Source organism: Streptomyces sp. NPDC017095 (assembly GCF_044332325.1).
GTDB lineage: Bacteria > Actinomycetota > Actinomycetes > Streptomycetales > Streptomycetaceae > Streptomyces.
Genome location: NZ_JBIROU010000005.1, coordinates 1 through 57084, shown reverse-complemented (window position 1 = coordinate 57084; position 57084 = coordinate 1). Strand labels below are relative to the sequence as shown.

At 73.5% G+C, this 57084-nt stretch carries 47 protein-coding genes, 1 tRNA gene and 4 pseudogenes (1 of these 52 only partly in view); 33 read left to right on the top strand and 19 right to left on the bottom strand.

Features of this window, described 5'->3' with window-relative positions; all coding sequences use genetic code 11:
• Positions 1-501, top strand: the 3' portion of a protein-coding gene (locus ACH4OA_RS11690; RefSeq protein WP_397968797.1) for a hypothetical protein. The gene continues 111 nt to the left of window position 1, outside the view; only the last 501 of its 612 coding nucleotides appear in the window; the start codon falls outside the window, past its left edge; its stop codon occupies positions 499-501.
• 93 nt (positions 502-594) lie between these two features.
• Here the strand turns inward: ACH4OA_RS11690 and ACH4OA_RS11685 are convergent, their stop codons facing one another.
• From ACH4OA_RS11685 to ACH4OA_RS11675, 3 genes are all read right to left on the bottom strand, one after another.
• Positions 595-1431, bottom strand: coding sequence for an aldo/keto reductase (locus tag ACH4OA_RS11685; RefSeq protein WP_397948356.1), 837 nt, complete (start codon positions 1429-1431; stop codon positions 595-597).
• A gap of 96 nt (positions 1432-1527) precedes the next feature.
• The gene (locus tag ACH4OA_RS11680; RefSeq protein ID WP_365879828.1) at positions 1528-3354 is read right to left on the bottom strand and encodes an AMP-dependent synthetase/ligase; all 1827 of its coding nucleotides are present in this window, start codon (positions 3352-3354) and stop codon (positions 1528-1530) included.
• Between the two features lie 287 nt (positions 3355-3641).
• Entirely contained in the window at positions 3642-4511 is an 870-nt protein-coding gene (locus tag ACH4OA_RS11675; RefSeq protein ID WP_365879830.1) for a LysR substrate-binding domain-containing protein, read from the bottom strand.
• 182 nt (positions 4512-4693) lie between these two features.
• On the opposite strand from ACH4OA_RS11675, the gene ACH4OA_RS11670 reads away from it, so the two are divergent.
• Positions 4694-5773 (top strand): bile acid:sodium symporter family protein, encoded by a 1080-nt coding sequence (locus tag ACH4OA_RS11670; protein ID WP_397938615.1) that lies wholly within the window; start codon positions 4694-4696, stop codon positions 5771-5773.
• Here ACH4OA_RS11670 and ACH4OA_RS11665 read toward each other — a convergent pair.
• Together ACH4OA_RS11665 and fdhD are read right to left on the bottom strand one after the other, a co-directional pair.
• The gene (locus ACH4OA_RS11665; protein WP_397968795.1) at positions 5723-7597 is read right to left on the bottom strand and encodes an exo-alpha-sialidase; all 1875 of its coding nucleotides are present in this window, start codon (positions 7595-7597) and stop codon (positions 5723-5725) included. The genes ACH4OA_RS11670 and ACH4OA_RS11665 overlap by 51 nt on opposite strands.
• A gap of 193 nt (positions 7598-7790) precedes the next feature.
• Complete coding sequence (gene fdhD, locus ACH4OA_RS11660) at positions 7791-8639, bottom strand: formate dehydrogenase accessory sulfurtransferase FdhD (protein WP_365879836.1); 849 nt, start codon at positions 8637-8639, stop codon at positions 7791-7793.
• A 307-nt stretch (positions 8640-8946) separates the two neighbouring features.
• On the opposite strand from fdhD, the gene ACH4OA_RS11655 reads away from it, so the two are divergent.
• Entirely contained in the window at positions 8947-9894 is a 948-nt protein-coding gene (locus tag ACH4OA_RS11655; RefSeq protein WP_365879838.1) for a beta-ketoacyl-ACP synthase III, read from the top strand.
• A 153-nt stretch (positions 9895-10047) separates the two neighbouring features.
• Positions 10048-10725 carry a GntR family transcriptional regulator gene (locus ACH4OA_RS11650; RefSeq protein WP_397938612.1) on the top strand — a complete coding sequence of 226 codons (678 nt, stop codon included), beginning with the start codon at positions 10048-10050 and terminating at the stop codon, positions 10723-10725.
• Positions 10726-10835: 110 nt separating this feature from the next.
• Here the strand turns inward: ACH4OA_RS11650 and ACH4OA_RS11645 are convergent, their stop codons facing one another.
• The 4 genes from ACH4OA_RS11645 to ACH4OA_RS11630 all read right to left on the bottom strand — a co-directional run bounded on the left by ACH4OA_RS11645 (position 10836) and on the right by ACH4OA_RS11630 (position 17488).
• Complete coding sequence (locus ACH4OA_RS11645; RefSeq protein WP_397968793.1) at positions 10836-12233, bottom strand: OFA family MFS transporter; 1398 nt, start codon at positions 12231-12233, stop codon at positions 10836-10838.
• 98 nt (positions 12234-12331) lie between these two features.
• Positions 12332-14479, bottom strand: coding sequence for an acetate--CoA ligase family protein (locus ACH4OA_RS11640; protein ID WP_397969024.1), 2148 nt, complete (start codon positions 14477-14479; stop codon positions 12332-12334).
• An 82-nt stretch (positions 14480-14561) separates the two neighbouring features.
• Complete coding sequence (frc, locus tag ACH4OA_RS11635) at positions 14562-15794, bottom strand: formyl-CoA transferase (RefSeq protein WP_397938608.1); 1233 nt, start codon at positions 15792-15794, stop codon at positions 14562-14564.
• An 11-nt stretch (positions 15795-15805) separates the two neighbouring features.
• Positions 15806-17488 carry a thiamine pyrophosphate-binding protein gene (locus ACH4OA_RS11630; protein WP_397968791.1) on the bottom strand — a complete coding sequence of 561 codons (1683 nt, stop codon included), beginning with the start codon at positions 17486-17488 and terminating at the stop codon, positions 15806-15808.
• Between the two features lie 289 nt (positions 17489-17777).
• Here ACH4OA_RS11630 and ACH4OA_RS11625 point away from each other — a divergent pair.
• The 19 genes from ACH4OA_RS11625 to ACH4OA_RS11535 all read left to right on the top strand — a co-directional run bounded on the left by ACH4OA_RS11625 (position 17778) and on the right by ACH4OA_RS11535 (position 39596).
• A tRNA-Leu gene (locus tag ACH4OA_RS11625) sits at positions 17778-17865 on the top strand.
• Between the two features lie 623 nt (positions 17866-18488).
• Positions 18489-19886 (top strand): nitroreductase family protein, encoded by a 1398-nt coding sequence (locus ACH4OA_RS11620; protein WP_397968790.1) that lies wholly within the window; start codon positions 18489-18491, stop codon positions 19884-19886.
• A 5-nt stretch (positions 19887-19891) separates the two neighbouring features.
• Positions 19892-21331, top strand: coding sequence for a class I adenylate-forming enzyme family protein (locus ACH4OA_RS11615; RefSeq protein WP_397968788.1), 1440 nt, complete (start codon positions 19892-19894; stop codon positions 21329-21331).
• 29 nt (positions 21332-21360) lie between these two features.
• The gene (locus ACH4OA_RS11610) at positions 21361-21624 is read left to right on the top strand and encodes a phosphopantetheine-binding protein (protein WP_030617584.1); all 264 of its coding nucleotides are present in this window, start codon (positions 21361-21363) and stop codon (positions 21622-21624) included.
• Positions 21617-22333, top strand: coding sequence for a dihydrodipicolinate reductase C-terminal domain-containing protein (locus tag ACH4OA_RS11605; protein WP_397968786.1), 717 nt, complete (start codon positions 21617-21619; stop codon positions 22331-22333). Before ACH4OA_RS11610 ends, ACH4OA_RS11605 begins: the two co-directional genes overlap by 8 nt.
• Positions 22330-23079 carry a class II aldolase/adducin family protein gene (locus tag ACH4OA_RS11600; protein WP_397968784.1) on the top strand — a complete coding sequence of 250 codons (750 nt, stop codon included), beginning with the start codon at positions 22330-22332 and terminating at the stop codon, positions 23077-23079. Before ACH4OA_RS11605 ends, ACH4OA_RS11600 begins: the two co-directional genes overlap by 4 nt.
• A gap of 229 nt (positions 23080-23308) precedes the next feature.
• Positions 23309-24445 carry an acyl-CoA dehydrogenase family protein gene (locus tag ACH4OA_RS11595; RefSeq protein WP_365883159.1) on the top strand — a complete coding sequence of 379 codons (1137 nt, stop codon included), beginning with the start codon at positions 23309-23311 and terminating at the stop codon, positions 24443-24445.
• A gap of 70 nt (positions 24446-24515) precedes the next feature.
• On the top strand, positions 24516-25892 hold the full coding sequence (locus ACH4OA_RS11590) for a condensation domain-containing protein (RefSeq protein ID WP_397968783.1): 1377 nt from the start codon (positions 24516-24518) through the stop codon (positions 25890-25892).
• Positions 25889-26980, top strand: a complete 1092-nt coding sequence (locus tag ACH4OA_RS11585; RefSeq protein ID WP_365881891.1) for a polysaccharide deacetylase family protein — start codon at positions 25889-25891, stop codon at positions 26978-26980. The genes ACH4OA_RS11590 and ACH4OA_RS11585 overlap by 4 nt, the downstream gene beginning before the upstream one ends.
• Before the next feature lie 6 nt (positions 26981-26986).
• Positions 26987-28270: an MFS transporter gene (locus ACH4OA_RS11580; protein WP_397938596.1), complete on the top strand. Its 1284-nt coding sequence runs from the start codon at positions 26987-26989 to the stop codon at positions 28268-28270.
• A gap of 63 nt (positions 28271-28333) precedes the next feature.
• Positions 28334-28930 (top strand): TetR/AcrR family transcriptional regulator, encoded by a 597-nt coding sequence (locus tag ACH4OA_RS11575; protein ID WP_397938594.1) that lies wholly within the window; start codon positions 28334-28336, stop codon positions 28928-28930.
• Positions 28931-29081: 151 nt separating this feature from the next.
• Positions 29082-30293 carry an MFS transporter gene (locus ACH4OA_RS11570; protein WP_397968781.1) on the top strand — a complete coding sequence of 404 codons (1212 nt, stop codon included), beginning with the start codon at positions 29082-29084 and terminating at the stop codon, positions 30291-30293.
• Positions 30294-30431: 138 nt separating this feature from the next.
• Positions 30432-31748, top strand: a complete 1317-nt coding sequence (locus tag ACH4OA_RS11565) for an ABC transporter substrate-binding protein (protein WP_397938590.1) — start codon at positions 30432-30434, stop codon at positions 31746-31748.
• Positions 31749-31756: 8 nt separating this feature from the next.
• Positions 31757-32746 carry a sugar ABC transporter permease gene (locus tag ACH4OA_RS11560; protein WP_365941601.1) on the top strand — a complete coding sequence of 330 codons (990 nt, stop codon included), beginning with the start codon at positions 31757-31759 and terminating at the stop codon, positions 32744-32746.
• 13 nt (positions 32747-32759) lie between these two features.
• Entirely contained in the window at positions 32760-33599 is an 840-nt protein-coding gene (locus ACH4OA_RS11555) for a carbohydrate ABC transporter permease (RefSeq protein WP_365883965.1), read from the top strand.
• 29 nt (positions 33600-33628) lie between these two features.
• On the top strand, positions 33629-34993 hold the full coding sequence (locus tag ACH4OA_RS11550; RefSeq protein WP_397968779.1) for a GH1 family beta-glucosidase: 1365 nt from the start codon (positions 33629-33631) through the stop codon (positions 34991-34993).
• Between the two features lie 133 nt (positions 34994-35126).
• Positions 35127-37013, top strand: a complete 1887-nt coding sequence (locus ACH4OA_RS11545) for a discoidin domain-containing protein (protein ID WP_397968777.1) — start codon at positions 35127-35129, stop codon at positions 37011-37013.
• A gap of 335 nt (positions 37014-37348) precedes the next feature.
• Positions 37349-39061 (top strand): RHS repeat domain-containing protein, encoded by a 1713-nt coding sequence (locus ACH4OA_RS11540; protein WP_397968775.1) that lies wholly within the window; start codon positions 37349-37351, stop codon positions 39059-39061.
• A gap of 40 nt (positions 39062-39101) precedes the next feature.
• Positions 39102-39596 (top strand): hypothetical protein, encoded by a 495-nt coding sequence (locus ACH4OA_RS11535; RefSeq protein WP_397968773.1) that lies wholly within the window; start codon positions 39102-39104, stop codon positions 39594-39596.
• Between the two features lie 52 nt (positions 39597-39648).
• Here ACH4OA_RS11535 and ACH4OA_RS11530 read toward each other — a convergent pair.
• The 3 genes and pseudogenes from ACH4OA_RS11530 to ACH4OA_RS11520 form a co-directional block, all read right to left on the bottom strand.
• Positions 39649-39984: pseudogene (locus ACH4OA_RS11530) on the bottom strand (3'-5' exonuclease); the annotation flags it as partial.
• A 183-nt stretch (positions 39985-40167) separates the two neighbouring features.
• Positions 40168-40329 (bottom strand): annotated as a pseudogene (locus ACH4OA_RS11525) (phosphohydrolase); the annotation flags it as partial.
• A gap of 93 nt (positions 40330-40422) precedes the next feature.
• Positions 40423-41187 (bottom strand): CDP-alcohol phosphatidyltransferase family protein, encoded by a 765-nt coding sequence (locus ACH4OA_RS11520; protein WP_397938582.1) that lies wholly within the window; start codon positions 41185-41187, stop codon positions 40423-40425.
• A 105-nt stretch (positions 41188-41292) separates the two neighbouring features.
• Between ACH4OA_RS11520 and ACH4OA_RS11515 the strand changes: the two genes are divergently transcribed.
• The 5 genes and pseudogenes from ACH4OA_RS11515 to ACH4OA_RS11495 form a co-directional block, all read left to right on the top strand.
• Complete coding sequence (locus ACH4OA_RS11515) at positions 41293-42276, top strand: zinc-binding alcohol dehydrogenase (RefSeq protein ID WP_397948382.1); 984 nt, start codon at positions 41293-41295, stop codon at positions 42274-42276.
• Positions 42277-42391: 115 nt separating this feature from the next.
• The gene (locus ACH4OA_RS11510; RefSeq protein WP_365941603.1) at positions 42392-42790 is read left to right on the top strand and encodes a 6-carboxytetrahydropterin synthase; all 399 of its coding nucleotides are present in this window, start codon (positions 42392-42394) and stop codon (positions 42788-42790) included.
• Positions 42787-43968 (top strand): glycosyltransferase family 4 protein, encoded by a 1182-nt coding sequence (locus tag ACH4OA_RS11505; protein ID WP_397968771.1) that lies wholly within the window; start codon positions 42787-42789, stop codon positions 43966-43968. Before ACH4OA_RS11510 ends, ACH4OA_RS11505 begins: the two co-directional genes overlap by 4 nt.
• The gene (locus ACH4OA_RS11500; RefSeq protein WP_397968770.1) at positions 43965-44903 is read left to right on the top strand and encodes a trans-aconitate methyltransferase; all 939 of its coding nucleotides are present in this window, start codon (positions 43965-43967) and stop codon (positions 44901-44903) included. Before ACH4OA_RS11505 ends, ACH4OA_RS11500 begins: the two co-directional genes overlap by 4 nt.
• A pseudogene (locus tag ACH4OA_RS11495) lies at positions 44900-45808 on the top strand (lysylphosphatidylglycerol synthase transmembrane domain-containing protein); the annotation flags it as partial. The gene ACH4OA_RS11500 and the pseudogene ACH4OA_RS11495, both read left to right, overlap by 4 nt.
• A 182-nt stretch (positions 45809-45990) precedes the next feature.
• Here ACH4OA_RS11495 and ACH4OA_RS11490 read toward each other — a convergent pair.
• Entirely contained in the window at positions 45991-46767 is a 777-nt protein-coding gene (locus ACH4OA_RS11490; RefSeq protein ID WP_397968768.1) for a creatininase family protein, read from the bottom strand.
• A 38-nt stretch (positions 46768-46805) separates the two neighbouring features.
• On the opposite strand from ACH4OA_RS11490, the gene ribA reads away from it, so the two are divergent.
• From ribA to ACH4OA_RS11475, 3 genes are all read left to right on the top strand, one after another.
• Complete coding sequence (gene ribA, locus ACH4OA_RS11485; protein WP_397948390.1) at positions 46806-47477, top strand: GTP cyclohydrolase II; 672 nt, start codon at positions 46806-46808, stop codon at positions 47475-47477.
• A 282-nt stretch (positions 47478-47759) separates the two neighbouring features.
• Positions 47760-48818 carry a saccharopine dehydrogenase gene (locus ACH4OA_RS11480; protein WP_397968767.1) on the top strand — a complete coding sequence of 353 codons (1059 nt, stop codon included), beginning with the start codon at positions 47760-47762 and terminating at the stop codon, positions 48816-48818.
• Positions 48815-49969 carry a saccharopine dehydrogenase family protein gene (locus ACH4OA_RS11475; RefSeq protein ID WP_397968765.1) on the top strand — a complete coding sequence of 385 codons (1155 nt, stop codon included), beginning with the start codon at positions 48815-48817 and terminating at the stop codon, positions 49967-49969. The genes ACH4OA_RS11480 and ACH4OA_RS11475 overlap by 4 nt, the downstream gene beginning before the upstream one ends.
• Positions 49970-50020: 51 nt before the next feature.
• Here ACH4OA_RS11475 and ACH4OA_RS11470 read toward each other — a convergent pair whose 3' ends face one another.
• Complete coding sequence (locus ACH4OA_RS11470; protein WP_397948394.1) at positions 50021-51244, bottom strand: serine hydrolase domain-containing protein; 1224 nt, start codon at positions 51242-51244, stop codon at positions 50021-50023.
• 174 nt (positions 51245-51418) lie between these two features.
• On the opposite strand from ACH4OA_RS11470, the gene ACH4OA_RS11465 reads away from it, so the two are divergent.
• Entirely contained in the window at positions 51419-51856 is a 438-nt protein-coding gene (locus ACH4OA_RS11465; RefSeq protein WP_365879099.1) for a PPOX class F420-dependent oxidoreductase, read from the top strand.
• A gap of 20 nt (positions 51857-51876) precedes the next feature.
• Here ACH4OA_RS11465 and ACH4OA_RS11460 read toward each other — a convergent pair whose 3' ends face one another.
• Positions 51877-52755 (bottom strand): NAD(P)-dependent oxidoreductase, encoded by an 879-nt coding sequence (locus ACH4OA_RS11460; protein WP_397948413.1) that lies wholly within the window; start codon positions 52753-52755, stop codon positions 51877-51879.
• Between the two features lie 100 nt (positions 52756-52855).
• On the opposite strand from ACH4OA_RS11460, the gene ACH4OA_RS11455 reads away from it, so the two are divergent.
• Entirely contained in the window at positions 52856-53446 is a 591-nt protein-coding gene (locus tag ACH4OA_RS11455) for a TetR/AcrR family transcriptional regulator (protein WP_397948397.1), read from the top strand.
• Positions 53447-53701: 255 nt separating this feature from the next.
• Here the strand turns inward: ACH4OA_RS11455 and ACH4OA_RS11450 are convergent, their stop codons facing one another.
• From ACH4OA_RS11450 to ACH4OA_RS11435, 4 genes and pseudogenes are all read right to left on the bottom strand, one after another.
• The gene (locus ACH4OA_RS11450) at positions 53702-55165 is read right to left on the bottom strand and encodes a membrane-associated oxidoreductase (RefSeq protein ID WP_397968764.1); all 1464 of its coding nucleotides are present in this window, start codon (positions 55163-55165) and stop codon (positions 53702-53704) included.
• Between the two features lie 109 nt (positions 55166-55274).
• Positions 55275-55862, bottom strand: a complete 588-nt coding sequence (locus ACH4OA_RS11445; RefSeq protein ID WP_365879109.1) for a histidine phosphatase family protein — start codon at positions 55860-55862, stop codon at positions 55275-55277.
• Positions 55863-55868: 6 nt separating this feature from the next.
• Entirely contained in the window at positions 55869-56747 is an 879-nt protein-coding gene (gene gnd / locus ACH4OA_RS11440; protein WP_365879112.1) for a phosphogluconate dehydrogenase (NAD(+)-dependent, decarboxylating), read from the bottom strand.
• A 2-nt stretch (positions 56748-56749) separates the two neighbouring features.
• Positions 56750-57084, bottom strand: a pseudogene (locus ACH4OA_RS11435) (glucose-6-phosphate isomerase); the annotation flags it as partial.

Genomic DNA, 57084 nt, shown 5'->3' with positions numbered 1-57084 from the left:
GGCGCCAGCGTGTTCGCGGACCGGGATCTCGGCAAACTGCTCACGGTGAGCTGGTGGGAGATCGAGGAGGCGCGGCGCAACAGCGACGAGGTGATGCGCGAGCGGCGCGGCGCGCTGCTGGAGCCGTTCGCGGGCACCGTGTCGGTCGCCGTCTACGAGGCGGCGGTGTTCCTTCAGGCCCGGCCGCCCCGGCAGGGCGGCGGACTGCGCGCCACCAGGCTGGAGTTCGACCCGCGCGACGCGGATCTGGTCGTCGACGCCTTCCGGGCCGCGGTGGTGCCGAGGGCCGAGGCGCTGCCGGGGCTGTCCCGGACGTCGCTGCTGCTGGACCGGGAGCGAGGGCGGGCCGTGGCCGGTGTGCTGTTCACCGACCGGCCCTCGCTGGCCGCCTCGCGCGCCGCCCTGGCGGGCGTGCGCGACGAGGCGTCGGCGAAGGCGCGGGTGGACGTGGTCGGCCTGGAGGAGTTCGAGGTCGTCCACGCGGATGTGCGCCTGGACTGAGCCGCGCGGGCCCCGGCCGCAGGACGGCCGTGCGGCCCGCCGCGGGGCGGGGCGCACGGCCGTGACCGGTGGCCGGTCCGGGTCCCGGGAGTGTCAGGCCATGTCGAAGGCGGCCGGGTCGGGACCGATGCGCCGGTCCTCGTTCAGCGCGCTGATCGCGGCGAGGTCCTCGTCGTCCAGGCTGAAGTCGAACACCTCGATGTTCTCCTTGATCCGGGACGGCGTCACGGACTTCGGGATCACGATGGTGCCGAGCTGGAGGTGCCAGCGCAGCACGACCTGGGCCGGGGTGCGGTCGTGCTTGCGCGCGATCGCGACGACGGCGGGCACCTCCAGCAGGCCCTTGCCCTGGCCGAGCGGCGACCACGCCTCGGTGGCGATGCCGTGCTCCGCGTGGAACGCGCGCGCCTCGCCCTGCTGGAGGTGCGGGTGCAGCTCGATCTGGTTGACCGCGGGGACCACGGAGGTCTCCTCGATCAGCCGCCGCAGGTGCTCGGGGAGGAAGTTGGAGACGCCGATGGCCCGGACGCGGCCGTCGGAGTGCAGCTTCTCGAACGCCTTGTAGGTGTCGACGTACTTGTCCCTGGACGGCAGCGGCCAGTGGATCAGGTACAGGTCGACGTAGTCGAGCCCCAGCTTCGCCAGCGAGGTGTCGAAGGCGCGCAGCGTGGAGTCGTAGCCCTGGTCGCTGTTCCAGAGCTTGGTGGTGACGAAGATCTCCTCGCGGGGCAGGCCGGAGGCGGCGATGGCCTTGCCGGTGCCCGCTTCGTTGCCGTAGATCGCGGCGGTGTCGATGCTGCGGTACCCGGCCTCAAGCGCCGTGCCGACGGCCCGCTCGGCGTCGTCGTCCGGCACCTGCCAGACGCCGTAGCCCAGCTGGGGCATCTCGACGCCGTTGTTGAGGATGATCGGGGGGACGTTGCTGCTCACGAGCCTCTTGATCCTTCGCTTGTCGACAGGTGGTACTGCCATCCTCAACGATCACGGGCCGCTCCGCATTCCTGACGCACCGGCGCGGGCGGCGCGTCAGGTCCGGTAGAGGGCCTCCACCTCGTCGCCGTACGCCTTCTCGATCGCCTTGCGCTTCAGCTTCAACGACGGTGTCAGCAGCCCGTGTTCCTCGGTGAACGGCTGGGCCAGGATACGGAACGTGCGGATCGACTCGGCCTGCGAGACCAGGGTGTTCGCGGCGACCACCGCCCGGCGCACCTCCCTCTCCAGGTCCGGGTCGCGCACCAGGTCGGCCGGGGCCGGCCGCGGGGTGCCGCGCAGCTGGAGCCAGTGCTCGACCGCCTCCTGGTCCAGCGTGACCAGGGCGGCGATGTAGGGCCGGTCGTTGCCGACGACGATGCACTGGCTGATCAGCGGATGGTCGCGGACCCGCTCCTCCAGCACGCCCGGCGAGACGCTCTTGCCGCCGGAGGTCACCAGGATCTCCTTCTTGCGGCCGGTGATGGTCAGATAGCCGTCCTGGTCCAGCATGCCCAGGTCGCCGGTGGCGAGCCAGCCGTCGTGCAGGGTGGCGTCGGTGGCCTTCTGGTTGTTCAGATAGCCGTGGAAGACGTTGCCGCCGCGCAGCCAGACCTCGCCGTCGTCGGCGATGTGCACCGTCACGCCCGGGATGGCCCGGCCGACGGTGCCGTAGCGGGTGCGTCCGGGCGGGTTCGCGGTCGCCGCGGCCGTCGACTCGGTCAGGCCGTAGCCCTCGTAGATCTGCACGCCCGCGCCCGCGAAGAACAGCCCCAGCCGGCGGTCCATCGCCGAACCGCCGGACATCGCGTTGCGGATCCGGCCGCCCATCGCGGCGCGCACCTTGGCATAGACCAGCTTGTCGAAGAGCTGGTGCTGCATGCGCAGCGCCGCCGACGGGCCGGGCCCGGTGCCCCACGCCTTCGCCTCCACCGCCTCCGCGTACTTCACGGCGACGTCGACGGCCTTCTCGAACGGCCCGGCCCGGCCCTCCTTCTCGGCCTTGCGGCGGGCGGCGTTGAACACCTTCTCGAAGATGTACGGCACCGCGAGGACGAACGTCGGCCGGAAGGCGGCCAGGTCGGGCAGCAGGGCGGCGGCGTGCAGCTGCGGCTGGTGGCCGAAGCGGACCCGGCCGCGGACGGCGGCGACCTGCACCATCCGCCCGAAGACGTGCGCCAGCGGCAGGAACAGCAGGGTGGACGCCTCGTCGCCCTTCTTCGAGTGGAACACCGGCTCCCACCGCCGGAGCACGGTGTCCGCCTCGAACATGAAGTTGCCGTGCGAGAGCACACAGCCCTTGGGGCGGCCGGTGGTGCCGGAGGTGTAGATGACGGTGGCGACCGAGTCCGGCGTGATCGCCTGCCGGTGCCGGTGGACCACCTCGTCGTCCAGGTGCGCCCCGGCGTCGTACAGCTCCCGCACGCAGCCGGCGTCCAGCTGCCAGAGCCGGCGCAGCCGGGGCAGCCGGTCGATGACGGTGGCGATGGTCATCGCGTGGTCCTCGTGCTCCACGACCGCGGCGCTCACCTCGGCGTCGTAGAGCATCCAGAAGCACTGCTCGGCGGAGGAGGTCGGGTAGACGGGCACCACCTGGGCGCCGATGGCCCACAGGGCGAAGTCGAAGAGGGTCCACTCGTAGCGGGTGCGGGACATGACGGCGACCCGGTCGCCGAAGCGGACGCCGTCGGCGAGCAGGCCCTTGGCGAGGGCGAGGACCTCGTCGCGGAACTCGGCGGCGGTGACGTCCCGCCACTGCCCGGTCTCGTCCTTGCGGCCGAGCGCTATGTGCAGCGGGTCGGTCTCGGCATGCTCGAAGACGACGTCTGCCAGACCGCCCACCGGCGGCGGCGACGCCAGCGGAGGGTTGGTGAACTCGCGCAACCTCGCTCCCCGTGTCTCGCGCCTCAGTGTCGTTGGTCCACGCACCGCACAGCGCGGTGAAAGCTACCCCACGCGGTCGGTGTCCGGGAGGGGGTCGGAATCCGGGCAAACCGCGTGTTCCGCCCGGACGGTGAGCAGGAAATGCCCGCACATGGGGAAGGGCCGGACACGCTACTGACTGGTTGGTAACTTACGGTACCGTAATCTCCACCGAATCTGTACGCACCGCTTACCGGGCCGGGTGACGCCGTGAGGGGCGGGCCCCGCCGCCGTGCGTGACCGGGCCGTCAGCCGCCGCTGCGGCGCAGCCGCTCGCCGCCCGCCAGGACCGCCGCCGCCAGCGCGTCCGCCGCCTCCTCGGCCGGTCCGCTGCGGCGGCCGTGGGCCAGGACGAAGTCGATCTTGCCCAGCTCGGGCAGGCCGGCCCGGTCGGGCAGCCGGAACAGGCCCGGCGGGATCAGCCGCCGGGAGTGGGCCATCACGCCGAGGCCGGCGCGGGCCGCCGCGACCAGCCCGTTGAGGCTGCCGCTCGTGCACACGATCCGCCAGGCACGGCCCTGCCGCTCCAGCACCTCCAGCGCGCGGGCCCGGGTGATGCCGGGCGGCGGGTACACGATCAGCGGGACCGGCCGGTCCGGGTCCAGCCGCAGCCGCTCGGCGCCGATCCACACGAGGTCGTCCCGCCAGACCAGTTCGCCGCGCGGGTCCTGCGGGCGCCGCTTGGCCAGCACCAGGTCCAGCTTCCCGGCGGCCAGCCGCTCGTGCAGCGTGCCGGACAGCTCCACCGTCAGCTCCAGGTCGACCTCCGGATGGTCGTAGCGGAAGCCCTCCAGGATCTCCGGCAGCCGGGTCAGCACGAAGTCCTCCGAGGCGCCGAACCGCAGCCGGCCCCGCACGCGCGTGCCGGTGAAGTACGCCGCCGCCTGCTCGTGCACCTCCAGGATGCGGCGGGCGAACCCCTGCATCGCCTCGCCGTCCTCGGTCAGCTCCACCGCGTGGGTGTCCCGGGAGAACAACTGCCGGCCGGCCGCGTCCTCCAGCCGGCGCACATGCTGACTGACCGTGGACTGGCGCAGCCCCAGCCGCCGGGCGGCCTGCGTGAAGCTCAGCGTCTGGGCGACCGCGAGGAACGTGCGCAACTGCGCCGGTTCGTACATGCACCCAGGCTAGCGCGGTCATCACGGAACATGATGACAGTCAGAGCGGTATACGGGATTTACGATCGGCGGTCGCGGGAGGACGATGGAGAGGGGCGCTGCGCGCCCGGGACCGCACGTCACAGAGCACGCCACAGACACAGCACGCCACACACAGCACGCCACCCAGCAATCGGAGCACCGTGAAACGTCTGCGCCGGCCGAGTCGGATGCCGATCGACCCGTACATCCTGCTGCTGCTCGGGACGGTGGGTCTCGCCGCGCTCGTCCCGGCCCGGGGCACCGCGGCCGACGTGACCTCGGGCGCCTCCACGGCGGCCATCGCCTTCCTGTTCTTCCTGTACGGCGCCCGGCTGTCCACCCGGGAGGCGCTGGACGGACTGAAGCACTGGCGGCTGCACGGCACCGTGCTGATCTGCACCTTCGTCCTCTTCCCGGTCTTCGGGCTCGCCGCGCGCGCCCTGGTGCCGGTCCTGCTGACCCAGCCGCTCTACCAGGGCCTGCTGTTCCTGACGCTGGTGCCGTCCACGATCCAGTCGTCCATCGCGTTCACCTCGATCGCCCGCGGCAACGTGCCCGCGGCGATCTGCGCCGGCTCCTTCTCCTCCCTCGTCGGCATCGTGCTGACCCCACTGCTCGCGGCGGGACTGCTCGGCGGCGACACGGTCGGGTTCTCCACGGACTCGCTGGTGAAGATCGTGCTCCAGCTGCTGGTGCCGTTCGTCGCCGGGCAGGTGCTGCGGCGCTGGATCGGACCGTTCGTCACCCGGCACAAGAAGGTCCTCGGCCTCGTCGACCGCGGCTCCATCCTGCTGGTCGTCTACACCGCCTTCAGCGAGGGCGTGATCCGGGGCGTCTGGCACCAGGTCAGCCCGCTGCGGCTGGCCGGGCTGCTCGGCGTCGAGGCCGTCCTGCTGGCGGTCATGCTGGCCCTGACCTGGTACGGCGCCAAGGCGCTCGGCTTCAGCCGGGAGGACCGGATCGCGATCCAGTTCGCCGGGTCGAAGAAGTCCCTCGCCTCCGGGCTGCCGATGGCGAGCGTCCTGTTCGCCGGCCAGGCCTCCCTGGCCGTCCTGCCGCTGATGCTCTTCCACCAGATGCAGCTGATGGTGTGCGCGGTCATCGCCAAGCGCCGGGCCCGCGACCCGGAGGCGGCCGTCTCCCCGGAGGCCGGGGACACGGCCGGGACGAGCGCGGACACGGGCGGCGGATCAGCCGCGCACCCGGTCCAGGGGCAGCCACACCACCGTGTCCTGCGCTGACCGCAGCACCTCCGGGTCGGCCAGCTCCTCGTCGGTCAGTGCCCGGTCCCAGATCCGCACCTCGTCCAGCGCGCCGGTGAGGAAGGCCCGGCCGTCCATGCGCTGGCCGAGGTGGACACCGAAGGGCGAGTTGCGGCTGACCGAGCCCGGCCGGTCCGCCGTGGCGGTCCCCGTGCCGTCGACCGACAGCGACAGCCGGCCGCCGCCGCGCCGCAGCACGGCGTGGTGCCAGCGGCCGTCGTTGTACGCGACGGCCGTGCGCACGGAGGCGCTCTGCGCGGCGCCGGCCCCGTTCCGTACGGTGATCAGCGCCTGCATCCGGTCGCTCGCCGGCTCGCCGCGCAGCCACACCTGGGGCTGGTTGGTGCCGGTCCCGCCCATCCAGAGCAGCGGCTGCTCCCCGGCCGCCGCCGTGTACCGGAACCACAGCGACACCGTGAAGTCCGCCGTCCCCAGCGGCAGGCCCGCGCGGTACGGCAGCCGGACCGCGTCGTCGGTGCCGTCGAACTCCAGCGCGTTCCCGGACACGCCGTCGGTCCGCGCCGGGCCGCCTAGCACCGCCGCCGGGCGGGCGCGCGCGGCGAGGTCGGCGGTGACCGGGTCGGGGCCGCGGCGCGGCGCCAGCCAGTCCTCGGTGAAGCGGGCGAAGCGGATCTCGTCGCGGGCGTCCGCCGCGCCGCCCTCGTACAGCAGGCCCACCGTGCCGGCGTCGGCGCGCACCAGATCGGAGTAGCCGGACCAGTCGGTGGTGACGACCGTGCCGCGGTCCGCGCTGTCCCAGGTGCGCCCGCCGTCGTAGGAGGAGCGGATCATCATCGTGCGGCGCCGGTCCGGGTCGCCGGGGCAGGCGAGCAGCAGCCGGTCGCCCAGCCGCAGCAGCGAGCCCTGCACCTGCGGGGTGTACAGGTCCGGCAGGCCGCGGAAGGGTGCGGTGAACGCGGTGCCGCCGTCGCGGCTGACGGCCTGGGTGCGGTGGCCGAGGTCGGTGCCGTCCTGCTCCCGCCCGCTGACCAGGAGCGAACCGTCACCGCGCTCGGCGAGGGCCAGTTCGGAGGGCTTCTGCCGGAAGGTGCCGTCGCCGGCGACGGGCCAGGAGTCGGTGGCGCCGGTCCGCCAGTGGCCGCCGTGGTCGTCGCTGACGATCAGGGCCGCGTGGTTGGCGGTGATCCGGCCACCGGCGAACGTCTCGGCGTTGACGCCGAACACCAGGCGTCCCGCGTACCGGCCGCGGGTGAGCTGGATGCCGTGCACGGGCCCGGTGGCGTACCAGGAGTTCCAGTCGGCGGGCAGGATCTCGGGGCTCAGGTCACGCGGCGGTGACCAGGTCAGGCCGTCGTCGTCGCTGTACTGGAGGTGCGGGGTCCGGTCGCAGGGTACGGAGCAACTCGCGCCGTCCGTACGGCCCGTGTTGTACGTTTCCGCGAGCCAGACCCGGCCGGTGACGCGGTCCACGACGGGGGCCGGGTTGCCGTGGGTGTCGCCGGCGCCCTCGCCGACCACCCGGAGCGGTCCCCAGGTGCGCCCGCCGTCGGTGGAGCGCTTGAGCACCAGGTCGATGTCGGCGGCGTCGCCGCAGTTGAGGACCCGGCCCTCGGCGAACGCCAGCAGGGTGCCGTCGGTCGTGCGCACGATCGCCGGGATGCGGAAGCACGCGTACCCGGGGTCCTGGGCGGCCTTGAAGAGCACCTGCTGCGCGAACTCCGGTGCGCGGTGCGCCGGCTGGGCGCCTGCGGGGAGAGCGGTGAGGAACGGCAGGAGCAGGCCGGCCGCGGCCGCGGCGGCGGTGAGCAGCGGGCGGAGACGGGCGCGGAGACCTGGCGGCACGTGCGACCTGCCCTTCGTCGGCCGCACGGCTGGACATCCGGACATCCCACGTCCAACGTGCGGTCCCCTGAAGGTAGTTGGGTGAGACGCGCCTCACAAGAACCGCGACAAGCCGCGGTCACGGCCGCAGGACGACCGCGCCCGGGCCCAGGCCGGCCCGGCCGGCCGGTGCCCGTGTGTCCGTGTGGCCCGGTCAGCCGTGGGCGGCCGGTTCCCGCAGGGTGATCCGGGACTCGCCCGCGTACACGTTCATCGAACTGCCCCGCAGGAAACCCACCAGGGTCAGGCCCGTCTCCGCCGCCAGGTCCACCGCCAGCGACGACGGCGCCGAGACGGCCGCGAGCACCGGGATGCCCGCCATGACCGCCTTCTGGGCCAGCTCGAACGAGGCCCGGCCGGAGACCATGAGGATGGTCCGGGACAGCGGCAGCGCGTCGTCGCGCAGCGCCCGTCCCACCAGCTTGTCGACCGCGTTGTGCCGGCCCACGTCCTCGCGGGTGTCCAGCAGTTCCCCGTGCTCGTCGAACAGGGCCGCCGCGTGCAGGCCGCCGGTCCGGTCGAACACCCGCTGGGCCGCCCGCAGCCGGTCGGGCAGGGCCGCCAGCAGCTCGGGGGCGACCCGGAGCGGGGGAGTGTCGGCGATCGGCCAGCGCGCGGTCGTGCGGACGGCGTCCAGGCTGGCCTTGCCGCACAGGCCGCACGAGGAGGAGGTGTAGACGTTGCGCTCCAGGGTGAAGTCCGGGACCGCGACACCGGGCGCGGTCCGGACGTCGACCACGTTGTAGGTGTTCGACCCGTCCTCGGTGGCTCCCGCGCAGTAGACGATGTTCCGCAGGTCGGCCGCCGTGGCCAGGACGCCCTCGCTGACCAGGAAACCGGCCGCCAGCGCGAAGTCGTCGCCGGGCGTCCGCATGGTGATCGCCAGCGGCTTGCCGTTCAGCCGGATCTCCAGCGGCTCCTCCGCGACGAGCGTGTCCGGCCGGGTGGTGACCGCCCCGTCCCGGATGCGCAGGACCTTGCGGCGTTCCGTGACTCGTCCCATGTTCTGATCAGCCCCGGTTCTGTGCGTACTGGCAGCCGAAACGGCCCTTGCTGCGGATCGGTCCCATTGTCCTACGCGGCGGTCCGGCGGTCCCGACCGGTGCCGGTGCCGGTGCGGTCCCGGCCGGCCCGCCCCTGTCCGTGCCCGGCCGGCGCCGGCGGGCGGCCGGATGCCGGAAAGCGGCGGCCGGCTGACCGGAGCCGACAATCGCGGCGCCGGAATCCTGTGGCCTCACCTGCCGTCGTACCCGCGAGTCACTGACCAGACTGGAGCATCCCGCCATCCACGGCAACGAGGGGATCCCCGTATGAACGGCTCGCGCATCGTCGCCATCGGCCACTACCAGCCCGCCCGGGTGCTGACCAACGACGACCTGGCGGCCATGGTCGACACCAGCGACGAGTGGATCCGCAGCCGCGTGGGCATCCGGACCCGGCGCATCGCCGGCCCCGACGAGCCCGTGGACGAGCTGGCCGCGCACGCCGCCGCCAAGGCCCTCGCCGCGGCCGGTCTGACCCCCGGCGACATCGACCTGGTCATCGTCGCCACCTCCACCGCCGTCGACCGCTCCCCGAACACCGCCGCCCGGGTCGCGGCCCGGCTCGGCATCCCGTCCCCCGCCGCGCTGGACCTCAACGTGGTCTGCGCCGGTTTCACCCACGCGCTCGCCACCGCCGACCACACCCTGCGGGCCGGCGCCGCCACCCGTGCGCTGGTCATCGGCGCCGACAAGATGTCCGACGTCACCGACTGGACCGACCGCGGCACCTGCGTCCTCGTCGGCGACGGGGCCGGGGCCGCCGTCGTGACGGCGTGCCCGCCGGGAGAGGAACCCGGCATCGGGCCGGTGCTGTGGGGCTCGGTGCCGGAGATGGGGCACGCGGTGCGGATCGAGGGCACACCGCCGCGGTTCGCGCAGGAGGGCCAGAGCGTCTACCGCTGGGCCACCACACGGCTGCCGGCCCTCGCCCGCCAGGCCTGCGAGAAGGCCGGGGTGAGCCCCGCGGAACTGGCCGGGGTCGTCCTGCACCAGGCCAATCTGCGGATCATCGAGCCGCTGGCCGAGAAGCTGGGCGCCGTCAACGCGGTGATCGCCCGCGATGTCGCCGAATCCGGCAACACCTCGGCCGGCAGCATCCCGCTCGCCTTCTCCAAGCTGCGTGAACAGGGCGCGCTGCGCGCCGGCGACCCGGTGCTGCTGTTCGGCTTCGGCGGCAACCTCTCCTACGCCGGCCAGGTCGTCCGCTGCCCCTGAGCACCGCGCGCCTGCCCTTGAGCACCGTTCGCTCGGACCTGAGCACCGCGCGCCCGCGGACCGGATCCTGTGCGCCGTAGACTGTAGACGAAAGACAATCGATACTGAGTCTCCAGCGCCCACGCGTTCCGACCCGCCCAGGAGGAGACCGCGATGTTGTCGACCGGACTGCCGCCGGGGGCGGTGCCCAGGCTGGAACGCCCGGGCCCGCTGCGCGAGCGCGTGTACGAGGCGCTGCTGGAACTGATCACCACCCGCGCCCTCCGGCCCGGCCAGCACCTGGTGGAGAGCGAACTCGCCGGGCACCTCGGCGTCTCCCGGCAGCCCGTGCGCGAGGCGCTGCAACGGCTCAACACCGAGGGCTGGGTCGATCTGCGGCCCGCCCAGGGCGCGTTCGTGCACGAGCCGACCGAGGAGGAGGCCGACCAGCTCCTCACGGTCCGCACGCTGCTGGAGGCGGAGGCGGCCCGGCTGGCCGCCGCGCACGCGGACGCCGACTCCATCGCCGTGCTGGAGGAGCTGTGCGCCGAGGGCGAGCGGGCGGTGGCGGCCGAGGACGTGGACCGCGCGGTCGCCCTGAACGCGGCGTTCCACAGCAAGGTGATGGAGCTGGCCGGCAACACCGTCCTCGCCGGACTGGCCGCCCAGGTGGACCGGCGGGTCCGCTGGTACTACACACCGGTGGCCCGGCGGCGCGGCGGCCAGTCCTGGACCGAGCACCGGGCGCTCATCGCCGCGATCGCCGGCCGTGACGAACAGCGCGCCACCCGGCTGATGCGCGAGCACACCGAGCACACCCGGCGCTCGTACCACGCGCGCGGGGCGGCCTGAGCGACGCGCGCGCCGTACCGGCCGGTGACGCGCGGGCGTTGCCCCTCCGGTGCGCGGCCGGCCGGCCGCGCGAGGGGAGCACCCGGGGGTGCGGGGCGCCGGCACGGCCGTCAGCTGACCGGCCGCGCCGCCGGTGCCGGACCCGCGCCGGACCGGCCCGGCTGCCGCAGCAGCAGGGCGAGCGCCGCCGCGGCCATCGAGACCCCGCCGGCCAGCGCGTAGGCGCCGTCGTAGCCCCAGGCGCCGACCACCAGCGAGCCGAGCCCGCCGCCGAACAGGCCGCTGACCAGCTTGCCGCTGTACACCAGGCCGTAGTTGGTGGCGTTGTAGTTCTCGCCGAAGTAGTCCGGGGTGAGCGCGGCGAACAGCGGGTAGAACGCGCCGCCGCCGAAGCCGGACAGGAAGGCGAAGAACAGGAACAGCCACTGGTCGCGCAGGTCGCCGGCCCAGATGACGCCGAACTGGGCGAGCCCGAGCACCACGATCACGAACACGAGCGTCGTCCTGCGGCCCCACAGGTCCGAGAGCCAGCCGACCACCGCGCGCCCGACACCGTTGACGACGGCCATGACGCCCATCGAGGAGGCGGCGACCAGCGGTCCGAAGCCGACCTCCTTGGCGAAGTCCACCTGGAAGGAGATCCCGAAGATGGACACCCCCGCCGTCAGCACGATCATGACCCACATCAGCGGGAGCATGCCCGTCCGTACGGCCTCGCCGGGCGTGTACTGCCGTACCGCGGGCGGGTTCTTGGCCAGGCTCACCGCGCTCCCGCCGGACCGCGACAGCGGGTCGAGTCCGGCCGGCCACCAGTTCTTCGGCGGGTCCCGGAAGAAGCACGCGCAGACGGCGACCACGAGCAGGACGTAGACGCCGATCAGATCGAGCACCCGGTGGTAATTGCCGGTGTCGAAGGCGTAGTTGAAGATGAAGATGAAGGGCAGCGAGCCGTAGGCGAAGCCCCCGTTGACGAAGCCGGTCTTGGCGCCGCGCCGCTCCGGGAACCACTTGCCGACCATGTTGATGCACGTCGCGTAGATCAGCCCGGAGCCGGCCCCGCCCACGACGCCGAAGCCGAGCACGGCCGGCAGCACCTCGCGCAGATGGGACAGGGCCAGGAAGCCGAGCAGACACATCACGGCGCCCAGGTGCATCGCGCGCCGCGCCGTGAGGAGGCCGCGCTCGCGCAGCCACCCGGCCGGGAAGGCGACGCCGGCCTGGAAGAAGACCCAGACGCTCAGGATCCAGAACGTGTTGCTCTGGGTCCAGCCGTGGGCCGCCGACAGGGTGTCCTCCGCGGAGCCGTAGGCGTACTCCGAGACGCTGATGGCCATCATGGAGACCCACGGCAGGTACACCATGAGCGCGCGGGGGTGACCGAGGATGTCCCGGTCCGTCTCGCCGACACGGTAGACCCGGCCGCGGGCGTCGGTCACCTCGCGGTACGCGGGCTGCGGCGTGTCCGGTCCGGCCGGAGTGTGCCGTGTCTTCATGGGATCTGACGTCATGTCCGTCCAGCTCCTCGCCGGGGGATGCGGATGAGGGACGGCGCCCCGGGCCGGGACGGGCCCGGGGCACCTGGAGGAACGGGGGTGCGGCGCCGGCCTCAGGAACCGTCCGGCAGCCGGCCGGCCGCCCGCGCCCACCGGTACTTCGCGCCGAGCACGGCCACCGGCTTCTCGGTCGTGTACGGGTACGCCACGACACCCCGCGCGAACAGGTACCGGCAGGCCTCCTCGACCTCCACGTCACCGGCCAGGGACGCCACCACCGGCTTCTCCACGCCCCGCGCGCGGAACTCGGCCACCACCCGCGCGGTGAGTTCGGCGAACACCATCGGCGGGGTGAGGAGGGTGTGCCAGTAGCCGAGCACCAGGGCGTGCACGCGCGGGTCCGCCAGACCCAGCCGGATCGCCGCCTCGTACGTCGACGGCGGCTCGCCGCCGGTGAGGTCGACCGGATTGCCGGCCGCGCCGAACGGCGGGATGAGCCGGCGGAACGCCTCGTCCAGGTCGGGCGGGATCTCCATCAGGCGCAGCCCGTTGTCCGTCACCGCGTCCGACAGCAGCACCCCGCTGCCGCCCGCGCCGGTGATGATGACGACGTTGTCACCGCGCGGGACGGGCAGGACCGGCAACGCGCGCGCGTACTCCAGCAGGTCCTCCAGGCCGGGAGCCCGGATCACCCCGGCCTGGCGCAGGATGTCGTCGTAGACCGCGTCGTCGCCCGCGAGCGCGCCGGTGTGCGAGCCGGCCGCCCGCGCGCCCGCCGCCGTACGGCCCGCCTTCAGCACCACGACCGGCTTCCTCGGCACGGTCGCGCGCGCCGCCGCCACGAACGCCCGCCCGTCCTTGAGGTCCTCGAAGTGCATGGCGACGCACTCGGTGTGCGGGTCCTCGCCGAACCAGGTGAGCAGGTCGTCCTCGGCCAGGTCCGCCTTGTTGCCGAGGCCGACGATCGCCGACACTCCCGTCCGCGTGGTGCGGGCGAAGCCCAGGACGGCCATGCCGATCCCGCCGGACTGCGAGGTCAGCGCCACCGGACCCTTCACGTCGTACGGCGTGCAGAACGTGGCACACAGGTCGTGCCAGGGGGAGTAGTAGCCGTAGATGTTCGGGCCGAGCAGGCGGACGCCGTACCGCTCGGCGATCTCGGTGATCTCCGCCTGGAGCGCGTGCTCGCCGGTCTCCGCGAACCCGGACGGGATGAGCACGGCGTTGGGGATGCCCTTGCGCCCCACCTCCTCCAGGGCCGCCGGCACGGACCGGGCCGGGATGGCGAAGACGGCCACGTCCACCTCGCCGGGCACGTCCAGGACGCTCCGGTACGCCTTGCGGCCCATGATGTCGTCGGCCCGGGGGTTGACCGGGTGGATGTCACCGGCGAACCCGCCGTCGAGCAGGTTCCGCAGCACCGAGTTGCCGATCTTCCCGGGCTCGGGGGAGGCGCCGATCACGGCGACGGCGGAGGGACGCATCAGCCGGCGCATGGACGTGAGGATCTCCTCGCGGGTGTATCTCCTCCTCGGCACCGGCTGCCGCTCGGCCAGGATCACCCGGATGTCCGCGGCGACCGCGCCCCGGGCCGTCGCGATCACCGGATTGAGGTCCACCTCCGCGATCTCCGGGAAGTCCGTGGCCAGTTCGGAGACCCGCCGGACCAGTTCGGCCACCGCCCGCCGGTCCACCCCGGGCCGGCCGCGGACCCCGCGCAGCACGGGCGCCGCCCGGATGGAGCCGAGCATCGACAGCGCCTCGTCGGCGGTGACCGGCGCGAGGCGGAACGTGACGTCCTTCAGCACCTCGACCAGCGTCCCGCCGAGCCCGAACGCCACCACCTTGCCGAACGCCGGATCGGTGACCGCGCCGACGATGACCTCCTGGCCCGCCGGCACCAGCTCCTGCACCTGGACGCCCACGATGCGGGCACCGGCGTCGTACGCGCGCGCGTTCTCCACGATCCGGTGGAACGCGGCCCGCACATCCGCCGCGCCGGCCACGCCCACCACCACCCCGCCGGCCTCGGTCTTGTGCAGGATGTCCGGCGAGACGATCTTCAGCACCACCGGCCCGCCCAGACGCGCCGCCGCGGCCACCGCCTCGTCCACGTCCGCGGCCAGCGCCTCGCCCGGCACGGCGATCCCGTACGCGTCGGCGAGCACCCTGCCCTCGGGCGCGGTCAGCGCGGTACGGCCCTCGGCCCGCACGGCCCGCAGCAGGGCCCGCACGCTCTCGCTCCGGTCCTCGGCCCGCACGCTCTCCTTCCGGTCCTCGGCGCGCACGCTCTCGCTCCGGTCCTCTGCGCGCACGCTGTCCCTCCGGTCCTCGGCCCGCACCTCAGATCACCCCGTCCGACTTGAGCAGGCGCAGTTCCTCTTGCCCGAGGCCCAGTTCGCCGGCGTAGACCTCTTCGTTGTGCTCGCCGAGGAGCGGCGAGGCGGTCACCTCCACGGGGGAGTCGGACAGCTTCAGCGGACTGCCGACGGTCACGAACTCGCCGCGCTCGGGGTGCGGGACGCGCACCACCATGCCGTCGGCGGCCAGCGAGGCGTCCTCGATGATCTCCTTGGTGGACAGGACCGGGCCGCACGGGACGCCGTGCGCGGTCAGCCGGTCCAGCACCTCCCACTTGGGGAGCGTGGCCGACCACTCCTCGATCAGCTGGAACATCTTGGCCAGCTTCGGCAGCCGGGCCTCCGGCGTCGCCCACTCCGGGTCGTCGGCGAGTTCGGGCCGGCCGATGAGCGCGGTGAGCGGCCGCCAGCCGGCCGGCTGCACGATGACGTACACGTAGTCGTTCGGGCCGCCCGGCGCGCATCTGACCGCCCAGCCCGGCTGACCGCCGCCGGAGGCGTTGCCCGAGCGGGGCACCTCCTCGCCGAAGTCGGTGTTGGGGTACTCGGCGAGCGGCCCGTGCGCCAGGCGCTGCTGGTCGCGCAGCTTCACCCGGCACAGGTTGAGCACGGCGTGCTGCATGGCCACGCCGACCCGCTGCCCGCGCCCGGTCCGCTCGCGCTGGAACAAGGCCGCGAGGATCCCCGCCACGACGTGCACACCCGTCCCGGAGTCCCCGATCTGCGCCCCCGTCGCCAGCGGCGGCCCGTCCGCGAACCCGGTGGTCGACATCGCGCCGCCCATGGCCTGCGCGACCACCTCGTACGCCTTGAACCGGGTGTAGGGGCCGTCCCCGAACCCCTTGACTGAGGCGTAGACGATCCGGGGGTTGATCTCCCGGACGCGTTCCCAGGGGAAGCCCATCCGGTCGACGGCGCCCGGCCCGAAGTTCTCGACCAGGACGTCCGAGCGCCGGATCAGCTCGGTGAGGATCTCCCTGCCGCGCCCGGTCTTGGTGTTCAGGGTGATGCTCCGCTTGTTGCAGTTGAGCATCGTGAAGTAGAGGGAGTCGACGTCCGGCAGGTCCCGCAGCTGCCTGCGGGTGATGTCGCCGGACGGTGCCTCCAGTTTGACGACGTCGGCGCCGAGCCAGGCGAGCAGCTGCGTGGCGGACGGCCCGGACTGGACGTGGGTCATGTCGAGGACGCGGATGCCCTCGAGTGCCCTGGCGGTCATGGGCGTTCCCCTCACTTGTACATGGTCTGGTTCACGGTTCCGGGGGCGTACGCGTCCGGGTCGACCCAGACGTTGATCAGCGACGGCTTGCCGGACTCCCGCGCCCGGCGCAGGGCGGGACCGATCTCGGCGGGGTCGCGGACCTCCTCGCCGTAGCCGCCGAGGATCTGCGCGAACCTGTCGTACGGGACGTCGCCGAGGGTGTTGCCGACGCGCTCGCGGTCCTTGCCGTACTTGGCCGACTGGCCGTAGCGGATCTGGTTCATGGAGGAGTTGTTGCCGACGACGCCGACGAACGGCAGGCCGTAGCGGACCAGGGTCTCGAAGTCCCAGCCGGTGAGGGAGAAGGCGCCGTCCCCGAACAGGGCGACCACCTCCTTGTCGGGCCGGGCCTGCTTGGCGGCGAGCACGAAGGGGATGCCGACACCGAGCGTGCCGAGCGGGCCCGGGTCCATCCAGTGGCCGGGAGACTTGGGCTGCACGACCTGCCCGGAGAAGGTGACGATGTCGCCGCCGTCGCCGATGTAGACGGAGTCCTCGGTGAGGAAGTCGTTGATCTCGCTGACCAGCCGGTACGGATGGATCGGCGAGGCGTCCGACCGCAGCTGCGGCAGCCGCTTGCGCACCGCCGCCCGCTCGACGGCGCGCAGCTCCTCCAGCCACTCCTTGCGCCGGGCCGCGCCGCTGCCGAGGCGTCCGGTCGCGGCCTCGGCCACCGCCGCCAGCACCAGGCCGGCGTCGCCGACGATGCCGAGGGCGATGTCGCGGTTCCTGCCGACGGTGCGGTAGTCCAGGTCGATCTGCACGACCGTCGCGGCGGGGGAGAGGCGCTTGCCGTAGCCCATGCGGAAGTCGAACGGGGTGCCGACGATCACGATGACGTCGGCGTGGGAGAAGGCGTGGCGCCGGGACAGCTGGAAGTGGTGCGGGTCGCCCGGCGGGAGGGTGCCGCGCCCGGCGCCGTTCATGTACGCCGGGATGTCCAGGGCGCGCACCAGCTCGACGGCGGCCCCGGTGCCCCGGGTCGTCCACACCTGGCTGCCCAGCAGGATCACCGGCTTCTCGGCGTGCGTCAGCAGGTCGGCGAGCCGCTCGACCGCGTCCGGATCGCCGGCCGAGCGGGTCGAGGCCCGGTAGGCGCCGGCCCGCGGCACCCGGGCCGCCGCGCGCGGCACCCTGGCGTCCAGCACGTCCCGGGGGATCTCCAGGAAGGAGGGGCCGGGCGCGCCGTGGTAGCACTCCCGGAAGGCCATCGACACCATGTCCGCCGCCCGCGCGGTGTCCGGCACGGTCGCGGCGAACTTGGTGATCGGCGTCATCATGTCGACGTGCGGCAGGTCCTGGAGGGAGCCCATCTTGTGCTGGGCCAGCGCGCCCTGGCCGCCGATCAGCAGCATCGGGGACTCCGCGCGGAGGGCGTTGGCGACGCCGGTGACGGCGTCGGTCGTCCCGGGCCCGGCGGTGACGACCGCGCAGCCCGGTGTGCCGGTGATGCGGGCGTAGCCGTCGGCGGCGTGCGCGGCTACCTGCTCGTGGCGTACGTCGACGACCTCGATCCCCTCGTCCACACAGCCGTCGTAGATGTCGATGATGTGGCCGCCGCACAGGGTGTAGACGCGGTCGACCCCTTCCGCCTTCAGCGCCTTGGCCACGAGATGGCCACCGGAGATCAGGTCCTGGGTGTCGTCGGGCATGGCGACGTCCTGTCCTTTGCGTAGGGTGCGGAGCGTCTCAGGTGCATACAGCACATTGCATACAGTCGACGAATGCTGAGCCTGTTATCCCGCACGCCGTGGAGGTTGTCCAGGGGGCCGGAGGGACTTTCGGCCACCGCCGCGGGGGCGGATTCCGGTCAGGGCCGGCCCGGAGTCTCCCGGCCCCGCCGCCAGGGGGCGGATACGCAGGTGAAACGCACTCCGAAACCTTGGTATTGTTGTCCATGTCGCCGCGGGGAACACAGCCACGCAGGGCGGCAGACACCTGGTCCGGGTGGCGGAATGGCAGACGCGCTAGCTTGAGGTGCTAGTGCCCTTTATCGGGCGTGGGGGTTCAAGTCCCCCCTCGGACACCAGAGAAAAACCCCAGGTCACCTGGGGTTTTTCTGTTTTTCTGGCTGTGGTGTGACCAACGGCTTGAGGGCTTCCCGGCCGACGGGTGATGTCGGACGCCGGGCGTTGCCCTGCCCCGCCCTGCCCCGCTCTGCCGTTCCCGGCCCGGCCGGGCCGGGAGGGTCCACGGAGCCCGTCGGTCCGGACCCCGGTGGAGACCCCCGTCCGGCAGGTGGTTCGCGTTGCTCCCGGGTACCGGTGCCCGATTCACCGTATTCGTTCCGTTCACTCAGATTTATTAAGCAGCCTTGTTGCATTGGTCTTGACCAATACGAGGCCGCTTGGCATGCTGGCGATGGCCGTAACCGATCATGTGTTCCCTTCCCCGCACGACGCACTCCCGGATACGTGCCACATTCCGGTTTCAGAAGGTCACATCGCCCGTCTCGCGATCCGAGAACGCGTCAGTCCTGATCGAAGAACAGCTGCAAGTCCTGCAAGGCATCATTGCGTCGGCAAATGTAGAACCCTCGCATTGGTGTATTTCCTCCGCGCCGTTCGCGCGGAGGTCAACGCCTGTCTCAGGCGCATTCCGTGGGCTGTCAGACAACAGGAGGCTGGTGCCGACGTGCAAGGAAACCTGACCATGCAGAAAGCCGACGTCTGGGCCCGGGTGGCCCTGCCGGCCGCGCCCCCCGAACCACCCGCCGGGCCCGTCGCCGCGCCCGGTCTGCGCCGCGCCCTGTCCCTGCTCGAAGAAGGCGTGCTGACCAGTAGGGCGAACCGCTCCTGCGGTTCCTACGCGGCGCGGGCGGTGCCCTCGGCCGGGGCCCTGTACCCCTATGAGTTCGCCGTCCTCGCCGAGGAGGACGGCGTGCCGACGGCGTTCCGGGTCGACGCCGACCGGCGCACCTGCGCCCGGGTGGCCGCCGGCGCCCGCGTCACCGCCGCACTCGACGCGTCCGAACTGACGCTCCCGGAAGACGGCGGCGCGCTGGTCGTCACACTGACCCGACCCTGGCTTTCCATGCGCAAATATGGTGACCGAGGATATCTGTACACTCAGCTCGACGCGGGACACGCGGCCGGGAACCTCGTACTGGCCGCGGCCGGCCGTGGCGCGGCGGGGGCGCTACGGCTGCGTTTCCCGAGGGAATCCCTCTCGGAATTGCTGGAGGCAAACGAAAACTGCCGGGAGATTCACTCGGTGACCCTGCTGCCGGCCGGCCCGGCCGACGACTCCTGGGCCCGCTGGAGCGTGCACGACGACACCGACCGGGAACGGCGCGGGCCCGCCTGGCGGTCATGGCTGGAGAGCACCTGCTGGGACTCCCTCGCCGGGTGGACCGAGCACTCCGGGGCCCCGGCCCTGCGCACCGGTGCCGCGCCGCTCGGGCGCGTCCGCACCGACGGACGGCTGCCCGCCGCAGACAGCGGCCTGGGTGACGCCTCCGGGTGGTCCCGGCTGATCGGGACGCGCGCCTCCAGCAAGGCGTTCACCGGCGCCCCCCTGCCCGCCGCCGCCGTCTGGCAGGCGGTGTCGGCCCTGTCGACCCCGCTGGAGACCGACCTGCCCGACACCTCACCGCTGTCCGCCACCCTCGTCCTGCGGTCGGCCGCGGAACCCGGACACGACGCGGTGTACCGGCTGGACACCGGCGAGCGGCAGCCGGGACGGCTGCCGTCCACCGACGAGGTGGCCCGGGCCTGCATGCAGCAGCGCGCCCTCGCCGGGGCCGCCGCCGTCCTGCTGCTGCACGTGCCGCGCACCTCGCTCGCCGGGTCCGGCTCCGCCGCCGGCGCCGAGAACCTGCGCGAACTCGCCTTCCGCTGCGGCGCCCTGGGGCAACTGCTCTACCTGGGCGCACACCGCGCGCAGGTCGGCGTGACCGCCATCGGCGGGTTCGACACACCGCTGTGGCGCACGCTGGCCGGGCTGCCGGAGGACGACGAGATCCTCTACGCCCTGCTGCTCGGCCGCCCGGACGACTCGGGCATCAAGTTCGACCGGCTTGCCATGGCGCACGCCCAGAACGAGCGGTGACCCCGATGCGCGCCGTCCTTCCCGACGTCCTCACCGACGTCCTCGCCCGCCACGGCGACCGTGTCGCGGTCACCGACGCCGACGGTTTCCTCGGCTACACCGACCTGGCCGTCCGGGCCCGTGCCGCCGCGGACCGGCTCGCCCGGTACGACGTGCGCGGCGAGCCGCCCCGGGTGGGCCTGTACGCCACCAACTCCGTCGAGTACGTGGTCGCCTACCTGGCCACGCTGTTCGCCGGCGGGGTGCCCTTCCTGGCCGACTCGGCGTTCGGCTCGTTCGAACTCTCCCGGATCGCCGAGGACTGCGGACTGGACCTGCTGATCCACGCCCCGAGCGCCGACGTCCGGGACATCGTGAGCGAAAGCCTCACCGACGACGGCGAGTTCGGCTACCTCACGGTCAGCCGGGTCCGCCGTTACGACGCCCCGCGTCCGGAACTCCTGGACGACACCGAGGTGTGCCGGTTCACGTCCGGCTCCACCGGCCGGCCCAACTGCATCGAGTTCTCCGGCACGGCCGTGTCCGCGGCGGCCGCCAACTGGGTGAAGGGCACCGGTCTCACGCCCGAGGACCGGATCGCCTGCTTCGCGGCGCTCTCCAACGGCCTGGCGTTCAACACCTCCTTGCTGGCGGCCTTCCTGCAAGGTGCCTCACTGCACCTGTCCCACGGTCTGCCCACCGCCTCCCGCGTCGTACGGCTCCTGCAGAGCACGGCCGCCACCCGGCTGGTGGCGTTCCCGGCACTGTACGACTCGATCGTGCGGCGGGCCCCCGAGGAGGGCTTCGGCACCGTACGGACCGCGATCTCCTCCGGTGCCCCGCTGCGCGACACCGTGCGCGAGGAGTTCACCCGGCTCACCGGCGTGCCGATCCACAACTACTACGGCGTCGCCGAGACCGGGCCGCTGACCTACGCCGCCGACGCGACCGGCGGCGGGCTCGGCACGCCCCTGCCCGGTGTGCACCTGCTCGCCGGGGAGCACGGCATCCGGGTCAGGAGCGAGTCGATGGGCTCGCGCTACCTCAACGCCCCCGGCGTGTTCGAGCAGCGCCTCGACGACGAGGGCTACTACCACACCGGCGACCAGGGCCGGCTGCTCGACGGCGCGCTGCACCTGACCGGGCGCACCAGCCGGATGGTCAACGTGGGCGGGCGCAAGATCGACCCGATCGAGATCGCCGAGGTACTGCGCGCGGCCCCCGGGGTGCTGGACGCGGTCGCCTTCGAGGCCGAGAGCCAGCACGGCGAACCGGCGCTGGCCGCCGTCGTCGCCGTGGAACCGGGCGTGACCGCGCGGTCCGTGCGCGCGCACTGCGCGGCGACCCTGCCGTCGTTCAAGGTGCCCGGCATCCTCCGCCTGGTGGACCGGATACCGGCGAACTCGATCGGCAAGCCGTCCGTCGAGCGCCTGCGCCGTCTGCTCGCCACCCCCGAGAGCAACTGAACCCCCCCTTCGACCCACAGGAATCACCCATGGACAGCAGCGCGCTCCGCACCAAGATCATCGACCTTGTCATCGCGGCCGGCGACGGCAGCGTCACCGCCGCCGACCTCGCCGCGGCCGGCTACTCGCTGCGCGACGTCGGGTACACCTCGCTCTCCTACATGCGCCTGATCGACAGCATCGAGAACGAGGTCGGCGTCTACCTGGACCCGGAGGCCGCCATCGAGCACTACGAGACCATCGACTCCGTCACGGCCCTGGTGCTCGCCGGCGGCGCGGGCGCCGATGCCTGAGACACCCGCGGCGGACGGCCGCACCATCGGAATCGTCGGCCTCGGGCGGCTCGGCTCGGCCGTGCGCGCGCTCTGCCGGACGGCCGGCACCCGGGTCAGCCTCACCGCCTCCCGCCGTACCGGCTGGTCCGCCGAGGCCGTCCCCGACGTGCTGGTCGACGCGAGCGCCCCCGAAGCGCACCCGGACGTCCTCGACTACTGCGCCCGGCACCGGGTGCCGCTGGTCGCCTGCGTCTCCAACCTGTCGGACACCCAGTGGAAGGCGCTGGAGGAGCTGGCCGGCACGGTGCCGGTGGTCCGGGCGACCAACCTCTCCTTCGGCCACTACCTCCAGGCGCGCATCGCCGAGTTCACCGCCGCCTACGCCACGGGCCGGTTCGACGCGGTCACCACCGTCCGCGAACGGCACCCGCTCGGCAAGGCCCACCGGCCGAGCGCCACCGCGCTGGCGCTGGCCGGCATCTGGGCCGGGGCGAGCGGCCGGGAGGTGGCCGACATCGCCGACGAGCGGTCCGGGCTGCCCGTCAGCGAACACGAGCTGACCCACACCTGGGACGGCGAGACGCTGCACGTGCGGCACCACGTCGGCAGCTGGTCGGTGCCGGCCCGGGGGGCGCTGGCCGCCGCCGACTGGGCCCGCGCCGCCGCTCCCGGCCTGGTCACCATGCGGACCGTCTACGACGACCTGACAGCTAGGAGCAGGACATGACCACCGAGGAACCGCAGCCGCTGAACCCGGCCGAGCGCCGGCTCGTTCTCCAGGTGGCGCTCGGCGCCCGGATGCTCTCCCTCGACGGGCACGACGACTTCAACCAGGGCCAGATCTCCGCCCGGATACCCGGCCGGGACGAGTTCTTCATCAAGGGCGCCCTGGTCGGCTTCGACGAGGCCGCGCCGGCGGACGTGGTCCGCTGCGCCGTGGACCACACCCTGCCCGCGCCTCCGCTGGCGCCCCCGGAACTCCCGCTCCACCAGGCCATCTACCGGGCCCGGCCGGACGTCAACGGCATCGTCCACAGCCACGCGCCGTACACCCTGCTGTTCGGCGCCACCGACCTGCCGATGCGCCCGGTCTCGCACGACGGCGCCTACTTCCGCGACCGGCTCGGCCTGTTCACCGAGACCAGCAACACCGTCCTGGACATCGCGACCGGCGAGCACATCGCCAAGGACCTCGGCGAGCGTCCGGCCGTGCTGCTGCGCAACCACGGCGGAGTGATCGTCGGCAAGAGCGTGCGGCACGCCGCCGTCTTCGCCCAGGTGCTGGAGCGGGCCTGCCGCCTGCAACTGACCGCCGAGAGCACTGGCGTGCCGTACGTCTGGTCCACCGACCGGGACGTGGCCGCCAAACAGGACTTCATCTACGCCGACCTCTCCGTCCGCTCGTACTGGGACTACGCCGTCCGCCGGGTCGGCCGGCACTGGCCGGAGACCGCCGGCTGGGGCCGCGGCTGACCGCACCGCCCGAACGGTCCGCCCGGGCGACGGCCGGCCGCCACCAGACGGGCGGCCCGGCGCACCCCGGCCGCATCAGGCGGACGGACCGGCGCGCCCCGGCCGTCACCAGGCTTCGGTGCGCCCGCGCGGCGCCCGGTCCTGCCCGGACCGCGCGGTGCGCCGCCCGCCGCGGGACCCGGCCCCCCCGCTCCCGCCCACCACACCCGACACGCACGGAGGTCGTCCCATGAAGGTCCAGCGCATCCTGCCCACCGAGGAGGCGGCCGATCTGCTCGGCCTGGTCCGGGACATCGCGGCCGGTGAACTCGCGCCCCGCGTGGCCGAGTTCGAGGAATCCCACACGTTCCCCCGGGAGATCGTGCGCACCCTGGGCAAGGCCGGGCTGCTGAGCCTGCCGTACCCCGAGGAGTACGGCGGCGGCGGACAGCCGTACGAGGTCTACCTCCAGGCGCTGGAGGAGATCGCCTACCACTGGTTCGGCGTCGCCGAGGCGGTCAACGTGCACAACCTCGCCTGCTTCGGCACCGCCGCCTACGGCACCCCGGCCCAGCGCGAGGAACTGCTGCCCGGCATGCTCGGCGGCGAACTCCTGGGCGCCTACTGCCTGTCCGAGCCGGAAGCCGGGTCGGACGCCGCCGCGCTCACCACCCGGGCGGTACGGGAGGACGACGGCTACCGGATCAACGGGACCAAGGCGTGGGTCACCCACGCCGGACACGCGGACTTCTACAACGTGTTCACCCGCACCGGCGGACCGGGCGCCCGGGGACTGTCCTGCCTGGTCGTCCCCGCCGGCACACCCGGCATGGTGGTGCACGAGCCGGAACGGAAGCTGGGCGTGTGGTCCAACCCGACCGCCCAGGTCGGTTTCGACGGCGTCCGGGTGCCGGCCGGGCGGCTGATCGGCCGGGAGGGCAAGGGCTTCCTGATCGCGATGGGCGCGCTGGACTGCGGCCGGCTCGGCATCGCCGCCTGCGCGGTCGGCATCGCCCAGGCCGCCGCCGACTACGCCGTGCGGTACGCCAAGGAGCGCCGCCAGTTCGGGCAGCGCATCCTCTCCTTCCAGGGCATCGGCTTCCTGCTCGCCGACATGGCCACGCAGATCGCCGCGGCGAGGGCGCTCACCCTGGCGGCGGCCCGGCTGAAGGACGCCGGGCGGCCCTACTCGCTGGAGGCGGCGAAGGCCAAGCTGTTCGCCACCGACGTGGCGATGAAGGTGACCACCGACGCGGTGCAGGTCCTCGGCGGCGCCGGCTACGTCCGCGACCACCCGGTGGAGCGCTGGATGCGCGAGGCGAAGCTGCTGCAGATCGTCGAAGGCACCAACCAGATCCAGCGCATGGTCATCTCGCAGGGCCTGTAGCCGTCCCGGCACGCCCACCCCCTGTCAGCAGGTGCCGCACAGGCAACCCGAAAGGACGGTTTGGAACACGATGACCACGGTCGAGGAGCGGACCCTCACACTGGACTCCGCCGGATCCGGCACCGGCCCCGCCACCTGGGGCCAGCGGGCGATCTGGGGCGTCGTCACCCGGCTCGGTGACGACGCCCCCCGCTACAACCTGCGGCTCGACCTGCCGCTGGTCCCGCCCCGCCCCGCCGCCCGCGTCCTCGCGGACCTGGCGGAGCTGCTGCGGATGCACGACAGCCTGCACACCCGTCTGCTGCCGGACGGCGAGGACGGTCTGCGCCAGGTCGTGGACGGCTCCGGCGAACTGCCCGTCGCGGTCCGCGTCTGCGCCGCCGCCAAGGCCCCGGCGGTCGGCGAGGCCCTGCTGGAGGAGCTGGCGGGCCGCTCGTTCGACCACGCGCGCCAGTGGCCGTTCCGGGTCGGCCTCGTGGAGTGCGAAGGGCTGGTGCACCGGCTGGTGCTGGCGGCCTCGCACACCGCGATGGACCTGTGGGGCGAGGGCCGGATGCTGCGCGACCTGCGGCTGATCGAGGCGGGAGAGACCGCCGCGTCGCTGCTCGCGGCCCGGCCCGCCCTCCAGCCGCTCCAGGCCGCCGAGTTCCAGGCGTCACCGCTCGGCCGCCGCCGGGACGAGGCGGCCCGGCGCTACTGGTGCGACCGGCTGGCCGCCGGACCGCGGCGGATCTTCACCGCCCCCGCGGCACCGGACCTCGCGGCCACCGATCCGGGCCGGCTGTTCCCGAACGCGCTGCTGCGCTCGCCCGCGCTCGCGGTCGCCGTCGAGCGGGTCGCGGCCGGCTGGGGCGCGAGCGACGCGGCGGTGCTGCTGGGCGCGGCCTCCCACCAGTTGGCCAGGATGTCCGGGAGCGACGACATCCTGTTCCAGGTGGTGGTGAGCAACCGCTTCCAGCCGGCCGCCGCCGAGTCGGTCAGCACGATGGCGCAGGAGGCCGTGTTCCTCCTGCCGGACGCGGGCCGGGACTTCAGGGACGCGGTACACCGGACGCGGTCCGTCTCGTTCAGCGCGTTCCGGCACGCCGGGTACGACAAGTGGGCGCTGGAGCGCGAGGTGGCGCGACTGGTGGAGCGGGGTGAGGCCGCCGACCACTCGTGCTGGTGGAACGACACCCGGGACCCGGGCGCCGGCCCCTTCGACACCGAGGAGCGTCCGCGGGCCGCGCTGGCCGAGCTGGCCGGCCGGACCGAACTGAGCTGGCCGACGGAGTTCCTGCCCCGGGCGAACGTCTCCGTGGCGGTGGACGTGCTGACCGCCCCCGGCGCCCTGGAGCTGTGCATGACCGCCGACCCGGCCGTCCTCACCCGCGAGGGCATGGAGACCTTCCTGCGCGGGGTCGAGCGGCTGGTCGTCACCGAGGCGATCGCGCTGGAGGCGGCATGAGCACGCGGTACGCGGGCATCGCCTGGACGGGCGCGGGCTACCGGGTCGAGGTCATCGACGGCGCGGGCCGCCGGGTGACCGAGCCGAGCGACTGGGGCGCCGCCCAGGTCGCCGGACTCATCGCCTGGCTCCAGGAGCTGGGCCGGGAACATCCGCTGGCCGCGGTGATCGACAGTACCAACGGCCTGCTCGACGGACCGATGACGGCGGCCGGCCTGGAGGTCTACCGAGCCGATCCCTGGCTGCTGCCGCCCCGGCCCCGGTTCGGCTCCGTCCCGGCCCGCCGGCTGGCCGAGCAGGCCCGCAGCACGCCCGGCGAGCTGGCCCGGGTGACCGCCGAGAGCGGCACCCTGTCCGGCCGCGCCGACGAGTACTTCGAGGGCGTACGGCGCAGCGAACCGCTCCAGGCGGCGCTGACGGCGGCCGGGCGCTGCCTGGAGCACGGCAGCCGCGACACGCCCCGGATCGCGCTCACCTTCGACGACGGCCCCGATCCGGTGCAGACCCGCCGCATCCTGGAGATCCTGGACCGCTACGGCGTCCGGGCCACCTTCTTCTGCGTCGGCCACCACGTCGCGGCGCTGCCCGACGAGGTGCGCCGGATCGCCGAGGCCGGCCACGAACTCGGCAACCACTCCTGGTCGCACCCCTTCCTGCCCGACCTGACCGCGGAGCAGCTGCGCGAACAGCTCGACCGGACGGCGGAGGCGGTGGCCCGGGTGACCGGCGAGGCGCCGACCCGGTTCCGGCCGCCGTACGGCGCGCTGAGCCCGGAGGTGCTGGCCGCGCTCGACGGGCATCCCACCACCCTGACGCTGTGGGACGTGGACTCCCGCGACTGGTCGAGACCGGGGCCGGAGCGGATCGCCGCGACCGTCCTGGAGGCCGCCGGGCCGGGCTCGGTGGTGCTGATGCACGAGGGCGGCGGCGACCGGCGCCAGACCGTGCAGGCCCTGCCGTCGATCATCGAGGGCCTGCTGGAGCGCGGTCTGGAACCGGTCCCCGTGGCGGAACTGCCCGCGCCGCCCGGCACCGGCGGCGGGCGGCCGCTCGACCAAGAAGAGCACGAACTACGGCTGGAGCACTGAAGACTCATGAAGGATCGCTCGGCAGACCACACCCCGGCGGTGACGGTCCCGCACGACCAGGACCGGCCCGCCGGACCGCCGCCGGCCGGGGAACCGGCGATCTGGTCCCGTAACTTCCAGTACTACTTCACCGCCCGCAGCGCCGGCCTGCTCGGCTGGGCCATGCTGCCGGTCGCGGTCTCGGCCGGCCTGCTCAGCGCCGGGTACGACCTGAGCACCGCGGGCTACTCGATGGCCTTCCTGGTCGGCCCGTTCGCCGGCCTGGTGCTGTTCGGCGGGGTGCTCGCCGACCGGTTCACCGCCCGCCGGATGATGATCGCCTCCGACCTGGCCAACCTCACCACCCATGTGCTGCTCGCCTTCCTGTTCCTGCACGGCATCGACCACCTCTGGCACCTGTACGGGCTGCTGATGGTGGCCGGCACCGCCAACGCGATGTTCCAGCCGGGCGCCTCCTCGACCGTCCCGCTGGTGGCCCGGGACGTGCAGGGCGCCAACGGTGTGCTGCGCATCTCCGAGGCGCTCACCGCGCTCGGGGGTCCCGCGCTGGCCGGTGTGCTGGTCGGCACCGCCGCCACCGGCTGGGTCATGGTGATCTCCGCCGTCGCCTACGGCACCAGCGCCGGCTGCCTGTTCGCGCTGCGGCTCGGCGTGGTGCCCGCGCCGCCGGCCGGCGAGAGCCTGTGGCGCAATCTGGTGGCCGGCTGGTACGAGTTCCGCTCCCGGAGCTGGCTGTGGGGCGTCATCGTGATCTGGATGTTCTTCGCCGTGCTCTCCTGGGGGCCGCAGCTCTCGGTCGCCGCCGGGGTGATCGTGCCCGCGCACGGAGCCACCGCCTTCGGCCTGCTCAACTGCGCGTTCGGCGCGGGCACCGTGGCGGGCGGGGTGCTGGCGCTGCGCTACAAGCCGGTGCGGCCGCTCGCCGCCGGGGCGGTGGCGATGCTGGCGTACCCGCTCTACCCGCTCGGCATCGTGCTCGACTGGCCGGTGTGGCTGCTCGCCGTCGCCCAGGTCGTGGTCGGGATCGGCATCACCTTCTGGGGCGTCATGTGGGCCACCAGCGTGCAGACCCAGGTGCCCGGCGAGGTGCTCAACCGCGTCCACGCCTACGAGGTCGCGGGCTCGGTCGGCATGTTCCCGGTCGGCAGCGCGCTGGCCGGTCCGGCCGCCGGGGCGTTCGGCACCGACCGGGTGCTGGAGGTGGGCATCGTGTTCGCCCTGCTCACCGCCGCCGCGCTGCTGCTGGCCCGCCCGATCCGCACCCTGGGCCGGGTGCCCGACCGCGCCTGAGCGGCGCGGGCCGGCGACCGCACCGTATTGCAATGACCGGTCCATAACCCTTAGGGTCCGGTCATGGCCCGACCGAGGACGTTCGACGAGGAGCGGGCCCTGGACGCGGCGATGCGCACCTTCTGGGAGAAGGGCTACGAGGCCACCACCACCCAGGATCTGTGCACCGCCACCGGGCTGGGGCGCAGCAGCATCTACAACACCTTCAAGAGCAAGCACGACCTGTTCCAGCGCGCCCTGCACCGCTACATGACCACCATGAACGCGGAACAGCTGCACCTCCTGGAGGACCCCGCGCGCGGGGGCGCCGACCGGATCCGCGCCCTGTTCGCGGCGGTGCTCGACGGTGACGCGCGGAACCGGCCGGCGGGCCGCAGCCTGGGCTGTCTCACCGTGAACACGACGGTGGAACTGGCCGGCCGCGACGCCGCCGCGGCCGGGATGCTGGAGCGCGACACGGCCCGCCGGCTGGCCGCCCTGCGCGCCGCCGTCGAGGCCGGCCGGCGCGACGGCAGCATCACCTCCTCCCGGGACCCGGGCGACCTGGCCCGGTTCCTCAACGCGGCCGTCGCGGGGCTGCGGGTCTCCGCGCAGGGCGGCGCCGACCGCGCCGCCCTGGACGCCATCGCGGCGATCGCCCTGGACGCCCTGACCGCCTGACCTTCCGCCGGGCCCGCCTCCCGGCGGTTCACGGCTGCCCATTTTTTGTACTGATCGATCCAAAACCCAACCACCATGCCCGCGTAATGAACCGTGCGATCCAGAATCCGCCGGTCCTCCGCGCGGGCCCGCCCTCAAGGGAGTGCCCACCGTGCCCCGTGCCGTCCACCTCCTGGCGCTCGGCATCTTCGCCATGGTGACCAGCGAGTTCGCGGTCGCCGGCCTGATGCCGCAGATGGCCGCCGGCCTGCACGCCACCGTCCCGCAGATCGGCTACCTCATCACCGCGTTCGCCGTCGCCATGGCCGCCGGCGGCCCGCTGCTCACCATGGCGGTGCTCCGGCTGCCGCCCCGCACCGCCCTGCTGGTGCTCTTCGCCGTGTTCCTCGCCGGGAACGTGCTCGCCGCCACCGCGACCGGCTACGGCACCATGCTGGCCGCCCGGGTCGTCACCGGCGTCGCCTCCCAGGCGTTCTTCGGCGTGGCCGTCTCGCTGTGCGTCCGCCTCGCCCCGCCCGAGGCCCGCGGCCGGGCCGTCGCCGTGGCCATGAACGGCCTGATGCTCGGCACCGCGCTCGGACTGCCGCTGTCCACCCTCGTCGGGGAACGGCTCGGCTGGCGCGCCGCGTTCTGGGCCGTCTGCGCGCTCGCCCTCGTCGCCGCGGCGGCCACCGCCGCCGGCGTGCCGCGGCTCGACGCCGCGCCGAGCGAGGGCCTGCGCGCCGAGGCGGGTGTCCTCGCCCGGCCCCGTCTGTGGCTGGCGCTGGCCGGCAGCACGCTGATCATCGGCGCCACCTTCTCCGCCTTCAGCTACTTCAGCCCCCTCCTCACCGGCCTCACCGGCTTCGACGCCGGCACCGTCCCGCTGCTGCTGATCGCCTACGGCGCCGCCACCGTCGTCGGCAACACGGTCGTCGGCCGCCTCGCCGACCGGTACACCGCGCCGGTCCTGGCGCTCGGCCTGCTGCTCAACGCGCTGTTCCTGACCGGCTTCGCGGTCTTCGCCGCCCTGCCCGTCCCGGCGGTGGCCTGCATGCTGGGCGTCGGCCTGGTGGGCGTCACCATGAACCCGGCGATGGTGACCCGGGTGCAGCGGGCGGGCAACGCCGGACCGCTGGTCAACACCGTCCACTCCTCCTTCATCACGCTCGGCGTCATCATCGGCTCCTCCCTCGGTGGCGTCGCCATCGACCTGTGGGGCCTGCGCGCCCCGCTCTGGCTCGGCGCTGCCCTGGCCGTCGCGGGCCTGCCGACCGTCCTGCCCGAACTGCGCCATGCCCGGGGGGCGGCCGGGCCGGCCGGGACCACGGCGGAGCGCGGTGCGGTGCCGGCCGCGGCGAGGGAGGCGGCCCGCAGGCCCTGACCGCCGCCGACCGGGCGCCCACGGCCGGACCGGGAGCCGGATCGCGCTGTCGAATCCCTTGACGATCGCCCTGACTGCGGATTAACTCACGTCCTAAATTAAGTCATGAGTGCAATCCCCGAAGGGACACCGGGAGCCATGCGCAGCATCCGAGCCGCGGCCGTAGGCGCCGTCACCCTGTCACTCGCCCTCGCGGCCACGGCCTGCGGCGGCGGTACGTCCACCGGCGGCGGGTCCAACGACTCGCCGAAGACACTGACGTACTGGGCGACCAACCAGGGTGCCAGCATCGCCGACGACAAGAAGGTTCTCCAGCCGGAGCTGGACAAGTTCGAGAAGCGGACCGGCATCAAGGTGAAGCTGGAGGTGGTGCCCTGGTCGGATCTGCTCAACCGCATCCTGACCGCGACCACCTCCGGCCAGGGCCCGGACGTGCTGAACATCGGCAACACCTGGAGCGCCTCCCTCCAGGCGACCGGCGCGCTGCTGCCGTGGGACGAGAAGAACTTCGCCAAGATCGGCGGCAAGGACCGGTTCGCCGCCACCGCGCTCGGCTCCACCGGTGTCCAGGGCAAGGACCCGGCCGCGGTCCCGCTGTACTCGATGGCGTACGCCCTCTACTACAACAAGAAGATCTTCGCCGACGCCGGCATCGCCAAGCCGCCGGCCACCTGGGACGAACTGGTCGCCGACGGCAAGAAGATCAAGGCCCGGGGCAAGACCGTGCTCGGCGCCGAGGGGTCGAACCTGTCGGAGAACATCCACCACGTCTTCGTCTTCGCCAAGCAGCACGGCGCCGACTTCTTCACCGCCGACGGCAAGCCCGACTTCACCAGCCCCAAGGTGGTCGAGGCCGTCAAGAGCTACGTCGACCTGATGGCCGAGGACAAGGTCATCCCCACCACGGACGCCGAGTACGCGCAGAACCAGTCCGTCAGCGACTTCGCCAAGGGCCGGCAGGCCATGCTGCTGTGGCAGACGGCCGCCGCCAACCTCAAGTCCCAGGGGATGAGCGAGGACGACTACGGCGTCGCCCCGGTGCCGGTCGGCTCCGGCAGGCCCGGCAGCGGCACCCAGGTCAACTCGGCGGTCATGGGCATCAACATGGCCGTCTTCAAGAACACCCACAACCTCGACGGCGCGACCGGCTTCGTGAAGTTCATGACCTCCGACGAGGAGCAGAAGATCCTGAACCAGGCCTACAGCACCGTCCCGCCGGTCACCTCCGCGCAGGCGGACCCCGCGTTCGGCGCCCCGGCCACCGCGGTGCTGAAGAACACCCTCGCCACCAGCGCCGCCGCCCTGCCGCAGGTGCCTTCCGAGTCGCAGTTCGAGACGGCGGTCGGCACGGCCGTCAAGGAGCTGTTCGCCGACGTCGCCGCCGGGCGCTCGGTGACCACCGACTCGGTCGAGGCCAAGCTGCAGAAGGCCCAGCAGCAGATGCCGGCGGCGTGAGCCCGACGATGACGACCACCGCCTTCAAAGAACCCGTGCGGCAGACCCCGTCGGACCCGGCGGCACCCGCGCCCCGCCGCCGCGGCGGACGGCTGCGCCGCGTGTCCCTGCCGTACCTGCTCCTGCTGCCCGCCCTGGTCCTCGAACTCCTGGTCCATCTGGTCCCGATGGTCATCGGCATCACGATGAGCTTCAAGGAGCTGACCCAGTTCTACATCCGCGACTGGGGGACCGCCCCCTGGTCCGGCTTCGGCAACTACCACGTGTCGGTGGACTTCGACGCGCCGGTGGGCGAGGCCCTGCTGCACTCCTTCCTCGTCACCATCGCCTTCACCCTGCTGTCGGTCGGCCTGTGCTGGCTGATCGGCACCGCCGCCGCCGTCTTCATGCAGGACACCTTCCGGGGCCGCGGACTGCTCAGGACCCTGTTCCTGGTGCCGTACGCGCTGCCCGTCTACGCCGCCGTCATCACCTGGGCGTTCATGTTCCAGCACGACAACGGCCTGGTGAACCACGTCCTGCACGACCAGCTGCACCTCACCGGCAAGCCGTCGTTCTGGCTGATCGGCGACAACAGCTTCTACGCCCTGCTGACCGTCTCGGTGTGGAAGGGCTGGCCGTTCGCCTTCCTCATCGTCATGGCCGGACTGCAGAACATCCCGCGGGAGCTGTACGAGGCCGCCGCGCTGGACGGCGCCGGGATGTGGCAGCAGATCCGCCGCATCACCCTGCCCTCGCTGCGCCCGGTCAACCAGGTCCTGGTCCTGGTGCTGTTCCTGTGGACGTTCAACGACTTCAACACCCCGTACGTGCTGTTCGGCAAGTCCGCCCCCGAGGCCGCCGACCTCATCTCCGTCCACATCTACCAGGCGTCCTTCGTCACCTGGAACTTCGGCACCGGCTCCGCCATGTCCGTCCTGCTGCTGCTGTTCCTGCTCGTCGTCACGGGCGGGTACCTGCTGTTCACCTCGCGCGGACGGAGGGCCTCCGATGTCTAGCACCCGCTCCCCGATGGCGCCGCCGCGCACCTTCCTGTGGTCCCGGCGCGTCTTCCTCACCCTGCTCGCCGGCTTCGTGCTGGTCCCGGTGTACGTGATGGTCTCCAGCTCGCTGAAGCCCTTGCAGGACGTGTCCGGGAAGTTCCGCTGGCTGCCGAGCGGACTGACCTTCCGGCCGTACGTCGACATCTGGTCGACGGTCCCGCTCGCCCGGTACTTCGCCAACTCGCTGATCGTGGCGGGCACGGCGACGGTCTGCTCGGTCGTCATCGCCGTGTTCGCGGCCTACGCCGTCAGCCGGTACGACTTCCCCGGCAAGCGCGTCTTCACGGTGACCGTGCTGTCCACGCAGATGCTACCCGGCATCCTCTTCCTGCTGCCGCTGTTCCTGATCTACGTCAACATCGGCAACACCACCGGCATCGCCCTGTTCGGCTCCCGCGGCGGCCTCATCCTCACCTACCTCACCTTCTCGCTGCCGTTCTCCATCTGGATGCTGATCGGCTACTTCGACTCGGTGCCGCGCGACCTGGACGAAGCGGCGCTGGTGGACGGCTGCGGCCCGCTGAAGGCGCTGCTGCGGATCGTGGTGCCGGCCGCGACCCCGGGCATCGTCGCGGTCGCCGTCTACGCCTTCATGACCGCCTGGGGCGAAGTGCTCTTCGCCTCCGTCATGACCAACGACACCACCCGCACCCTCGCCGTCGGCCTCCAGGGCTACTCCACCCTCAACGACGTCTACTGGAACCAGATCATGGCCGCCTCGCTGGTCGTCAGCGTCCCCGTGGTGGCCGGCTTCCTGCTGCTCCAGCGCTATCTCGTCGCGGGTCTGACGGCGGGTGCCGTCAAGTGACCCCCACCCCTGATCCCGAAGGGACTTCCGTGTCCGAACCCATCGACCTCGCCGCCTTCCCGCCCGACTTCCTGTGGGGCACGGCGACCGCGTCGTACCAGATCGAGGGAGCCGTGGCCGAGGACGGCCGCTCGCCGTCCATCTGGGACACCTTCTCGCACACCCCCGGGAAGACCGCGAACGGCGACCACGGCGACACCGCGTGCGACCACTACCACCGCTGGCGCGAGGACCTCGGCCTGATGCGGCAACTCGGCGTCAACGCCTACCGGCTGTCCGTGGCCTGGCCGCGTGTGATCCCCGGCGGGACCGGCGAGGTGAACCCCAAGGGCCTCGCGTTCTACGACGAGTTGGTGGACGCCCTGCTGGAGGCGGGCATCACCCCGTCCGTCACCCTCTACCACTGGGACCTGCCCCAGGTGCTCCAGGACCGCGGTGGCTGGCCCGAGCGGGACACCGCGCAGGCGTTCGCCGAGTACGCCTCCGTCGTGGCCGGCCGCCTCGGCGACCGGGTGCGGCTGTGGAGCACCCTCAACGAGCCGTCCTGCTCGGCCTGGATTGGCCATCTGGAGGGCAAGATGGCGCCCGGCTGGACCGACCTCACCGCCGCCGTGCGCGCCTCCTGCCATCTGCTCCTCGGCCACGGTCTGGCCACCCAGGCGATCCGCGCCGCCGCCCCGGGCGCCGAGGTCGGCATCGTCAACAACCTCTCCACCGTGCACCCGGCCACCGACCGCCCCGAGGACGTGGCGGCGGCCCGCCGGCACGACGGCCACGTCAACCGCTGGTGGCTGGACCCGGTGCACGGCCGGGGCTTCCCCGCCGACATGCGCGAGGTCTACGGCGTCGAACTGCCCCTGGACGAGGCCGACCTGGCGACCATCGCCACCCCGCTCGACTGGCTGGGCCTGAACTACTACTTCCCGGCGTACGTCGCCCACGACCCCGACGGGCCCGCGCCGTACGCCCGTTCCGTCCGGCGCGAGGGCGTCGCGCGCACCGGCATGGACTGGGAGATCGACGCGTCCGGCATCGAGACGCTGCTGCTGAGGCTCACCGAGGAGTACGGCGCCCGCAGGCTGTACGTCACCGAGAACGGCTCCGCCTTCCCGGACGTGGTGCGCCCCGACGGCAGCGTGGACGACCCCGAGCGCCAGGACTACCTGGAGCGCCACCTCGCGGCCTGCGCCTCGGCCGCCCGCAAGGGCGCCCCGCTGGCCGGCTACTTCGCCTGGTCCCTGCTGGACAACTTCGAGTGGGCCTACGGCTACGACAAGCGGTTCGGACTGGTCCACGTCGACTACGCGACCCAGGTCCGCACCATCAAGGGCTCCGGCCACCGGTACGCGGACATCGTCCGCGTCCACCGCGGCCGGACACGCCGGGCCGCCTGAGCCCCGGCCCGGACGGCCGGTGGACACGGCCGGGGAGTGCCGTGTCCACCGGCCCGCTTCTCCCTCTCGTTCTGTCATGAACACGACAGACGCGTAGTACCTCCACCGCACCAGGAGACCCAAGGAGAGCCGCATGCCACCCCGTGTTTCCCGCGCCCTGCCCGCCGCCCTGGCCGCCGCCACGGCCCTGCTGTGCTCCGGACCGCTGCTGGCGGCCCCCGCCACCGCCGCCCCGGCCGCCGCCCCCGCCGCCGGCTGGGACACCGACCGGGCGGCCGCCGCCTACGCGCTGAACCCGGCCGCCGTCACCGCCTCCGGCAGCGAGAACGCCGGCAGCGGGCCCGGCCTCGCCGTCGACGGCAACGGCGCCACCCGCTGGTCCAGCGACTTCGCCGACAACGCCTGGCTCCGCGTCGACCTCGGCTCCGTGGTCCGCGTCGACCGCGTCGTCCTCGACTGGGAGGCCGCCTACGGCAAGCGCTACGTCCTGGAGGTCTCCGGCAACGGCACCGACTGGACGCCCTTCTACACCGAGACCGCGGGCACCGGCGGCTCGGTCACCGCGCACACCTACCCGCAGGAGGTGACCGGCCGCTACGTCCGGCTGCGCGGCCTGGAGCGCGCCACGCCCTACGGCTACTCCCTGTGGAGCTTCAAGGTCTACGGCGGCGAGCCGGCCCCGGCCTCGACGGCCCGCACCAACCTCGCCCTCAACCACCCGGCGTACAGCAACTACTACCAGGACGCCGGCCACTCGCCGGCGTTCCTCACCGACGGCGGCTGGCCCGCCGGCCTCAAGGGTGACGCCAGCCGCTGGTCCAGCGACTGGAACACGGACCGGTGGGTGTCGGTGGACCTGGGCGCGCGCTCCACCATCGACACGGTCGACCTGTACTGGGAGTCGGCCTACGCCGTCGACTACCTCGTCCAGGTCTCCGACGACAACCGCACCTGGCGGACGGTCTACGAGCCGGCGGCCGCCGACATCGCCGCCCGGCGCTCCGCCGTCGCCGCGCCGTCCGACGCGGCCGGCCTGCACGACACGGTCAAGCTGCCCTCGCCCGCGACCGGCCGCTACGTCCGCATGCTCGGCAAGGAACGCCGCTCCTTCTACAACCCGGCGCCCGCCACCGCCCAGTTCGGCTACTCGCTCTACGAGTTCCAGGTCTGGGGCACCGGCGGCAGCGCGTCCGCCGCCTACCCGGCGCTGCCCGCCGACCCCGCCGGCAGCTACCGCACCACCTTCTTCGACGACTTCACCGGCGCCTCGCTCGACCGCTCCAAGTGGCGCGTGGTGCGCACCGGCACCGAGATGGGCCCGGTCAACGGCGAGTCCCAGGCGTACGTCGACTCCGCCGACAGCGTCCAGACGCGCAACGGCAGCCTGGTGCTGAAGGCCGGGTACTGCAAGGGCTGCACCAAGGCGGGCGGCGGCACCTACGACTTCACCTCCGGCCGGGTCGACACCCACACCCACGTCGACTTCACCTACGGCAAGGTCAGCGCCCGGATGAAGCTGCCCGTCGGCGACGGGTTCTGGCCGGCCTTCTGGCTGCTCGGCAGCAACGTCGACGACCCGTCCGTGTCCTGGCCGGCCTCCGGCGAGACCGACATCATGGAGAACATCGGCTACCCGGACTGGACCAGCTCCGCGCTGCACGGCCCCGGCTACTCGGCCGACGGCAACATCGGTGCCCGCCAGACCTATCCGAACGGCGGCACGGCCGACCAGTGGCACACCTACGCGGTCGAATGGACCCCGACGGCGCTGCGCTTCTTCGTAGACGACCGGCTGGTCCAGGAGACGACCCGGAACAAGCTGGAGTCCACCCGGGGCCAGTGGGTCTACGACCACGACCAGTACGTGATCCTGAACCTCGCCCTCGGCGGCGCCTACCCGGCCGGCTGGAACAAGGTCACCTCGCCCTACTGGGGCCTGCCCCAGTCCAGCGTCGACAAGATCGCGGCCGGATCGGTGCAGGCCGAGATCGACTGGGTGCGGGTCGAGCAGAAGGGCTGAGCCGACAGATCGCGGACGCGCCCCGGCCGCCGGAAGCCGGGGCGCGTCCCGTCGGACGGCGGAGTGCGTCGGCCTGGACGTGCGAGTCGTCGGGGCCCGCAGTCTGATCGGCGTCCGGGTGCGCGCCCCGTCCAGGACCGTGTGGACGGGGGCAGGCCGGGTTCGTGACGCGGCCGCGGTGCCGAGCGGGCCGTGGGGGACCTGCCGGCGCGGACGGACGCAGGAGAGGGCTTCCGGGAGGCAGCAGCCGGCCTTCGCTCTCCCACGGGGTGAGCCCGAGCGCCGTCCGGACCGAGGACCGCCGACGAGCGCCTCTACCGCGCTGAGAGCGTGACGTGGTCGGCCGGGTCGTCGCCGAGACCGTCGACGGGCGCACCACCCGGTTCGCCTACGACGCCGCCGGACGCCGCACCACCCGCACCACGCCCACCGGCGCCGTGACGCGGTCCGCCTACGACGAGGCGGGCAACCGCACGGCGCTGCCCAGTGACGGCCACGCCCTGGCCTTCACCCACGACGCCTGGGACAAGGAGCTGACGCGCACCTTCGGACCCGCCGAGGCGCCGGTCACCCTCACCTCGGGCTGGAACGAGGTGGGCCGGCTGACCTCGCAGCTGCTCACCGCCGGCGGCCGTACCCTGCGCGCCCGGGCCTACGACTACCGGGCCGACGGCTGCCTCGAGCGGATCTCCGACGAACTGCGCGGCACCAGCCGCGGCTTCGACCTCGACCCGGTCGGCCGCCCCCTGCGCGTCACGGCCGAGAACTGGTCGGAGGCGTACGCCTACGACAGCGCCGGCAACGAGGTGACCGCCGAGTGGCCCGACGCGGCCGCACGCACGGAGGGCCGCGGTGGGCGCACCTACGAGGGCACCCGGGTCCTGACCGCCGGACGGGTCCGCTACGAGTACGACGCCGCGGGCCGCACCATCCTGCGTCAGAAGACCCGGCTGTCGAAGAAGCCGGACACCTGGCGCTACACCTGGGACGAGGAGAACCGCCTGGTCGCCTGCGTCACCCCGGACGGCACCCGGTGGACGTACTCGTACGACCCGCTGGGGCGGCGCACCGCCAAGCACCGCATGGCCGACGACGGGCGCACCGTCGTGCACTCCGTCCACTTCACCTGGGACGGCACCCGGCTGGCCGAGCAGACCGACACGGCCCACCACATCACCACCACCTGGGACTACGAGGGCCACCGGCCGCTGACCCAGCTCAAACGCCGCATCGGCCCCGGGCAGGAGCCGCAGGACGAGATCGACGCGCGCTTCTTCGCGATCGTCACCGACCTGGTGGGGGCACCCAGCGAACTCGTCGACGAGCGGGGCGCCATCGCCTGGCGTTCCCGGTCCACCGTGTGGGGCGCCACGAGCTGGAACCGGGACGCGACGGCGTACACACCGCTGCGCCTGCCCGGACAGTACGACGACGCCGAGACCGGCTACTACAACTACCAGCGTCACTACGACCCGGACACCGCGCGCTACGCCAGCCCCGACCCGCTCGGCCTCGGCCCGGCGCCCAACCCGGTCGCGTACGTCACCAACCCGCACACCCGGATGGACCCCGAGGGCCTGATCGCCAAGGGATGCACGGAGAACGGCGGCTGGTACAGCGGCCTGCAGCCCGCGAACCTCCTGGACGACGACAAGAACCGCGTCAATCCCGTCGACCAGGAGATCAACCACCTTCCCGCGAAGGCGTCGTACTCCCACCTCGACATGCCCGGCTTCCGGACGAACAAGAAGGGCGGTGGCGCCGGCATGGGTCCCGCGATCCGCATGGACGCCGCGGACCACCGGGAGCTGATGAGCACGGGCTCCAGCAGGGAGAGCGAGGCCTGGCGCGCGCAACAGCGGCAGCTCATCGACGCCGGACGCTGGGACGAGGCCATGAAGACGGACATCGACGAGATCCGCGACCTGTACGGCGACAAGTACGACACCCACATCAAGGACATGGTCGACAGCCTGAAGAACAACAGGAAGTTCCAGGCCATGCTGGAGAAGAAGGGCTGGACGATAAACTACGACATCCTGAAATGACGTGACGGCACCGCATACGGTACGGACTGAGGGGCTGGCGATGGACCTGGTACTCGACCCGCCGCGCGGAGTCGCGCCGATCCTGCTGGGCATGACGCTCGACGAGGCGCTCGCCGCGGTGCCCGACTGGGGCGAGCCCCGGGTGCTGCGCCGGCCGAGCCGGAACTCGGCGAAGGCGTCCTGGACCCTGGACCACGTCGGCGTGCAGGCCCTCGTCGAGGGCGGCGCCCATGTCACCGCGATCGAGCTGTGGTGGCCCGGTGAGGGCCGCACGTCCAGCACGCGCGTCCTGCTGGAGGGGGACGAGGTGTTCACCACCCCTGCCGAAGACCTCTTCCGGCGTGCCGCGGAACGGGGCTGGACGGTCGACACGTCGCAGCCGGAGTACCCGGTGATCCCCGGGGTGTCGCTCGGCTTCACCCGGCAGACCTCCCAGGAGGCCGAGCGGGACGCCGACGGTCCGCCGAAGTACGTCACCTCGGTGCTGGTGGGCGGCAAGGACTACTACGACTACCGGTACGAGCAGCGCGATTGATCCCCGCGCCCTGCGGAGGAGCCGACCGCGGGCCACCAGGACCGGGCGTGCTTCACACGCCCGCCTCCGCCAGGAACCGGCTGGGCTTGCCGGACCAGGAGACGTACAGGCTGTCGCGGGCCCGGGTGCAGGCGACGAACAGCAGGCAGCGCTCGGACATCAGGTCCGTCTCGTGCTGCTTGGCGTCCACCTCCGGCGGCGTGACGGCCTTCGGGAAGGGCAGCGCGTCCCCGGTGACGCCGATGACCGCGACGCAGCGGAACTCCAGGCCCTTGAACGAGTGCATGGTCCCGACCCGCACGGCCGCCGCCTCCCCGGCGGTGTCGGTGGAGCGCAGCGTCGTGGCGGGTATGCCCGCGTCCTTCAGACGCCCCACCGCCTTCGCGCACGGACCGTGCGCCGCTGCGTCACCGTGCCTGCTCGCCGAGGGTGATGGCGTGCGCCTTCTTCATGTGGTTGGCGATGCTCACCGGTGCGCCCGTGTAGTCGCATGACGGGCACGTCCACCACACGCCCTCGGACGCGGCGCGCGCTCACTGCATGCCCGGGGCCGTACCCGTGCCCGTGGAGCAACCGGTTCGGCGTCGAGGTGACGCAGGTGCGGGGCGGAAAGGAGCTGCTCGGCGATGCTCCAGACGATCTCGCAGTGTGTGTGGACGAGGGCGAACGCCTCGGCGGTGGGCGCGTACTTCTCGTGCAGCGCACGGATCTCGTCGGGTCCCGGAACGCTCATCCGGCGAGCGTGACAACCGCCGTGGAAAGGCCCGTATGGTTCTCCTGCCCGGGAACCTGACCGGTCCGTGCGGGGCAGAAGCCGGGCCGGTGGTCAGCGTGCCGCCAGCTCCCGCAGCAGCGGCTCGGACGCCGTCTTCGCCGCGGCCGTCCGCGAGCCGCGCCACAGCCACCGCACATCCCGCCCGAAGGACCACACCAGCGAGCCCAGCGCGACCAGCACGACCGCCAGCTGGGCCGGGTACGGCGGCAGCCCGGAGGCCGCCAGCAGCAGGCAGACGCCCTGGACGGCGGCGACGGCCTTGCGCGCGAAGGACGGCGGCAGCGGCGCCGTCAGCCACGGCGCGCACCGGGCCGCCGCGACGAACGCGTACCGCATGCCGCCGATCAGCAGCACCCACGGCCCGAGCCGCGCCGCCACGTACACGCTGAGCACCAGGATCAAGAACGCGTCCACCTCCATGTCGAACCGCGCGCCCAGCGCCGAGCAGGTGCCGGTGCGGCGGGCGACCTTGCCGTCCACCCCGTCCAGCAGCAGCGCCACGGCGGTCAGGGCGACCAGCGCCGGCACCGGCGGCGCCCCCGCGAAGGAGTCCGCGACCAGCGCCGTCACCCCGCCGACCAGCGCGGCCCGGCCCAGCGTGACCCGGTTCGCCGGACCGAACGCACGCAGCCGGGAGCGGTGCACGGCGCGGGAGAGCACCGCCCAGGTGGCCGACGCGAAGACCAGCCCGGCCAGCCAGCCGGCCGGCCCCATGCCGGTCACCGGACCGAGCAGCGCCAGCAGCAGGACCTGCGCGCCCGCTCCCGCGGCGGTCTCCTGGCCGAGCCTCGCGTCGTACGTGTTGTTCAGGGCCACCGCACATCCTCCGGCCGAGTGACAGAGTCGATCAGCGCCGCGTACTGTGCGCGGCCTGTGCCACCCGGTACGTGAACCGCTTCCCGATCGTTCAGGAGGACGCCGATGAACCACTCGGCCCGCGCGTTCTGGCTCCGCTCGCCCGGCCACGGGGAACTGCGCGACGTCACCCTCCCCGCGCCCGCCGGGGACGAGGTCCTGGTGCGCGCCCTGTACTCCGGGGTCAGCCGCGGCACGGAGACCCTGGTCTTCCGCGGCGGGGTGCCGCACAGCCAGCACGCCGTGATGCGGGCGCCGTTCCAGGAGGGTGACTTCCCGGGCCCGGTGAAGTACGGCTACCTCAGCGTCGGCGTGGTGGAACAGGGCCCGGCCGCGCTGGCCGGCCGTACGGTCTTCTGCCTGTACCCGCACCAGAGCCGCTACGTCGTCCCGGCCGGCGCCGTCACCGTGGTGCCCGCGCGGGTGCCCGCCGAACGCGCCGTACTGGCCGGGACGGTGGAGACCGCGGTGAACGCCCTGTGGGACGCGGCCCCGCTGATCGGCGACCGGATCACGGTGGTCGGCGGCGGCATGGTCGGCTGCGCGGTCGCCGCGCTGCTCGCCCGGTTCCCGGGCGTGCGGCTCCAGTTGGTCGACGCCGACCCGGCCCGCGCCCGTACCGCCGAGGCGCTCGGCGTGGACTTCGCCGCGCCCGCCGACGCCCTCGGCGACCGCGACCTCGTCGTGCACGCCAGCGCCACCGAGGCCGGCCTCACCCGGGCCCTGAGCCTGCTCGCCCCGGAGGGCACGGTGGTCGAACTGAGCTGGTACGGCGACCGGACCGTGGCCCTGCCGCTCGGCGAGGCCTTCCACTCCCGGCGGCTCACCGTGCGCGGCAGCCAGGTCGGCACCGTCTCCCCGGCCGCCCGGCCCGGCCGCGGCTACGCCGACCGGATGGCCCTCGCCCTGGACCTGCTCGCCGACCCGGCGTTCGACGCGCTCGTCACCGGGGAGAGCGACTTCGAGGAACTGCCGTCCGTGCTGCCCCGGCTGGCGTCCGGCGAGCTCCCCGCCCTGTGCCACCGCATCCGCTACCCGGAGACCACCTGACCTGAGAAAAGAGTGAGCACACGCTGAACACGGGGAAGCGATGAGCCGTACTACACGGCATCCCCCGGCGGGCAGGAACGGGGGAGCGAAGGCGCCGCACCGGGAGGGTCGTCCGTTGTTCAGCATCACCGTCCGCGATCACCTCATGATCGCCCACAGTTTCCGCGGCGAGGTCTTCGGCCCCGCACAGCGACTGCACGGGGCCACCTTCCTCGTGGACGCGACGTTCCGCCGCGAGCAGCTGGACGAGGACAACATCGTCGTCGACATCGGGCTGGCCACCCGGGAACTGGGCGCTGTCGTCGCCGCGTTGAACTACCGCAACCTGGACGACGAACCCGGCTTCGAGGGCGTCAACACCTCCACCGAATACCTGGCCAAGGTCATCGCCGACCGCCTCGCCGACCGCGTCCACGAGGGCGCCCTGGGCGAGAACGCCACCGGCCTGTCGGGCCTGACGGTCACCCTGCACGAGTCGCACATCGCCTGGGCGAGTTACGAGCGTGCCCTGTGACCGACCGGACCGCGCGGCGGACCCGCCCCGGGCCCGTCCCTCCGCTGCGGCCCGCCGCCGGCACCACCGGAATCGTCCCCATGTCCCTGCGCACCGTGCACTTCGTGATGCCGGGCGGCGTCGACGACCCGGCCGCGCCCAGCGGCGGCAACGCCTACGACCGGCGGATCTGCCTGGACCTGCCCGGCTTCGGCTGGCAGGTCACCCGGCACACCGTCCCCGGCGGCTGGCCGCGGCCCGACGGCACCGCCCGCGACCGGCTCGCCCGCACCCTGCGGGACCTGCCGGACGGCACCGTCGTCCTGCTCGACGGCCTGGTGGCCTGCGGCGTCCCGGAGACCGTCGTGCCCGAGGCCGGGCGGCTGCGCCTGGCGGTCCTCGTCCATCTGCCGCTCGGCGACGAGACCGGCCTGGACCCGGCCGTCGCCGCCGGCCTGGACGCCCGGGAGCGTGCGGTGCTGCGGGCCGCGGGCGCGGTGATCGCCACCAGCGACTGGGCGGTCCGCCGGCTCGTCTCCCACCACGGCCTCGCCCCCGGCCGGGTGCACGCCGCCGCGCCCGGCGCCGACATCGCGCCCCTGGCACCCGGCACCGACGGCGTCTCCCGGCTGCTGTGCGTGGCCGCCGTCACCCCGCGCAAGGGCCAGCACCGGCTGGTGGAGGCGCTGGCGTCGGTCCGGGACCTGCCGTGGACCTGCGCGTGCGTCGGCGGCCTCGGCCACGACCCCGGGTACGTGGCCCGGCTGCGGGAGCTGATCGCCCGCTACGGCCTCACCGACCGCCTGCACCTGACCGGCCCGCGCACCGGCGCCGGCCTGGCGGCGTCCTACGCCACGGCCGACCTGATGGTCCTCACCTCCCGCGCCGAGACCTACGGCATGGCGGTCACCGAGGCCCTGGCCCGGGGCATCCCCGTCCTCGCCACCGACGTCGGCGGCCTGCCCGAGGCGCTCGGCCGCGCACCGGACGGCACGGTGCCCGGCATCCTCGTCCCGCCGGAGGACCCCGCCGCGCTCGCCGCCGCACTGCGCGGCTGGTTCGGCGAGCCCGACGTACGCCGCCGCCTCAGGGCCGCGGCCCGGGGCCGCCGCGCCGCGCTCGCCGGCTGGCCGGCCACGGCCCGCACCCTGGCGGGAGTCCTCCACCGGCTCCCGGAACCCCCGAGGAGGGCGGCATGACGACTCCGCAGGACGGCCCCGCCCCCGTGATCGCCGGCGCCGGACCCGTGACCGGCCCCAGCGAACGGGCCACCCTACGGCTGCGGGACGGCGGTTCCGAGGACCCGCCGCGGTACGCGCCCGAGTGGCTGCGGCTGCGGGAAGGCGCCGACGCGGCGGCCCGCGCGCGGGAGCTGCTCGGCCCGTTGCGGAGCCGGCTGGCCGCGTCGCCGGACCGGACGGGCGGGCTGGCCGTGCACGACCTCGGCTGCGGCACCGGCTCGATGGGCCGCTGGCTCGCGCCCCGCCTGCCCGGCGCCCAGCACTGGATCCTGCACGACCGCGACCCCGGCCTGCTGCGCTTCGCCGCCGACGCCGCCCCGCGCACCGCCGCCGACGGCAGCCGCGTCACCGTCGAGACCCGGCACGGCGACCTCGGCCTGCTCACCCCGGACGCGCTGGCCGGGGCGGGTCTGGTGACCGCCTCCGCACTGCTCGACGTCCTCACCCGGGAGCAGGCCGTGACCCTGGCGGACGCCTGCGCGGGCGCCGGCTGCCCGGCCCTGCTCACCCTCTCCGTCGCCGGCCGCGTCGACCTCGCCCCGGCCGACCCGCTGGACACCGCGATCACCTGGGCGTTCAACGCCCACCAGCGGCGCGCCGGGCTGCTCGGCCCGGACGCGGTCACCGCGGTCTGCGAGGCGTTCACCGAGCGCGGGGCGACGGTCCGCCTGCACCCGAGCCCGTGGCGGCTCGGCCCCCAGGACGCCGCGCTGACCGCGCAGTGGCTGCGCGGCTGGGTGAGCGCGGCCGTCGAACAACGGCCGGAACTGCGCGCCCCCGCCGAGCGCTACCTGACCGCACGGCTCGCCGCCTGCGCGTCGGGCACCCTCCGCGTCACCGTCCACCACACCGACCTGCTGGCGCTGCCCCGACCGACGGGCGCCCCGGCATGACGGAGAAACCACGCATAGCGGGTCGGCAGGCCCCGACGCCCGGCGACGGCGCACGCGCCGTCCCGGTCCCGACGCGGCCGGTCCCCGGTACCGTCCCCCCGCGGTCCGTCGGCCGGGCCCTGCGGGCGCGTCTCGGTGTGGTCGTCGGTGCCGGGGTGGTCGGGGTGTTGCTGTGGCGGTTCGGTGCCGGTGTGCCGCTCGACGGGTTGCGGCGGATCGATGCCGTGACCGTGCTGGCCGCGTTGGGCATCGGCGCCGTCACCACCGTGTCCAGCGCCTGGCGCTGGCAGTTGGTGGCGTGCGGACTGGGGCTGCGGCTGCCGTTCGGGCCGGCCGTCGCCGACTACTACCGCGCGCTGTTCCTGAACGCGGCCCTGCCGGGCGGCATCCTGGGCGATGTGCACCGCGCGGTACGGCACGGGCGGAGCGCCGGTGACGTACGGCGCGCAGTGACAGCGGTCGTACTGGAACGCGTCGCGGGACAGCTCGCGCTGGCCCTGGCCGGTACGGCGGTGCTGCTCACCCTGCCGTCCCCGGTGCGCGCCCGACTCCGGGACCTCGCACCGCCGGTGGCGGCCGCCGGCGTACTCGTCGCCGTACTCGCCGTCGTACTGGCCCGCCGCACCGGTGGTCCGCGCCGGCTGCTCGCCGAGGCCCGGCGGGGCCTGGCGTCCCGGCCCGGCGGATACGGAGTCGCGCTGTCCTCCGCGGTCGTGCTGGCCGGACACCTGGCCACGTTCGTCCTCGCGGCCCGGGTCACCGGCTCGGCCGCCCCGGTGCCGGTGCTGCTGCCGCTCGCGGTGCTCGCCCTGCTGGCCATGGGCCTGCCGCTGAACGCCGGCGGTTTCGGGCCGCGCGAGGGCGTCACCGCCTGGGCGTTCGGCGCGGCGGGCCTCGGCGCGGACCGCGGGGTCGCGGTCGCCGTCGTCTACGGCGTGCTGAGCCTCCTGGCGAGCCTGCCCGGCGCCGCCGTCCTGGTCCGGCGCCGGTACGCGGGCCCGCGCACCCCGGGCGCCGCCGCGCCGCCAGACGACTCCCCGCCGGCCGGGGCCGCCCCCATGGGTCCCGGCCGCGGGGCCTTCCCGCGCTATCGCGGCGCCGGCGCCCGGGTGAGCAGCGAGAAATACGGCCCGAAGGACTCCGCGAGGCTCGCCAGCAGTTTCTTTCCCTTGTCCGCCGAACCCAGGGAAGGACGGCCGACGACGCCCGATTCGGTATAGGCGGACATTCCCACGGTGAGCAGATGACGTCGGTCGTCGGCGACGACGTCGGCCGACTCGTGACCAGGGCGGACAGAGGCGGGGTGAGCGTGCAGCAGGATCGACGTCTCGATCTCTCCCGCGTGCATGTCGGTGAGCAGCGAGGTGACCACCCCGGCCCGCTCCCGCGCCGTCTCCCAGTCCTCCGCGGCCGGGAACAGCGCCATCCGCTCACCGCGCGCGGTGGCCTCCTGGACGACGTTGCCCAGCACGTAGTTGCCGCCGTGCCCGCTGACCACGACCAGCGCGGTCACGCCCGAACGGCGCAGCGACGCCGCGATGTCGGAGACCACCGCGTGCAGCGTCACCGCGGAGATGCTGACGGTGCCCGGCCAGGCCGCGTGCTCGTGCGAGCAGGAGACCGTCACCGGAGGAAGGAGGAGCACCGGGTGGGCGGCGGCGATCTCCCGCGCCACGGCGCAGGCCACCAGCGTGTCGGTCGCCAGCGGAAGATACGGGCCGTGCTGCTCGAAGCTGCCGACGGGAAGGACGGCGACCTGTGCCGTACCACCCGACAGCCGGTTCCGTACGTCGTCCGTGGTGTCCCCGGGCAGCACGCCGTCCGCCCCGCCGAAGCCGTCCGTCCGCGTGCCCGAACCACTCATCTCTTCATGGCCTTTCGTCTCTGCTTAGGAATCAGATCATGACAGAAAACACCGGCACCGACATCGGCGTACTCGGCGGGAAGTCCCCGCGGCGTTCGGGCGCGGAACGCGTCGTGAACGCGCCGCTGCCCACCGTGTACGGGAAGTTCCAGGCGATCGGTTACCTGGACCACGACCGCGGCGACGAACAAGTCGCCCTGGTGTACGGCGAGATCGGCGCCGACGGCGTGCTGACCCGGCTGCACTCGGAATGCCTGACCGGGGACGCGTTCGGCTCCCGGCACTGCGAGTGCGGCGACCAGCTCGCGGCCGCTCTGCGCGCGGTGGCCGCCGAAGGCAGCGGCGTGGTCGTCTACTTGCGCGGACACGAGGGCCGCGGCATCGGCCTGCTCGCCAAGCTGCGCGCGATGGCCCTCCAGGCGGAGGGCCTGGACACGGTGGAGGCGAACCTCGCCCTGGGCCTGCCGGTCGACGCCCGCGACTACGGCGTGGCCGCGGAGATCCTGCGCGACCTCGGGGTGCGTTCGGTACGGCTGATGTCCAACAACCCGCGCAAGCGGGAGGCGCTGGTCCGCCACGGAGTGCGGGTCACCGAGCAGGTGCCGCTGCTGATCGAGCCGTGCGAGAGCAACATCACCTACCTGCGGACCAAGCGGGAACGGCTGGACCACCACCTGCCCCATCTGGACGCCGTCGCCCACGGTTCCTGACCGGAAAGCCCCGGTTCGGCGGACCGCCCGGTGGACAGGATCACCGCGCGGTCCGGTCCCCGGGACGGGCCGGCGACGTGGTGAGGAGGCGACGGCGTGCACCTCGGGACGACCGGTGCCCGGCGGCCGGCCCGGACGGGAGCGGCGCATCACCCGCACGGGGGGACGCCCGGGGCGGGAGCACGGGTGATCCGCACCCCGGCGCGTACCCTTCGTGGTCGTCAGCCCCCCGAGCGCCGGCCGGTCCGCGGCCGGCGCCCCGCGCCCGGAGGCCCGTCCCGTATGACCGAGCTGCACCTGTGGCTGCGCCACGAGCACCGCACGACCGAACGGCGCACGCCGGTCGTCCCCGCCGACGCCCGCCGCCTGGTGGACAGCGGGATCACGCTCACCGTCGAGGAGTCCCCGCAGCGGATCTTCCCGCTCCGGGAGTACGAGGCGGCCGGCTGCGGCGGCGCCCCGGCCGGCTCCTGGCCGACCGCACCCCGGGACGCGGTCGTTCTCGGTCTGAAGGAACTCCCCGACGCTCCCGGCGAGCTGACGCACCGGCACGTCTACTTCGGGCACGCCTACAAGCGGCAGCCGGGTGCCGCCGGGCTGCTGCGCCGGTTCGCGGCCGGCGGCGGGGCGCTGCTGGACCTGGAGTACCTCGTCGACGAGGAGGGCCGCAGGCTCGCCGCGTTCGGTTTCTGGGCGGGCTATCCGGGCGCCGCGCTCGCCGTGCTGCGCCACCGGGGCCGGCTCACCGCGCCGCTCGCCCCCACGACCAAGGACGACCTGGACGCCGTACTGCGGCCGCGGCCCGGGGACCCGGAGTTCACCGCGCTGGTGATCGGCGCCCTGGGCCGCAGCGGGCGTGGCGCCGTGGCCGCCTTCCGGACGGCGGGCGTCGAGGCGGTCCGCTGGGACCTGGCGGAGACCCGCGACCTGGACCGGCGGGCGCTGCTCGGACACGACGTGCTGGTCAACGCGGTCCTCGCCACCACCGTGGTCCCGCCGTTCCTGCGCCCGCGGGACCTCGACTCCCCGGCCCGCCGGCTGCGCACCCTGTGCGACGTCACCTGCGACGTCGGCTCCCCGTTCAACGTGCTGCCCGTCTACGACCGCACCACCGACTGGGCGGAGCCGGTGCGCCGGCTGCGCGAGCGGCCCCCGCTGGACCTGATCGCCATCGACAACCTGCCGGCCCTGCTGCCCGGGGAGTCCAGTACCGACTTCTCGGCGGCCCTGCTGCCGCAGCTCCTCGCCTTCGGCCCCGGCGGCGCCTGGGGCCGCTGTCTGGACCGGTTCGACCAGGCCTGCCGTGAACTCGGCATCGAGAAGAGGGAGTTCGACTCATGACCGACCGTGTCCCGGCGAGCGGCACCGTCCACTGGGTCGGCGCCGGACTGTCCACCGGCAGCGGGCTCGCCGCCCTGTGCGCCACGGCGGACCGGGTGCTGCTGTGGCACCGCACCGCGGACCGCGCGGCCGGGGCGCTGGCCGGCCTGGGGCTGACGGGCCGCGCCGAGCCCCGCGCCCTCACCCCGGACGCCCTCGCCGCCGCGCTGGACCCCGGGGACGTGGTGGTGTCGATGCTGCCGGCCTCCGGACACGCCGGGCTGCTCGCCGTCTGCGCGCGCGCCGGGGCGCACTTCGCCTGCTCCAGCTATGTGTCGCCGGACCTGCTGGCGCACGGGGAGGCGGCGCGGGCGGCCGGGCTGACCGTGCTCGCCGAGACCGGCCTCGACCCGGGCATCGACCACCTCTTCGCCCACAGCCTCATCGGCCGGGCCCGGGCCCGGATCGGCGCTCACACCCCGGCCTCCTACCGGCTCACCTCCTACTGCGGCGGCGTCCCGGCGGTGCCGAACGACTTCCGGTACCGCTTCAGCTGGGCCCCGTTCGGTGTCCTCAACGCCCTGCGCACGCCTGCCCGTTACCTCCAGGACGGCACCGAGACCACGGCCGGCCGGCCCTGGGAGGCGACCCGGCCGCTCGTCCTGGACGGCGAGACCTTCGAGGCGTACCCGAACCGCGACAGCATCCCGTTCATCGCCCACTACGGCCTGCCCGCCGCCTGGACCCCGCGCACCTTCGTGCGGGGCACCCTCCGTCTGGCCGGCTGGCTGAAGGCATGGGAGCCCGTCTTCAAGGAGCTGACGACGGGCGACGACGAGCGGATCGCCGCGCTGGCCCGGGAACTGGCGGCGGCCCACCCGACCACGCGGGCCGACCGCGACCGGGTGGTGCTCTCCGTCCGGCTGGAGGTCGACGCGGGCGCGGGCCGCCAGTGGACCGGCGCCTATCTGCTCGACGTGACCGGTGACGCCGTGGAGTCGGCGATGGCCCGCTGCGTCTCCCTCCCGCTCGCCCTGGGCGTCCGCCACATCCTGGACGGCAGCCTGCCCGCGGGCCTGCAACGCGCCGCGCAGACCCCGCAGCGCGCGGACCGCTGGCTGGGCGAACTCGCCGACGAAGGACTGCGGTTCACACTGACCCTGGGGCAGTAGCCGGCCGCCGGCCGGTCCGCCGCGGCCGTCGCGTCCGGGGGCGGCCGGCGGTCAGTGCCTGATCGCCTCGTGCACCAGCCGGCGCAGCTCGGGCAGGACCTTCAGGCCCTTCGGGCGCACCTGGGTCATGAACTGCACGGTGAGGTCGTGGGCCGGGTCGACCCAGAACGCGGTGGTGGCGACGCCGGTCCAGCCGTAGCTGCCGAGGTGGGACGGGGCCAGGGTGCGGGCCGGGTCGGTGACGACGGAGACGTTGAAGCCGAAGCCGAGGCCGTCCATGGCCGGACCCCGGTGGACCGGGGCGCCGAAGGACCGGATGGCGGCACCGCCCGGCAACTGGTTGCGGGTCATCAGGGCCAGCGTCCCGGGGGACAGCAGCCGTATGCCGTCCAGCTCGCCGCCCCGGCGCAGCAGCTCCATGAAGCGGTGGTAGTCGTGGGCGGAGGAGACCAGGCCGCCGCTGCCGGACAGGAACCGGGGCCGGCCCTGCACCGGCAGCCCCGCGATCGGCTCGATGCCGCCCTCGTCCGTCTCGCCGTACAGCTCGGCCAGCCGCTCCTGCTGCCCGGGCGCGAGGTGGAAGCCGGTGTCGGTCATGCCGAGCGGGCCCAGGATCCGCTCGGCGAAGAACGCGTCCAGCGGCTGCCCGGAGACCACCTCGATCACCCGGCCCAGCACGTTGGAGGCGACCGAGTAGTTCCACCGGGTGCCCGGGTCGAACTGGAGCGGCATCCGCGCGTACAGCTCGACGGTCTCCGCGAGGTCCTTGCCGGGCGGCACCGCGTACTCCAGGCCGGCCGCGCGGTAGAGCGCGTCCACCGGGTGGCGGTGGTAGAAGCCGAAGGTCAGGCCCGCGGTGTGGGTGAGCAACTGCCGGATCAGGATCGGCCCGGCGGCCGGCCGGGTGCGCACCCCGGCGCCCGTACCGCCGGTGTACACCCGGGGAGCGGCGAACGCGGGCAGATGCCGGTCGACCGGGTCGTCCAGCGACAGCCGGCCCTCCTGCGCCAGCATCAGCACCGCCACCGCGGTGACCGGCTTGGTCATCGAGTAGATCCGCCACAGCGTGTCCGGCTCCACCGGCAGCCCGGCCGCGACGTCCCGCAGGCCGTAGACGGTCAGATGGGCGACCCGGCCGCCGCGGGCAACCGCCACCAGGTACCCGGGCAGGCGGCCCTCGTCGACATGCCGGGCGAAGTGCCGGTCCAGGCGGTCCAGCGCCCCGGCGTCCAGTCCCGCCTCCGCCGCCTCGGCGTCCTGTCGCAGCTCTGCCATCGCTCTCCTCCGGTCGCGTCGTCCGCGGCGCCCCCGGCCGCAGCGTCGGCCCGGACCGCTCGCCCTGCTCCTCCCCGCGTCCGGCCCCCGCCTACCCATCGTCGCGCGGGACGGCCGGCCGGGCCCGGCCGCCCGGAGGGAATGCGCGGGATGCACACGGCGGTTGAACCGGCCATGACTCAGGACCCCACCCAGGACGCCCTGCTCCGCCTGCTCTCCGCGGGCCACGGCGGCGTACTGGTCACCCTGCGCCGCGACGGCCGGCCCCAGCTGTCCAACGTCAGCCACGCCTACGATCCCGCGGAACGGATCATCCGGATCTCGGTCACCGACGACCGCGCCAAGACCCGCAACCTCCGCCGCGACCCGCGCGCCTCCTACCACGTCACCGGCGAGGACCGCCGGGCGTACACCGTCGCCGAGGGCACCGCCGAGCTGACCCCGGTCGCCGCCGACCCGCACGACGAGACCGTGACGGAGCTGATCCGGCTCTACCGGGACGTCCTCGGCGAACACCCGGACTGGGACGACTACCGGGCCGCCATGGTCCGAGACCGCCGCCTGGTGGTCCGCCTGCGGGTCGAGCGGGCGTACGGCATCCCGGAGAGCTGAGCCGCGCGGGGGGCGCCCGGCTACGGCGCCCCGGCGGTGCGTGCCTCGATCGCCCGCAGCACGGCGACCATGTCCTCGCCGCCGTGCCCCCGCGCCACCGTCTCCTCGAACAGGCCGTGGCAGACGTCGAGGAGCGGGGAGGCGAGGCCGGCCGCGCGGGCCGCGCCGGCGATCAGCCGGTTGTTCTTCAGCACGTCCAGCGCCGCCGCCTGCACCGCGAAGTCCCGTTCGCGCAGCTTCGGCGCCTTCATCCGGGACACGCCGCTGGCCATCGGGCCCGCGTCCAGGACGTCCAGGAACAGCCGGCGGTCCAGGCCCTGGCGCTCGGCGAAGTGGAACGCCTCGGCCAGCCCGGTCACCAGCGTGATCAGGAACAGGTTCACCGACAGCTTCATCAGCAGCGCCCCGGGCACCGGACCGCAGGCGAACGTCTCCCCGCACAGCGGCGCCAGCAGCGGCCGTACGGCGGCCACCGCGTCCTCCTCGCCGGCCAGCATGGCGACCAGCCGCCCCTGCTCCGCCGGCACCCGGGACCCGGAGACGGGCGCCTCGGCGTACCGGCCGCCGGCCGCGCGGATGTCGGCCTCCAGGGCGCGGGAGTACTCGGGCGAGGTGGTCCCCATGTGGACCACCGTCCGGCCCGCCACCCGCGCGGCCAGCGCGGGCGTGCCCCGGCCGAGCACCGCGTCCACCGCCGCCTCGTCGGCGAGCATCAGCAGCACCACGTCCGCCCGCGCGAACACCCCGGCGGCGTCCGCCGCGACCTCGGCGCCGGCCGCGCGCAGCGGCTCGGCGCGGTCCGGAGTCCGGTTCCAGACCACCAGCGGGACGCCGGCCGAGGCCAGGCGCAGGGCCATGGGCCGGCCCATCACTCCGAGACCGATGAATCCGACGTGCACGGCAGGCCGCCCTTCGCGCCACGCATCGACTATGACAGCGGTCATAGTAGCGCCGTTATGACGGTGGTCATAGAGTGGAGGCGGTGAACGGAGGGTGGCGATGAGCGAGGCGCGGCGCGGACCACGGGAGCGGATGGTCTTCAGCGCGGCCCAGCTCATCCGGCGGCACGGGGTCACCGCGACCGGTATGCGCGAGGTCGCCGCGCACGCGGACGCGCCGCGCGGCTCCCTCCAGCACTACTTCCCGGGCGGCAAGGAACAGCTGGTCAACGAGGCGGTCGAGTGGGCCGGCCGGTACGCGGGCGGGCGGATCGCCCGGTTCCTGGCCGGGTTGGAGGAGCCGACGCCGAGCGCACTGTTCGCGGCGATGGCCGAGCAGTGGACCGACGAGTACACGGCGGACGGCTTCACGGCGGGCTGCCCGGTCGCCGCCGCCACCGTCGACTGCGCCTCCCTGAGCGACACCGCCCGCGGGGCCGCGGCCGCCGCGTTCGCCGCCTGGCGGACCCCGCTCGCCGCGGCCCTGACGGACCTGGGCGTGCCCGCCGCGCGGGCCGGGTCGCTGGCCACCCTCATGATCAGCACCCTGGAGGGCGCGATCCTGCTGGCCCGGGCCGAACGGGACGTCGGGCCGCTCACCACGGCCGTGCGGGAACTCGGCCCACTGCTCGACGCCGCCGCCGGCCGCTGACAAGCCGGCGGCGACGCACACGGCCTGCCCGGCGAGAACGCCACCCGGCCACGGACTCCGGCACCGGTGCTCCCAGGGTGCTCCACCCCGGTGCCGGACGCCGGGCGGGCCGCCATGCGGGGCCCGGAGAGCCGGGAGAGCCGGCGGTCCGCCGCCGGGACGGCCCGCGCCAGGGCCCGGCGGGCCCACGCGCCGGCGCGGTGGGCCGCGGTCCGGCCGGACCTGCCGGTCAGCGCCCCGGTGCGGGGCGCTGCCTCACTGGCGGCTGACCGTGCGGGTGACACCGGCGATCACCGTCGTCGCCAGAATCCAGCCGGTGAGCACCAGGACGTAGGCCAGCACCTGGTAGCCGCCGCGCGGCGCGAACGCGGAGTCCTGGCCGAAGGAGAGCACCGGCAGCAGCAGGTCGAGCGTGTAGAACACCGGGTGGAACGGCGGCGCCTCGTCCGGCTTCAACGGCCTGGGCGGGTGCGCCGCGAACGCGAGCGAGCCGAGCGCGAGCAGCGACAGCAGCCAGCCGGCCGCGCGCAGCGGACGGAAGCCGTAGCCGACCGTGACGTCCTGGAGCAGGCCCCACACCCGGCCGTACCAGGGCAGCGTGTGCCGGTGCCGGCGCTGCCCGGCGAGCTGCACCAGACGGGCCGCGTGATCGTCGCCGACCCGGCGGTAGGCGGCCGTCAACTGCGCGTAGGCGTCCGGGACATAGCCGTCGCGCTCGCGCTCCAGCAAGGGCAGCCGGCGCTCGGCCGGCTCGTGCGGGACCAGCGAGGTGTACGTCAGGCCGCCGAGCAGCACCTCCTCGGGCGCCGACTCCGGTTCCAGCAGCAGGACGTCGAGCTGGGCGCGGCGCAGACTGAGGGCGCCCTCCATGGGCGGGGCCTTGCGCAGCCACAGCTCTCCGATGGCGGCGCTGCCGGCCCGCAGAGCGGAGCCGCCCGGATGCGCGAGCAGGGTGTACGACAGGTCGAGCCGCCCCGCGATCCGGGCGCCGCGCAGCCCCATCCAGCCGTGCACCTCGGCGTGCCGGACCAGCATGTCGCCCGCGACGGCGAGCGTCTCCGCGTCGAGCGCGGCGTGCCCGGGGTGGCTGAGCCGCGCCTCGCCGAGGTTGAGCGACCCGGCGACGGTGGCGCCGTTGAGCCGTATCTGCCCGTGGGTGCGCAGCCCAGGCGCCCACAGATCGGCGCCCAGGGCGGCCTGGTTGAGCTGGAGTACCGGCTCCTCGGCGCCGGGCGCGCCCACCTCGGCGCTCTCCAGGTACAGGCTGCCGCTGATCCGGGCGCCGCCCAGCCGCAGGACGCCCAGACAGCGGGTGCGGGTCATCCGCACCACACCGTCGACGTGCACGGCGTGCGCGACCAGACCGGGCAGGACGGATTCGCTGAGGTTGAGTTCGCGCAGCCGGGCGGCGTAGCACCGCGGGGCCTCGTCGAAGCGGCAGTGCCGCAACCGCACCGGGTGGTCGATCGTCGCGTACTGCAGGTCGAGCCGGCCGGTGATCCGGGCGCCCGCCAGGCTCAGCGACGGTATCTCCCCGTCCTGCCGCGGCCCGTCGAGCAGCAGCGCCCGCAACACCCGGGCACGCACGGTCCGTTCGGGTCCCCAGCGCTCCGCGTCGGCGGGATCGTCGTCGGGTGACCGGCGGAAGTCCACCGATTCCCCCCGCGGGAAGGCCCGCCACACCCGTTCCTCGGCCGCCGTCAGCTCGTCGGTCTCCACCAGCGGGACTCTGACGTGCGCCGCGACCGGCTGTCAATGCGCCCGGAGCCCGGGCGCCCCCGAGCCGCCGGCGGGGGCGGGTCGGGGCACCCGGGCTCCGGGGTGCCGGTTACGGCCGGACGTTCCACTCGGTGATCACCGGGTGGCCGTGTTCCGTGGACAGCCGGCTGACCGTGCCGGTGGCCAGCTGGAACAGCCGGCCCTGCGCGGGCGGCAGGCCCAGGCGGCGGGCGGTGAGGACGCGCAGGAAGTGGGCGTGGGCGACGAGCACCACGTCTCCTACGGCCAGGTCCGCCTCCAGCCGGGCCAGCACCCGGTCGGCGCGGGCGCCGACCAGCGCGGGCGACTCGCCCGGATGACCCTCGGGGCCGGGCGGCACACCGTCGGTCCACAGGTCCCAGTCCGGCCGGGTGCGGTGGATCTCGGCGGTGGTGACGCCCTCGTAGCCGCCGTAGTCCCATTCGTGCAGGTCGCTATCGGGCACGACGGCGGGCAGGCCGGCCAGTTCGGCGGTGCGCAGCGCGCGGGCCAGGGGGCTGGCCAGCGCGCGGGCGTAGGTCCGGCCGGTGAGGAGCGGGGCGAGGGACTTGGCCTGTTCCTCGCCGTGCCCGGTCAGGGGCAGGTCGGTGAAGCTGGTGTGCTGTCCCGACCTGCTCCACTCCGTCTCACCGTGGCGGACCAGCAGGAGGTCCCCCACGGCGGGTCAGTCCTTCTTCTCGACCGCGTGGCCGCCGAACTGGTTGCGCAGCGCGGCGATCATCTTCATCTGCGGCGAGTCGTCCTGGCGGGAGGCGAACCGCGCGAAGAGGGAGGCGGTGATCGCCGGCAGCGGCACCGCGTTGTCGATGGCCGCCTCCACGGTCCAGCGGCCCTCGCCGGAGTCCTCCGCGTAGCCGCGCAGCTGCTGGAGGTGCTCGTCCTCGTCCAGCGCGTTGACCGCGAGGTCCAGCAGCCAGGAGCGGATGACCGTGCCCTCCTGCCAGGAGCGGAACACCTCGCGGACGTTCTCCACGGAGTGCACCTTCTCCAGCAGCTCCCAGCCCTCGGCGTAGGCCTGCATCATCGCGTACTCGATGCCGTTGTGGACCATCTTGGAGAAGTGCCCGGCGCCGACCCGGCCGGCGTGCACATAGCCGTACGGGCCCTCCGGCTTGAGCGCGTCGAACACCGGACGCAGCCGGTCCACGTGCTCCTTCTCGCCGCCGACCATGAGCGCGTAGCCGTTCTTCAGGCCCCACACACCGCCGGAGACGCCGGCGTCGACGAAGCCGATGCCCTTGATGCCCAGCGCGGCGGCGTGCTTCTCGTCGTCCGTCCAGCGGGAGTTGCCACCGTCGATGACGGTGTCGCCGGGCGAGAGCAGGTCGCCGAGTTCGTCGATGACGGTCTGGGTGGCGGTGCCGGCCGGGACCATCACCCACACATGGCGGGGCGCGTCCAGCTTCTCGACCAGTTCGGCGAGGTCCTTGACGTCGGAGACTTCCTGGTTGCGGTCGTAGCCGATGACGGTGTGGCCGGCGCGGCGGATCCGCTCGCGCATGTTGCCGCCCATCTTGCCGAGACCGATGAGACCGAGCTGCATGATCAGTTCTCCGATGCGTTCTTGAGAGTGCGGTAGGCGGCGACGAGGGCCTTGGTGGACGGGTCGAGGCCGGGGACGTCGGTGCCGTGGGTGAGGGCGGGTTCGACGCGTTTGGCGAGGACCTTGCCCAGTTCCACGCCCCACTGGTCGAAGGAGTCGATGTTCCATACCGCGCCCTGGACGAACACCTTGTGTTCGTAGAGGGCGATGAGCTGGCCGAGGACGGACGGGGTCAGCTCGGGGGCCAGGATGGTGGTGGTGGGGTGGTCGCCGTGGAAGGTGCGGTGCGTGACCTGCTCCTCCGCGACGCCTTCGGCGCGGACCTCTTCTTCCGTCT

Bases quoted from the DNA above. Each gene is read 5' to 3' on its own strand.
- ACH4OA_RS11480 (WP_397968767.1), top strand. From the start codon at position 47,760: ATGACCGAGCTGCACCTGTGGCTGCGCCACGAGCACCGCACGACCGAA.
- ACH4OA_RS11630 (WP_397968791.1), bottom strand. From the start codon at position 17,488: ATGCCCGACGACACCCAGGACCTGATCTCCGGTGGCCATCTCGTGGCC.
- ACH4OA_RS11565 (WP_397938590.1), top strand. From the start codon at position 30,432: ATGCGCAGCATCCGAGCCGCGGCCGTAGGCGCCGTCACCCTGTCACTC.
- ACH4OA_RS11605 (WP_397968786.1), top strand. From the start codon at position 21,617: ATGCCTGAGACACCCGCGGCGGACGGCCGCACCATCGGAATCGTCGGC.
- ACH4OA_RS11535 (WP_397968773.1), top strand. From the start codon at position 39,102: ATGGACCTGGTACTCGACCCGCCGCGCGGAGTCGCGCCGATCCTGCTG.
- ACH4OA_RS11580 (WP_397938596.1), top strand. From the start codon at position 26,987: ATGAAGGATCGCTCGGCAGACCACACCCCGGCGGTGACGGTCCCGCAC.
- ribA (WP_397948390.1), top strand. From the start codon at position 46,806: ATGACAGAAAACACCGGCACCGACATCGGCGTACTCGGCGGGAAGTCC.
- ACH4OA_RS11585 (WP_365881891.1), top strand. From the start codon at position 25,889: ATGAGCACGCGGTACGCGGGCATCGCCTGGACGGGCGCGGGCTACCGG.
- ACH4OA_RS11555 (WP_365883965.1), top strand. From the start codon at position 32,760: ATGGCGCCGCCGCGCACCTTCCTGTGGTCCCGGCGCGTCTTCCTCACC.
- ACH4OA_RS11490 (WP_397968768.1), bottom strand. From the start codon at position 46,767: ATGAGTGGTTCGGGCACGCGGACGGACGGCTTCGGCGGGGCGGACGGC.
- ACH4OA_RS11470 (WP_397948394.1), bottom strand. From the start codon at position 51,244: ATGGCAGAGCTGCGACAGGACGCCGAGGCGGCGGAGGCGGGACTGGAC.
- ACH4OA_RS11560 (WP_365941601.1), top strand. From the start codon at position 31,757: ATGACGACCACCGCCTTCAAAGAACCCGTGCGGCAGACCCCGTCGGAC.
- ACH4OA_RS11455 (WP_397948397.1), top strand. From the start codon at position 52,856: ATGAGCGAGGCGCGGCGCGGACCACGGGAGCGGATGGTCTTCAGCGCG.
- frc (WP_397938608.1), bottom strand. From the start codon at position 15,794: ATGACCGCCAGGGCACTCGAGGGCATCCGCGTCCTCGACATGACCCAC.
- ACH4OA_RS11675 (WP_365879830.1), bottom strand. From the start codon at position 4,511: ATGTACGAACCGGCGCAGTTGCGCACGTTCCTCGCGGTCGCCCAGACG.
- ACH4OA_RS11645 (WP_397968793.1), bottom strand. From the start codon at position 12,233: ATGACGTCAGATCCCATGAAGACACGGCACACTCCGGCCGGACCGGAC.
- ACH4OA_RS11575 (WP_397938594.1), top strand. From the start codon at position 28,334: ATGGCCCGACCGAGGACGTTCGACGAGGAGCGGGCCCTGGACGCGGCG.
- gnd (WP_365879112.1), bottom strand. From the start codon at position 56,747: ATGCAGCTCGGTCTCATCGGTCTCGGCAAGATGGGCGGCAACATGCGC.
- ACH4OA_RS11650 (WP_397938612.1), top strand. From the start codon at position 10,048: ATGTTGTCGACCGGACTGCCGCCGGGGGCGGTGCCCAGGCTGGAACGC.
- ACH4OA_RS11595 (WP_365883159.1), top strand. From the start codon at position 23,309: ATGAAGGTCCAGCGCATCCTGCCCACCGAGGAGGCGGCCGATCTGCTC.
- ACH4OA_RS11500 (WP_397968770.1), top strand. From the start codon at position 43,965: ATGACGACTCCGCAGGACGGCCCCGCCCCCGTGATCGCCGGCGCCGGA.
- ACH4OA_RS11610 (WP_030617584.1), top strand. From the start codon at position 21,361: ATGGACAGCAGCGCGCTCCGCACCAAGATCATCGACCTTGTCATCGCG.
- ACH4OA_RS11620 (WP_397968790.1), top strand. From the start codon at position 18,489: ATGCAGAAAGCCGACGTCTGGGCCCGGGTGGCCCTGCCGGCCGCGCCC.
- fdhD (WP_365879836.1), bottom strand. From the start codon at position 8,639: ATGGGACGAGTCACGGAACGCCGCAAGGTCCTGCGCATCCGGGACGGG.
- ACH4OA_RS11615 (WP_397968788.1), top strand. From the start codon at position 19,892: ATGCGCGCCGTCCTTCCCGACGTCCTCACCGACGTCCTCGCCCGCCAC.
- ACH4OA_RS11655 (WP_365879838.1), top strand. From the start codon at position 8,947: ATGAACGGCTCGCGCATCGTCGCCATCGGCCACTACCAGCCCGCCCGG.
- ACH4OA_RS11475 (WP_397968765.1), top strand. From the start codon at position 48,815: ATGACCGACCGTGTCCCGGCGAGCGGCACCGTCCACTGGGTCGGCGCC.
- ACH4OA_RS11545 (WP_397968777.1), top strand. From the start codon at position 35,127: ATGCCACCCCGTGTTTCCCGCGCCCTGCCCGCCGCCCTGGCCGCCGCC.
- ACH4OA_RS11465 (WP_365879099.1), top strand. From the start codon at position 51,419: ATGACTCAGGACCCCACCCAGGACGCCCTGCTCCGCCTGCTCTCCGCG.
- ACH4OA_RS11515 (WP_397948382.1), top strand. From the start codon at position 41,293: ATGAACCACTCGGCCCGCGCGTTCTGGCTCCGCTCGCCCGGCCACGGG.
- ACH4OA_RS11590 (WP_397968783.1), top strand. From the start codon at position 24,516: ATGACCACGGTCGAGGAGCGGACCCTCACACTGGACTCCGCCGGATCC.
- ACH4OA_RS11600 (WP_397968784.1), top strand. From the start codon at position 22,330: ATGACCACCGAGGAACCGCAGCCGCTGAACCCGGCCGAGCGCCGGCTC.